The following is a 57,671-nucleotide window of genomic DNA, read 5'->3' on the forward strand; positions in this document are numbered from 1 at the left end:
CGCTCCCACGCCCGGATCAATCCCTCCACTCAGCCTTCCGATGTCGCCGGTGGATCAAGATCAAGAGCACTCGAGCTTGCGCTCATTGTTGAGTGGTGCGGCTTCGCCGCGGGCAGCTGCGCTGCTTGCTTTTCTGTGGGAGCGAGCCTGCTCGCGAAGGCGGTCTGACAGCCAATTCATTTCGAATCGCCAATTCACGCTGCCTTCCTACAGCTTTTTCAGAGTCCTCCGATCTTGAGGCGCTGGCCGTCCAATGCTGTACTCCGGGTTCTGCCTTTCCGAGTCCTTGAGTCTGTCTGATGAAGAAACCACCGACATTAGCCGGCAGAACGGATCCTGTTTTCGAACTGTTGGCCCGCTCGCCCCACAAGCAACGACTTGCGGATTATCTGGCGCTGCTCAAGCCGCTCGATGATCAGGGGCGCTATCTGCCGTTCGAGGCGTTGCGCTATCGCTGGGCGGCAGGGTTGGACGCTAATCTTTGTTGGGCGTTGGTGAAGAAGGCGCGGGCGGCCCAGTACATTCATTTGTTGCCGTTGGGCGAGCCGGTGCAGTGGGGCAAATACGTGCCAACGCCGTTGGCGCAGAAAACCTTGGCTGTGGTGGATCGTTACGCCAGTACGGCCGCGCTGGATTACATGACCAGTCAGATCGGCGAGCGGGCGCATTTCTCCCGTCTGCTCAATGACCTGATCGAAGACGAAGCCATCGCCAGTAGCCAGTTGGAGGGCGCGGCGACCACTACTCGTGTTGCCAAGGACATGCTCAAGCATCAGCGCCAGCCGCGGACGCCGGATGAGCGCATGGTAATGGGTAATTATCGAATGATGAATTTCGCTTGGGAAAAGCGTTATGAACCTCTGAGCATTGAGCTGATTGCAGAGATCCATCGAGTGGGTGTGGAGGGGATCGACGACGAGCAGTATTCCCCCGGATTGTTCCGGACCAATGATGAGGTGGTTGTTCAGGATGGTTCAGGCAACACCGTGCACCGACCACCTCCTGCTGCAGGATTGGTTGCGCGGTTGGCGAGGTTGTCCGCCTGGATCAACCGGCCCGCTGCCTCGATTCTGGACAAAAATTATCTACATCCACTGATCAAGGCCGTGACGCTGCATTTCGCCATGGGTTATGAACATCCATTTCGCGACGGTAACGGGCGGGTCGCGAGAGCCTTGTTTTACTGGTTCATGTTCAAACATGAGTTCGCGGCGTTTCGCTACATTGCGATCAGTCTGCTGCTGCGCAATGCACCGGTGAAATACGGACGCTCCTACCTGCACACCGAGGCGGATGAGCTGGATCTGACTTATTTCATCGAGTTTCAATGCGCGGTTATTTTGCGAGCCGTGGTCGGTTTTACAACTGTGTACCGCAAGAGTCTGGCTGACACTCAGGACTTTGAGCGCTGGCTGACGAGCTCTGGCGTAATTGCTCAACTGACGGAACGGCAGCGCGCGTTGTATCAAGTGGCTAAAAGCGGGGAGGCGAAGGAGTTTACGGCGAGCAATGTCGCGGAAAATTTCTCCTGTTCGGGTAGCGAGGCGGCGTCGATTCTGGAAGGGCTGGACCAATTGCAGCTTTTTGAGAGAAGGAAGATGGGGCGGGAGTGGGTGTTTTTTTTACGTAGTTCTTTACGTGGAGGCAAGCATGGGAGCGAATTGAATCGCCCCCATGTTGTAACGACTTAAAGCGTACCAAACACCTTCTTCGCCAGACTCGTCGCCGCAGCGGCCGGGTTCTGACGAATTGTTTTTTCCTGCTTGCCGATCATCTCGAACAAACCATTGAGTGCCTGTTCAGTAACGTAGCTCTCAACGTTCGCGCTCTTCGCATCGACTACGCCGAAGGCGGCAGCTTGACCTGCAAATGAATTGTACTTCTGCGCGACGCCGACCTTGTCAGTGGCTTGTTTGACGATGGGCAGGAATTTCGCGCGGATCTGTTCGCGGCTGGATTTGTTCAGGTATTGGGTCGCCGAATCGTTGCCGCCGCTGAGGATGCCTTTGGCGTCGGCCACGCTCATTTTCTTCACTGCATCGACGAGGATGGGCTGGGCTTGGGTCACGGCGGATTCGGCGGCTTTGTTCATCGCGGTTTCCAGTTCTTCGACCTGGGCGCCCATGCCGAAGGCTTTCATCTTGCTCGCGGCTTTGCCGAGTTTGCCCGGCAGTTCGATTTTCACTTCGGGGTTATTGCTGAAGCCGCCCGGGGTGCCGAGTTGCTTCACGGCGATCTGTGCGCCTTGGGTCAGGGCGTCCTTGAGGCCGCCGGTGGCGTCTTGTTGCGACAGGTCGTTGAGCGACAAGGCCAAGGCGTTGGCGGAGATCAGCAGGCCGGCGCAGGCGGCGGCGAAGCGAAGGGTAGGGCGGCGCATGGCGGCTTCCTTGTGGCGAAAAATGGATTAACGAACGGCGTCGACGCGGATTTTCAGCGGCTGCGGGTCGTTGCCGTCGAGTTGCACGGCGTGGTTTTCGGTGGTGATGAACATCAGCTCGCCGTTGACTTCAATGCGCGCGCTGACCGAGTAACGGTGGCCGGATTTGACCTGCGCCGGATCGTAGCTCAAATGGAATGGCAGCGGCACCTGGCCTTTGATCGGGCCTTTCTGTTCGGCGAGGACGACGGCCGGCGCATCGGCCAGCGACACGTCCTGCAGGCTGACGCTCAGGGTCGCGCTCGGGGGCAGGGCGATGCGTTGCAGGTAGAAGACTTCGCCGTCGAGGCTGGCCTTGCCGGCGGGTGTGGTTGATTGGCAGGCGCTGAGCAGGGTGGCGGCAGCGAGGGTTAGCAGTTTTTTCATGGGTGAATCTCCTTTCGATGTGGGAGCGAGCCTGCTCGCGAAAGCGCTGGATCAGTCAAAATAAATGGCGACTGACACGCCGTCTTCGCGAGCAGGCTCGCTTCCACAGGGGTAAGGCTTCAAGCCTCAGGCTGTGGCGTGATCTGATCCGCCGCATCTTCACTGCGGTGCAGCGCGACCTGGCGGATCGACAGGCGAATCTCCGCCGGCAGCACGCGTTTGGCCGCGCCTTCGGCCAGCTCGCCGAGCAGTTCGTGATAGCTGAGCTTGCCGGCTTCGTCGCGGCGCAGGACGTCGAGGTCGAGCAGGGTCTGGATGAAGTGGCGGAACAGACTCTTATCGAAAAACTCTGGGGCGTTCAGACCGTGGAGGATCGACAGGCGCTGGGCCATCACTGTGCAGAGGTCTTCCAGCTCTTCGGCGCTGATGCTGTTCTGGCCGCTGTTGAGCAGCAAAGATACGGTCATGTAAAAGCGCTGCAAGGTCTGCGCGATGCTTTTCGACAGCAGCGTCAGCAGCACGAAATGCCGCGAACTCGGCGCCGGGCGCAGGTAAACGTCCTTCTCGAAACGCAGCAGGCCCTGCTCGACGAACGCTTCCAGCCACTGATCGATCACCGCGTCGAGTTCGTCCAGGCTCCAGCGGATGAACAGCTCCGATTGCAGGTACGGATACAGCGCGCGGGTGTAGCGCAGGATCTGCTCGCGGCTCATGCGCGAGGTGCTCTGGAAGAAACTCGCCAGCAACGACGGCAGAGCGAAAATGTGCAGGACGTTGTTGCGGTAGTAGGTCATCAGGACCGCGTTCTGCTCGTCCAGATAGAGAATCTTGCCCAGCGCATCGTTCTGCTCGGCGAGCAGATCCATGTCTTTCACATGCTCGATCAGCGCCCGGCCATCGCCTTCCGGCAAGGTGGTGTGTGGCGAATACGGGACCTTGCGCAGCAGCGCCAGATACAGGTCCAGCACCCGCGCCATGGCCCGATCATCCAGGGCCAGACGCGTGGTCGACAGCAGAGCCAACGCCACCAGATTCACTGGATTGATCGCCGCCGCTTCGTTGAGATGCCGGGCGACTTTCTCGCCGAGGCGGTTGGTGGTTTCGTTGAGCCACGCCGGTTTGAACTGCGGGCCGAGCTCCTGCTGGCGCCAGTCCGGTTGCTCGGCGTCGAGGAATTCGGCCAGTTTGATCGGCTCACCGAAGTTGACCGCGACCTGACCGAAACGCTGCTTGAGCGCGCCGATCACTTTGAAAATATCGAAGATCGATTCTTTTTTCTTGCTCGCCCCACGCAGTTCGCCGAGGTAGGTGCGGCCTTCGAGCACGCGCTCGTATCCGATGTACACCGGCACGAAGACGATCGGCATCCGCGACGAACGCAGGAAACTGCGCAGGGTGATCGCGAGCATGCCGGTTTTCGGTTGCAGCATGCGCCCGGTGCGCGAGCGACCGCCCTCGACGAAATACTCGACCGGGAAACCTTTGGTGAACAGGGTGTGCAGGTATTCGTTGAACACCGAGGTGTACAACGGATTGCCCTTGAAGGTGCGGCGCATGAAAAACGCACCGCCGCGACGCAGCAGGCTGCCGATCACCGGCATGTTCAGGTTGATCCCGGCGGCAATGTGCGGCGGGGTCAGGCCGTTGCGGAACAGCAGATACGAGAGCAGCAAGTAATCGATGTGGCTGCGGTGGCACGGCACGTAGATCACTTCGTGACCTTGCGCGACGTTCTGCACGCCCTCGATGTGGTTGACCTTGATGCCGTCGTAGATCTTGTTCCAGAACCAGCTCAGCACCACTTCGAGAAAACGGATCGCGGTGTAGGTGTAGTCCGAGGCGATCTCGTTGCCGTAGCGCAGGGCCTGGGCCTTGGCTTTTTCCGGCGAGATTTTTTCGCGCTCGGCCTCCTCGAGGATCGCCTGTTTGACCAGCGGCTGGTTGAGCAGGCCTTTGACCAGATTGCGCCGGTGAGAGATGTCCGGGCCGATCACCGCAGCTTTGAGGTTGCGGAAGTGCACGCGCAGGATGCGCTGGGCCATGCGCACGGTGCGCTCATGTCCCTTGTTGTGATCGATCAGTTCGCGCAGGTGGATCGGCGCGGAAAACTGCACGCGGGTTTTACGCCCGAGGACGATGATGCTCAGCAGCCGGCGCAGACGGCCGGTGACTGCCCAGCTGTCGGCGAACAACAGTTTCCACGGACTGTTTTCGCTGTCTGGGGACTGGCCCCAGAACACGCTGACCGGAATGATCTGCGCGTCTTCGGCAGCATTCTGAGTCAGCGCGCTGACCAGACGGGTGAGAGTCGGCGGCGCGCCGCGTTTGTCCTGGCGGCCAAGCCAGTCCGGGTCCGGCGTCAAATAGAAAAACGCCGCCGGCTCGATCAGCGCACCCACCGATACCGCCAGCACCGGGCGTGGCAGACCGGCCTTGGTGCACTCGGTGTCAACCACCGCCAGATCGGTCAGTGACGGGTTTTGCAGGACGTAGAACACCGGACGACTGCGGTCGAGGTTGAGGGTGAACGACGACTGATTGATGGTCTCGGAGCGAACCCAGAGATACAACAGGCGGCGCAGGGTGCCAAACACAAGACGGCGGAACGGGGAACGGGTCATACGGCTTCTGCGTGAGTGAATAAAACCGAGCAGGCGCTCGGGGCGGACAGTTTGCCGTATTAGGCGAAAATCGGCAAAAAAGCGCCGAAGTAATCTCCTGTTGAGAGTTTCTTCACCTGTCATATACTCGGCGCTCTGTTGCCGGTGCCCTGTCATGGACGTCGGACGCAGGCTGACGTTCCTCGAAGGCTTTCCTGCGAAAAGCCCGTTCAATAATAAAAAAGGAGTATGAACAGATGGCAACACGCGAAACCGGCAACGTGAAGTGGTTCAACGACGCCAAAGGCTATGGCTTTATCCAGCGCGACGACGGCGTGGACGTGTTCGTGCACTACCGCGCGATACGCGGCGAAGGGCACCGCTCGCTGACTGAAGGTCAGCAGGTTGAGTACGCGGTGGTCACCGGCGAGAAGGGGTTGCAGGCGGAAGACGTTGTAGGCCTGTAACACAAACCTCCAGAACGCCAAAAACCACTGTGGGAGCGAGCCTGCTCGCGAATGCGGTGTATCAGTCACCATTCATATCGACTGACACTGCGCATTCGCGAGCAGGCTCGCTCCCACGTGGACTCTACGTTGCCCGTGGTTACGCGGTCTTCCAGGTGATTTCTTCTTCACCATCGGCACTGATGCGAATCCAGCGGTCGGCGGTTTCTTCACCTTCTTCTTCGACCCACGTCCCCGGTGCACAGCGCACTTCGACATTCAGCGCGGCAAAGGCTGCGCGGGCGCAGGCGATGTCGTCGTCCCAGGGGGTCTGGTCGCTTTCCAGGAACAGGCTGTTCCATTTGCCCACGGCTTTCGGCAGCCAGGTCACCGGCACGTTGCCGGCCTTGCACTTGTACGTCTGGCCTTTCTGCACCCAGTCGCTGCACGGGCCCAGCGCTTGGCCGAGCCAGGCGGCGATGGCCTTGTGGTCGACGTCGGCGTCTTTCAGGTAAATCTCGATGTCCGGTTGGCGCATGGATGTCCTCACTGCGGGTCTGAAAAATCCATTCGCGGATTTAGCCGGCCCCGGGCCTTTGCCCGAGACCAAAAGTTATTGAAGAACGAAATAATCGTAGCGCATCGACACGGTGGTCTCGAACGGCTCGGCCTGCTCGATCACCGCCGCACGACGCTCGGCACTGGCACGCCAGCCGTGAGGCGTCATCGCCAACAGGTTGGCGCGGTCCTCGGGCTTGTCCAGGGTCAGCTTGAATTCCAGGGTTTCGCTGTGCGCCAAGGCCATGCCTGCCGGCACCAGGGCCAGGTGCTTGTCGTCGGTGTACTCGCGCACTTCGTCGTACAGGCGTTCGCGCAATTCCATCAGATGGCCACGGGTCGGGCCGACTTTCATCAGCCCACCGCCGACGCTGAGCAGACGCTTGGCTTCCTCCCAATCCAGCGGACTGAAGACGCTGGCGAGAAACTGGCAACTGCCTGAAGCCAATGGCACGCGGGCCATGCTGGCGATCAACCAGGTAATCGCCGGGTTGCGCTTGCAGGCGCGTTTGACGGCTTCGCGGGAAATGTCCAGCGCGTAGCCGTCAGCATTGGGCAAAGCCTCGGCGATTTGCGCGGTGTAGTAACCCTCGCCACAACCGATGTCGACCCAGCGCTCCGGCGCATAACTCGCCGCCAATTCAGCCAGACGCCTGGCAACTGGCGCGTAGTGCCCGGCGTTGAGGAAATCACGCCGCGCCTCGACCATCGCTTGATTGTCGCCCGGGTCGCGGCTGTTCTTGTGCTGCACCGGCAACAGGTTCAGATAACCCTGACGCGCACGGTCAAACCGATGCCCGGCGGGGCAGACCACGCCGTTCTCTACCGCATTGAGCGGCTCACTGCAGATCGGGCACGCGAGCATCAGGCGAGCAACTTGATCAGGGTCTGGTAATAGATTTCCGTCAGCACGTCGAGATCGGCTGCCAGCACGCGCTCGTTGACTTGGTGGATGGTCGCGTTGACCGGGCCCAGTTCAACCACTTGCGTGCCCATAGTCGCGATGAAACGGCCATCGGAGGTGCCGCCGCTGGTCGACGCCTTGGTCTCGCGACCGGTGATGTCCTTGATGCTCGACGACACCGCATCGAGCAGCGCCCCCGGTTCGGTGAGGAATGGCAGGCCGGACAGCGCCCAGTCGATGTGCCAGTCCAGACCATGCTTGTCGAGGATGTCGGCAACGCGTTTCTGCAGGCCTTCGACGGTCGATTCGGTGGAGAAACGGAAGTTGAACACCGCCACCAGATCACCGGGAATCACGTTGGTCGCGCCGGTGCCGGAATTGAGGTTGGAAATCTGGAAACTGGTTGGCGGGAAGAAGTCGTTACCGTGGTCCCAGTGCTCGGCGGCCAGCTCTGCCAGCGCCGGAGCGGCGAGGTGGATCGGGTTCTTCGCCAGATGCGGGTAGGCCACGTGACCCTGCACGCCTTTGACCGTGAGCTTGGCGCCGAGGGAGCCGCGACGGCCGTTTTTCACCACATCGCCGACCAGCGTGGTGCTCGACGGTTCGCCAACGATGCACCAGTCCAGGCGCTCGTTGCGCGCGACCAGACGTTCGACCACGGCCTTGGTGCCGTGATGCGCCGGGCCTTCTTCGTCGCTGGTGATCAGGAAAGCGACCTTGCCTTTGTGATTCGGATAGTCGGCGACGAAGCGTTCAGCGGCGACGGTCATCGATGCCAGGCTGCCTTTCATGTCTGCCGCGCCACGGCCGCAGAGCATGCCGTGTTCGTCGATCACGGCATTGAACGGATCGATCTGCCATGCGGTAACCGGACCGGTCGGCACCACGTCGGTGTGACCGGCGAAGCACAGCACCGGGCCGTCGTTGTTGCCGTGAGTGGCCCAGAAGTTATCCACATCTTCGATGCGCATCGGCTCCAGGGTGAAACCGGCATCGCCCAGGCGCTGCATCATCTGCTTCTGGCAGTCGGCATCGACCGGGGTTACGGAGGGACGGCGGATCAGGTCGATGGCCAGTTGAAGGGTCGGCGATAGGTCGGCGTGGGCCGTCATGGAAAACTCCGGGATCATGGGGTGTGAGCTTGGGCTTCTAATGTGGGAGCGAGCCTGCTCGCGAAAGCGGTCTACCAGGCACCTTAAAGGTTGAATGTTACAACGCCTTCGCGAGCAGGCTCGCTCCCACAAGGGATAGGGGTGGTCAGTCAGACCGGTTATCACGCCAAGCCCCGCAAAATGGCGGTTATCTTAAAGCAAAACGGCGACCATTGGCCGCCGTTTAGTGCTGCGTTGCGGATTTAGACGACCGGTGCCGGCTCAGCCTTGGCCACAGGTTTGGGCAGCGACGACAGGAACGCCATGATCAGCGCCGCCAGATACGGCAGCGACTGCACCAGCAGCATGGTTACCCAGAAGCGCATGTCATTGCTCGGAATGCCCTGCACCAGGAAGATCCCCAGCGCCGCGCCCCACAGCAACAGCATGATGAACAGCTCCTCGCGAGCCTCGCTGATCGCCACCCAGAAACCGTGGTTGTCAGCGTTTTTCGGCGTGCGGAAGAACGGAATGCTGCTGGTGAAGAAACCGTACAGCACCGCTTTGGCGATGGTGTGCGACAACGCCAACCCGGCCAGCGCCGCGCAGAACGCATCCTTCAGATTCACACCGACGGCGCGGCGGTAGAGGAAGATGATCTTGCCGACCTTGAACACGAACAGCGCCAGTGGCGGGATTGGGAAAAACAACAGCGGCGGATCGACCCGTTGCGGCACGATGATCATCGCCGCCGACCACAACAGCGCGCCAACGGTGAAGAAGATGTTCATGCCATCGGCGACCCACGGCAGCCAGCCAGCGAGGAAGTGATAACGCTGACCGCGAGTCAGTTCGGTGTCCTTGCCGCGCAGCAGGCTGCGGGTGTGGCGCTTGATGATCTGGATCGCGCCATAGGCCCAACGGAAACGTTGCTTCTTGAAGTCGATGAAGGTATCCGGCATCAGGCCCTTGCCGTAGCTGTCGTGGTAATACGCCGCCGACAGGCCTTTCTCGAACACGCGCAGGCCGAGTTCGGCGTCTTCACAGATGCACCAGTCAGCCCAGCCCAACTCTTCCAGCACGGAACGACGGGTCATGGTCATGGTGCCGTGCTGAATGATCGCGTCACGGTCGTTGCGAGTGACCATGCCGATATGGAAGAAGCCTTTGTATTCGGCGTAGCAGAGCTTCTTGAAGGTGCTTTCGTTCTGGTCGCGATAATCCTGCGGCGACTGCACCACGGCGATTTTCGGGTCGGCGAAGTGCGGCACCATGTGCTTGAGCCAGTTCGGGTGCACGCAGTAATCGGAGTCGATCACCGCAATGACCTCGGCATCCTTGGCGGTGTGCGGAATCAGATAATTCAGCGCGCCGCCCTTGAAACCGGCCAACGGCGAAACGTGGAAGAACTTGAAGCGCGGGCCGAGGGTTGCGCAGTAATCGCGCACCGGTTCCCAGACGGCCGGGTCCTTGGTGTTGTTGTCGATGATCAGGACTTCGAAGTCTGGATAATCGAGCGCGGCCAGTGCGTCGAGGGTCTGTTTGACCATCTCTGGCGGCTCGTTGTAGCAGGGCACGTGGATCGACACTTTCGGTCGGTAATCGGAATCGCCCAGCACCGGCAGGAATTCCCGCCGGCGCTTGTGAATCCACACCGCTTCGGCCAGTTCATGGGCCTCTGTAAGCAGGACGATGAATACCCCGAGCGCACCGAGCGCCAAGAGGAATCCGACCGTGAGGCTGAACCACGTGCTGTATTGCTGGCTGTAGTCGTAACCGATGTACACCAGCACCGAACCGCAGAGGAACGCGATAAACGTCAGGAACGTGCGACCGCGCTGGCGCAGCGCCGAGCCGTCGATCATCAGCAGGGTCAGCGACAGCAGCGCCAGCACCACCGAGCCGATCGCCAGTACGCGCCATTGCGGAATCGCCACCACCGGGCCTTCGAAATTGAATTTCTGCTGGCGCGCGGCGTTGAACACGCCCCAGTAGGCGCCGACCGAACCTTCATCGCTGGCCTTCCACGGCTGATCGAACGCTTCGATCACGAAGTAGTTGAAGCCTTGGCGATTGAGCTTGTTGACCAGCGTGCGCAGGTAAATCGCCTGATCTGCCGGCGAGGCATCGGCGCCACCGCGCATGCGACCATTGCTCGGCCAGCCGACCTCGGAGAGCAGCAGCGGTTTTTTCGGAAAGAGTTTCTTCAGATCGCGGGCGCGGTCGAAGACGAACTGGCCGGCCTTGTCCACCGGAATGAATTCCCAATAGGGCAAGACGTGGGCGGCGATCAGGTCAACGTGCTTGGCCAGTTGCGGGTATTTCTCCCAGATATGCCATTGCTCGGAGGTGGTCACCGGTACTTTGACCGCAGCGCGCACCCGATCCAGCAGAACGATCAGGGCTTCCGGGGTGATCTCTTCGCGAAACAGCGCCTCGTTGCCGACCACCACGCGCACGACGCTTCTGGAGGTGTTGGCCAGCTCGATGGCTTTGGTGATTTCCCGTTCGTTGCGTTCCTGGTCCGGGCTGATCCAGATGCCGAGGGTGACACGCAGGCCGAATTCTTCAGCCAGTTTCGGGATGTCTCCAAGCGAGCCGTCGACCGAATAGATACGAATGTTGTCGGTCAGCTTGCTCATGATTTCCAGGTCACGGCGCATTTCGTCGTCAGACGGATACTGATCCTTCTGTGGGAATTGCCCCTGCTGGAATGGCGAATACGAGAAGCCGGAGATTTGCTGCGGCCAGTTCGGCGCCGTGACCGGGCGATTGACCAGCGCCCAGAAACCGGTGAACAAGGCAGCGATGGCCAGCACCACCACCAGGTTGAGTCCAAATTTACGCGATGACATATCTGTTTCGGGTTCCAAAGGCTGTGGAACGAAGGATCGGTCGGATAGACGCCCGAGGGGCGCGCATCCTACACCGGCGGTTAACCAGCCGTACAACTGACGGGAAAATGCCTGACATTGGGCAGCCGTCTCTTACTTAAGTTCTTACACTTGTCGCTTGCAGCTTAAAACTTGTCGCTGCGTAGCCCTATAATGCGCGCCGGTTTTTGGGGTAATGGTCATGAGTACAGAAGATCCGCGGTTTGCAGGCATCGCCCGTTTGTATGGCATCGAGGGCCTGGAACGCTTGCGCGCCGCCCATGTGGCGATCGTCGGCGTTGGTGGCGTCGGTTCCTGGGCGGCGGAAGCCATGGCCCGTTGCGGGGTTGGCGAGATTTCGCTGTTCGACCTCGACGACGTCTGCGTCAGCAATGCCAACCGCCAGCTGCATGCGCTGGACAGCACCGTCGGCAAACCCAAGGTCGAGGTGATGGCCGAGCGTCTGCGCGGGATCAACCCCGATTGCACGGTGCACGCCGTGGCCGATTTCGTTACCCGCGACACCATGGCCGAATACATCACGCCGAACATCGACTGCGTGATCGACTGCATCGATGCGGTCAATGCCAAAGCGGCGCTGATCGCCTGGTGCAAACGCCGCAAGATCCAGATCATCACCACCGGCGGCGCGGGCGGGCAGATCGATCCGACGCTGATTCAGGTCTGCGATCTGAACCGCACCTTCAACGATCCGCTGGCTTCGAAAGTGCGCTCGACCTTGCGTCGTGACTACGGCTTCTCCCGCACCGTGACCCGCCACTACAGCGTGCCGTGCGTATTTTCCACCGAACAGCTGCGCTACCCGAAACCGGATGGCAGCATTTGTCTGCAGAAGAGTTTTGTCGGCGATGGCGTGAAGCTCGACTGCGCCGGCGGGTTTGGCGCGGTGATGATGGTTACCGCGACATTTGGCATGGTCGCGGCGACCAAGGCTGTGGACAAGATTGTCGCTGGTGTACGGCGCCCGGCGGACCGGGTCAAACCTCAGATTTGATGCTGGGTCTTTGATCGTTCCCACGCTCCGCGTGGTAATGCAGCCCGGGACGCTCCGCGTCCCATCCAGAGCCGAACGCGGAGCGTCCGTTGAGGCATTCCCACGCAGAGCGTGGGAACGATCAGTCAGCGAGCCAGCTCATTCATCCGCTGGAGCACGGCATTCAGGCCATTACTGCGCGATGGCGATAGCTGGCGGGACAGGCCGAGCTGATTAAACCAATCCGGCAAATCGATTTGCTTTATATCAGCCGCCGACAAGCCGTTAACCCGCAACAGCAGCAACGCCACCAACCCGCGAATCATCCGCGCATCGCTGCTTGCCTTGAACTGCCAGTGTCCGTCGCGCAAATCCCCGACCAGCCACACCTGACTCTCACAGCCATGCACCCGGTTGGCCTCGCACTTATCCGCGTCATCCAGCGCCGGCAAACGATCACCAAACTGCATCAGCAACCGCGCCCGCTGTTCCCAGCCCGCCGCAGTCTGAAACGTCTGCAGCGCTTCGGCCGCTTCCACCGGCAGGCTCATCGCAACATCTCCAGCGCCTGATCCAGCGCCTCGAAAAAGCGCTCCAGATCTTCCGAATCGTTATACAGCGCCAGCGACACACGAATCGCGCCAGCCAGTTCGAAGCTTTTCATCAATGGCATGGCGCAGTGATGTCCGGCGCGCACGGCGATGCCTTGTTCGGTGAGCAGATGCGCCAGATCGGCGTTGTGCACGCCTTCGACGACAAAACTGGCCAGCGCCAGTTGCGGCTTGCCCAGCAGGCGAATGCCATTGCGTGCGGCGAGGCCGCGCAGCAGATAGTCGTGCAGTGCCGCTTCGTGGGCAGATACGGCGTCTTGATCCAAACCGGCCAAGTAGTCGAGGGTCGCTCCGAGGCCGATGACGCTGGCGATCGGCGGTGTGCCCGCCTCGAACCCCAAAGGCGCCGGCCGGAAGCGCGAATCCTGATAGTTGGCGTCTAGCACCATCTCGCCGCCGAACTGCCAATGCTGCAATTGCTCCAGCGCAGCGTTGCGCCCGAACAGCACGCCGAGGCCATCCGGGCCGTAGAGTTTGTGGCTGGAAAACACATAGAAATCGCAACCCAGCGCCTGTACATCATGCCGGCCGTGCACCACACCTTGCGCGCCATCGACTACCGTGAGCGCGTTCTGCGCCTTGGCCATGCCCAGCAAAGCGGTCAGTGGCTGCCAGGCGCCGAGGACATTGGACAACTGGCTGACCGCCAACAAACGCGTGCGCGGGCCGATCAGATGCACGGCAGCGCCGAGGTCGATCAGGCCGTCGGCATCCAGCGGCAGGATCACCAGTTTCAGCTGACGGCGTTGCGCCAGTTGCTGCCACGGCAGCAGGTTGGCGTGATGCTCCAGAGCGCTGATGACAATCTCATCGCCCGGCTGAAACAGAGGCTCCAGACCATAAGCCAGCAGATTCAGCGCACTGGTGGCGCCGTGGGTGAAGATGATTTGCCCGCTGTCACCGGCATTCAGCCATTGGCCAACCTTGCGCCGACTGTCTTCGAACGCTTGCGTCGCGTGGGCACCGGGCAGGTGTTGCGCACGATGCACATTGGCCGCGCCGTTGGCGTAGTAATGCGTCAGTGCGTCGAGCAGGGCCTGGGGTTTTTGCGTGGTGGCGGCGCTGTCCAGATAGGTCTGGTCTTGCCGTTGCAGGGCGGCGATAGCCGGGAAATCGGCGCGCCAGGGGGAGGGGATCATCATGAGTTCAGCCCTGTGAAATTGGGCGGCGTGTACGCCAAACCTTGTGGGAGCGAGCCTGCTCGCGAAAGCGTCCTTGAGGACGCCAGAAGTTTCGCGAGCAGACTCGCTCCCACAGGCCTACAGCGCTTAGTTGTGAGCGTGCAGCGCTTCGTTCAGTTCGATCGCCGATTTGTGGGTCTTGCATTCCACAGCACCGGTTTCCGAGTTGCGACGGAACAGCAGATCAGTCTGACCAGCCAGCTCACGCGCCTTCACAACCTTTACCAGATTGTTGTTTTCGTCCAGCAGCGCAACCTTGGTACCGGCGGTCACGTACAGGCCCGATTCCACAGTGTTGCGGTCGCCCAGCGGAATACCGATACCGGCGTTGGCGCCGATCAGGCAGCCTTCGCCGACCTTGATCACGATGTTGCCACCGCCCGACAGGGTGCCCATGGTCGAGCAACCGCCGCCCAGGTCCGAACCCTTGCCGACGAAGACGCCAGCGGAAACGCGGCCTTCGATCATGCCCGGGCCTTCGGTGCCAGCGTTGAAGTTGATGAAACCTTCGTGCATGACGGTGGTGCCTTCGCCGACATAGGCGCCCAGACGCAGACGTGCGGCATCAGCGATACGCACGCCGGCCGGTACCACGTAGTCGGTCATTTTCGGGAACTTGTCCACCGAGAACACTTCCAGAAGCTCGCCGCGCAGGCGCGCTTCGAGTTGCATTTCCGCCAGTTCGCTCAGGTCGATCGCGCCCTGGCTGGTCCACGCCACGTTCGGCAGCAGCGGGAAGATACCGGCCAGGCTGACGCCGTGCGGCTTGACCAGACGGTGCGACAGCAGGTGCAGCTTGAGGTAGGCCTCAGGCGTGGAGGTCAGTTGCGCGTCTTCAGCCAGCAGGGTGGCGACCAGCGGCTTGTGGCTTTCGGCCAGGCGGGTCAGCAGCTTGCCTTGCACGGCGTCGATGCCTTTTACCGCTTCAGCCAGCTGCGCCGCCTGGGCGGTGGTGAAGGTAATGGCCTGGTTGCCTTCGGTGTAGCCGAGGATTGGCGCAACGGCCGCGACCAGTTCGGCCGAAGGGTTGAGCAGTGGCTGGGCGTAGAACACTTCCAGCCATGCGCCTTGACGGTTCTGGGTGCCAACACCAAAAGCGATGCTGAACAGGGAATTGGACATGTGAATACCTCTACAAAGAGTGACGGGCTGCTTACTTCAGAGCGGCCGCGTAGATATCTGGCTTGAAGCCAATCAGGGTTCGGTCACCGAGATCGAGCACCGGGCGCTTGATCATCGAGGGTTGTGCGAGCATCAGTTCGATGGCTTTCGCCTGGTCGAGATCGGCTTTGCGTTCGTCGTCGAGTTTGCGAAAGGTCGTGCCGGCGCGGTTCAACACGGTTTGCCAGCCGTGCTCGTCGCACCATTGGGTCAGGTGCTCACGGTCAATGCCGGCGGTCTTGTAATCGTGAAAGTCATAGCTGATAGCGTGTTCATCGAGCCAGGTGCGCGCCTTTTTCATGGTGTCGCAGGCTTTGATGCCGAAAAGGTGCAACGTTTTACTTGAAACGGCCAAGGAATCGCCCCCTTTACAGGTGCTGGAAAAAAATGGTGACGGATTATGCCATGACCGGACGGTTTCGCGGCGCCTCAGGTCGATTTGGCAATGCAAAACCCCTGTAGGAGCTGACGAGTGAAACGAGGCTGCGATCTTTTGATCTTGAAGATCAACAGATCGCAGCGTGCCGCAGCTCCTACAAAAGCGAGGGCTGCGACATAGGTGCAACGGTCAGCCACAGCCTAAGGCGCTAATATGGCAGTTCAACGCTGTCGATCGCCTGAGATTTTGGTTTTATGCAAACTGCTTACACCGTCCTCATCCTGCTGATGCTGGTCAGCGTCTCGCGACTGGTCGGGCGGGTCATCCCGCTGCCGTTGCCGCTGGTGCAAATTGCTGCCGGTGCCTTGCTCGCCTGGCCGACGCTTGGCCTGCACGTCGCCCTCGATCCCGAATTGTTCCTGTTTCTGTTCCTGCCGCCGCTGCTGTTTTCCGATGGCTGGCGCATGCCCAAACGCGCGCTCTGGCAATTGCGCGGGCCGATACTGACCCTGGCCGTGGGCCTTGTGCTGTTCACCGTGGTCGGTGCCGGCTATTTCATTCATTGGCTGTTGCCGACGATTCCGCTGCCGGTAGCCTTCGCCCTTGCGGCCGTGTTGTCGCCAACCGACGCCGTAGCGGTTTCAGCGATTGCGCAGAACCGCTTGCCGACGCCGCTGATGCACATGCTGCAAGGCGAGGCGCTGATGAACGATGCCTCAGGCCTGGTGACCTTCAAGTTCGCCCTCGCTGCTGCGGTCACGGGTGTGTTCTCGCTAACCAACGCCAGTCTGACGTTTTTTGCGGTAGCGCTCGGTGGTCTGGCTGTCGGGGTGGCGCTGAGCTGGCTGGTCGGACGCTTGCGCGCGTGGATGATCGCCCGTGGCTGGGATGATCCGGCTACTCACGTAGTGTTCATGTTGCTGCTGCCCTTCGCCGCTTATGTATTGGCCGAGCGCTTGGGCGCATCAGGCATTCTTTCCGCTGTGGCGGCGGGGATGATGCAGAGCTGGCTCGACCTGCTGCCACGCCAGACCAGCACGCGATTGCTTAATCGCAGCGTTTGGGCGCTGCTCGAATTTGCGTTCAATGGCTTGATCTTCCTGCTGCTTGGCCTGCAATTGCCAGACATCATCAAAGCTGTGGTCAGCCATGAGCCGACGCTGTGGCCGACGCTGTTCTATCGCTGCCTCGATGTGCTGGCGATCTTCGTCGCGCTGGTGCTGCTGCGGTTCATCTGGGTGCAGAGCATCTGGCGCTTGTCGGTGTTGCTGCGCCGACTGCGCGGCAAGGGCGAGCTGACGCAAGTGCCGACGGCGCGTTCATGCTGGTTGCTGACGGTGGGCGGTGTGCGCGGGGCGGTGACGCTGGCGGGCGTGATGTCGGTGCCGATGCTGATCGGCGTCGAGGCTTTTCCTGAGCGCGACTTGCTGATCTTCATTGCTGCCGGGGTGATTCTGCTGTCGCTGGTCTCGGCCTGTATCGCGCTGCCCTTGCTGCTGCGCGGCATCGACAAAAGTCCCGACGACAAGCGTCGTCAGGAAGTGCGCGACGCCTGGCGCAAGACCGCCGACGCGGCGATTCGCTCGCTGGAAAGCGAAGAAGTGGTCCCACAGGATGCCGCTCAGGCGGCGCTGGCGGCGGAGCTGAAGGCGCGGATCATGTCCGAATATCGCCATCAACTTGACGTTTTCAACGATTCCGCTGAAGCCCAGGCGCTGGCATTTCAGATGGATCTGCTTGAACGGCGTTTGCGCTTGAAAGCGCTGCGCGCGCAACGCCTGGAACTTTACAGCCTCAGTCGTCAGCATCAGATCGGTGATGACGTGCTCAGAGAAGTGCTGGGTGAGCTGGATTTGAGCGAGGCCAATCTGGGGCAGGTCAAATAACCGCTTGAGCGCTTGCAGCAGGGGGCTGCCGCAAGCGCTCCGCCATCACTTCTGGCGGGTGATGAAGTCACGAATCCGTTCGGCGGCTTCAACGCACTCCGCCAGCGGCGCGACCAGCGCCATGCGCACACGCCCGGCGCCAGGATTGACGCCATCGACATCGCGAGACAGATACGAGCCCGGCACCACGGTCACGTGTTCCTGCTCGAACAGATCGCGGCAGAACGCCGCATCATCGCCCTGCACGTTCGGCCACAGATAGAAGCTGCCGTCCGGGCGCTGTACGTCCATGACCGGGCTGAGAATGTTCAGCACCGCATCGAACTTCTCGCGGTACAGCGCACGGTTGGCGCGCACATGCACTTCGTCATTCCACGCGGCAACGCTGGCCAGTTGAGTCTGTACCGGCATCGCGCAGCCGTGGTAAGTGCGATAGAGCAGGAAGCCTTTGAGGATGTCGGCATCGCCGGCAACGAAGCCTGAACGCAGACCCGGGAGGTTGGAGCGCTTGGACAGGCTGTGAAACACCACGCAGCGCTTGAAGTCATTGCGCCCCAGTTCAACGCAAGCACTCAGCAGGCCGGGCGGCGGGGTTTGTTCGTCGAAGTACAGTTCGCTGTAGCACTCGTCGGCGGCGATCACGAAGTCATACTCATCAGCCAGGGCGATCAACTTCTTCAGAGTCTCGACCGGAATCAGCGCGCCGGTCGGATTGCCCGGCGAGCACAGGAACAGAATCTGGCAACGCTGCCAGATCTCCGGCGCTACTGCGTCGAAGTCCGGGTTGAAGCCGTTTTCATCCAGGCACGGCAGGTAATGCGGCTTGGCCCCGGCGAGGAACGCCGCGCCTTCGTAGATCTGATAGAACGGGTTGGGGCTGACGACCAGCGCATCGTCGCCACGGTTGACCACTGTCTGCGTGAAGGCGAACAGCGCTTCGCGGGTGCCGTTGACCGGTAGCACATTGCGCGCCGGATCGATCCAGCCGTTCGGCACACCGAAGCGCCGCTCGCACCAGCCGGCGATGGCTTCGCGCAGGGCCGGGATGCCGAGAGTGGTCGGGTACACGGCCATCTGATCCAGATTGTTCGCCAGCGCTTCGGCGACAAAACTCGGCGAACGGTGTTTCGGCTCGCCGATCGACAGGGCGATCGGGCGCTTGTCCGGGTTCGGCGTAACGCTGCCGAGCAGGGCGCGGAGCTTTTCGAACGGGTACGGCTGGAGCTGGTTCAGAGCGTTGTTCATGGGGGCCTCTTTTAAATGCTCAAGAGCTTTCTGTGGCGAGGGGATTTATCCCCGTTGGGCTGCGCAGCGGCCGCAAAACCATTCACTGCGGTTCAACTGAATGTCCGCATACACAGGTTTACGACTGCTTCGCAGCCGAACGGGGATAAATCCCCTCGCCACAGGGGATTGTATGTACCGGAGGAAAGCATGGGCTGCATTCACAGGGATAAACGGGTGATTCAGATACTGATCCGCGAAAGTTTGATATCCGGTTCCTGATTGACGCTCAGCTGTTCGACGATCGCATCCTGCAGACGGCTGCACAGCAGCGGATCGGACAGCGGCTGGTTGTGCGCGTCGGTGATGAAGAACACGTCTTCCACGCGCTCACCCAGGGTCGCAATCTTGGCGTTCTGCAGCGACAGGTCGAACTCGAGGAAAATCCCCCCGACCCGCGCCAGCAGGCCCGGCCGGTCTGGCGCCGTCAGTTCCAGCACGGTCACCGGACGCTGGGCGTCGTTGTGGATCGTTACTTGCGGGGCGAAGGCGAAGTGTTTGAGCTGGCGCGGCACACGGCGCTGGATGATCGTTGGGTAGTCGTCCGGGTTGCGCAGCGCTTCGGTCAGGCCTTCACGGATCTGCTTGATCCGAGCCGGATTGTCGCCGATCGATTCGCCTTCGTTGTCGAGCACGATATAGGTGTCGAGGGTGAACTGGCTGCTCGAGGTGATGACCCGGGCGTCGTGAATGTTCAGGTTGAGCTGGTCCATCGCCGCCACGGTTACGGCGAAGAAGTCATGCTGGTCCGGTGCATAAATGAAGATCTGCGTGCCGCCCTCGAACTCGCGCTGGGTGGTTTCCTTGATCAGCACCAGCGGCCCGCCATCCACCGGTTGCTGCAGGATCGCATCGCTGTGCCAGGCTACATCGCCGGCGGTGTGACGCAGGAAATAGTCATCGCCCAATTGCGCCCACAGCTGCTCGACGTCGTCCGGATCTGTGCCGCCGCGCACCAGAATGTCCAGCGCGGCGCTTTGCGTCTGACGGATCTGTTCTTCGCGATCCACCGGATTTTCCAGACCCCGGCGCAGGGCGCGCTTGGTCTCGGTATAAAGCTGGCGCAGCAGGCTGGCGCGCCATGAATTCCAGAGCGTCGGGTTGGTCGCATTGATGTCGGCTACGGTCAGCACGTAGAGGTAGTCGAGGCGGGTTTCGTCGCCGACCGCCTGGGCGAAATCGTGGATCACCTGCGGGTCCGACAGATCCTTGCGCTGTGCGGTGGTGGACATCACCAGGTGGTTCTGCACCAGCCAGACGATCAGGCGGCTGTCCCACACCGGCAACTGGTGACGCTGGCAGAACGCCTCGGCATCGACCGCGCCAATCTCCGAGTGATCGCCATGCCGGCCCTTACCGATGTCGTGGTACAGGCCGGCCATGTAGATCAGCTCAGGCTTGGGTAACTTGGCCATGAGTTTGGCGGCCAGCGGAAATTTCTCCGACACTTGGGTGTACTGAAGTTTGCGCAGGTGTTTGATCAGATTCAGCGTGTGCGCATCGACCGTATAAATGTGGAACAGGTCGTGCTGCATCTGCCCGACGATAAAACCGAACTCCGGCAGATAGCGCCCGAGAATGCCGTAACGGTTCATCCGCCGCAGATTGCGATGGATACCGATCTTGCACTTGAACAGCTCGATGAACAGGCTGGTGTTGCGGATATCGTTACGGAAGTTGTCATCGATCAGATGACGATGTTCGCGCAGCAGGCGAATGGTGTCGGCGCGCACGCCTTTGATTTCCGGCTGTTGGGCCATCAGCACGAAAATTTCCAGCATGGCGAACGGCGTGCGGCGGAACACGTTGTCATTGCGCGCTTCGATGTAGCCGTCATGCAGCTGGAAGCGGGCGTTGATCGGCTGCGGGGGCGATTCGTCTTCCGGGGCGAGGATGACTTCTTCGAAGTGCTGAATGATCAAATCGCTGAGCTGGGCAATGCTCATCACCGTGCGGAAGTATTGCTGCATGAAAGCTTCGACCGCCTGTTTGGCATCATCACCTTCAAAACCGAGCAGGCCGGCGATGGTGCGCTGGTGATCGAACAGCAAGCGGTCTTCGGAGCGGCCGGCTAGCATGTGCAGGGCGTAGCGAACTTTCCAGAGAAATTCCTGGGAGGAGGCGAGCAGGGCGTTTTCGCTTTCTACCAGAAACCCTTCGCCGGCGAGGGCGCGCAGGTTCAGGGTGCCGTACTGACGCCGCGCCATCCAAAGGATGGTTTGAATATCGCGCAGGCCGCCGGGCGAGCCTTTGACGTTCGGCTCAAGGTTGTACTCGGTGTCGTTGTATTTGTGGTGACGTGCTTTCTGTTCCGCACGCTTGGCCAGGAAGAACTCCTTGGCCGGCCACATGTGCGCGGTGCTGGTCACTTCGAGCATGCGCTGGCGCAGACGCTCGGGGCCGCAGATGGTGCGGCTTTCCATCAGGTTGGTGACCACGGTCAGGTCGGCGCGGGCCTCTTCTGCGCATTCGTCGACCGAGCGCACGCTCTGGCCGACTTCCAGGCCTATGTCCCACAACAACGTCAGAAAGCGCTCGATGGAATCGCGGAAAACTTCGTGGTCGGCACTGTCGAGCAGGATCAGCAGATCGATATCGGAGTATGGATGCAGTTCGCCGCGACCGTAGCCGCCCACCGCCACCAGGGCGATGTCGGCGTCTTCGCTCCAGTTGAACTGCTCCCAGGCCTTTTGCAGGATGTTGTCGACAAACCAGGCGCGGTCCTCGATCAGCCGGCGGATGTCGCGGCCATTGCGAAAACGCGTGTCGAGGACCTCGCGGGCCTGGCGGATCGCCTTCTTGAACGCCGCGATGGGACTCGCTTTGAGGGCCAGTTCAGCCTGGAACTGGCCGCGGTCGAAGAGTTCGGGATCCACCTGCGGCATCGATTGGCTTTCCTTCTATAGGCTGGGAGCGTTCTGGGTGTCAGGCCGAGATGCGCGGGATGGTGTCATCGCTGCGCAAAGTGAAAATCTCGTAGCCGGTCTCGGTGACCAGCAGGGTGTGTTCCCACTGTGCCGAGAGCTTGCGATCCTTGGTGATCGCGGTCCAGCCGTCGCCGAGAACCTTGGTGTCGGCCTTGCCCTGGTTGATCATCGGCTCGATGGTGAAGGTCATGCCAGCCTTCAGTTCCATACCGGTGCCGGCACGACCGTAGTGCAGGATCTGCGGTTCTTCGTGGAAGACCTTGCCGATGCCGTGGCCGCAGAACTCGCGTACCACCGAGAAACCGTTCTTTTCTGCGTGCTTCTGGATTACTTCGCCGATGTCGCCGAGGCGGCAGCCGGGTTTGACGATCTCGATCGCCTTGTACATGCATTCCTGGGTGACCTGCGACAGGCGCTCGGCCCAGACCGGCACTTCGCCGACGTGGAACATGCGGCTGGTGTCGCCGTGGTAACCGTCCTTGATCACCGTGACGTCGATGTTCAGGGTATCGCCGTTTTTCAGCGGTTTGTCGTTCGGGATGCCGTGGCAGACCACATGGTTGATCGAGGTGCAGATCGACTTCGGGTAGCCCTTGTAGTTGAGCGGTGCAGGGATCGCTTGCTGCACATCGACGATGTAGTCGTGGCAGATCTGGTTGAGCTGATCGGTGGTCACGCCCGGTTTGACATGTTCGGCAATCATTTCCAGCACATCGGCGGCCAGTTTGCCGGCGACACGCATGCCAGCGATGTCCTCGGGGGTTTTGAGGTTGACGGTCATACAGGCTCTCTCTGCGCTCGGCGGCGCTTACGGATACGAATTGGGTGGCAAGCGTACATTTTGCGACCCTGAAAAACGCGATTCTACCAGACGGGAGGCGCAAATCCGCGCCTGCATGTCCAGCTTCTATCTATACAATGGTGCCCATCGAGCCGATTCCAAGGGGGCTGCGCCCGTGTCCCTGGTGCGAATACAGATTCCGGGTTCCGTTTCTGCGCACCCTGTGGTATAAAATGCGCCGCTTTCCGGGGATGCCCCGAAAAGCTTAAATCCACACACGTGTCGACACGATGACCTGGGTGCCTTGGGCTTTACGCCTCTGGTTGGTCATTGGGATACGTGGAGGCCAAACCCGACTTATCAAGGAACTATCATGTCCCAAGTCAACATGCGCGATATGCTGAAGGCCGGTGTGCACTTCGGTCACCAAACCCGTTACTGGAATCCGAAAATGGGCAAGTACATTTTCGGCGCGCGTAACAAGATTCACATCATCAACCTTGAAAAAACCCTGCCAATGTTCAACGAAGCTCTGACTTTCGTAGAGCGTCTGGCCCAGGGCAAAAACAAGATTCTGTTCGTCGGCACCAAGCGTTCCGCTGGCAAGATCGTTGCTGAAGAAGCAGCACGTTGCGGTTCGCCGTACGTCGATCACCGCTGGTTGGGCGGCATGCTGACCAACTTCAAGACCATTCGTGCTTCCATCAAGCGTCTGCGTGACCTTGAAGTTCAAGCCGAAGACGGTACTTTCGCCAAGCTGACCAAGAAAGAAGCGCTGATGCGCTCCCGTGATCTTGAGAAGCTGGATCGTTCGCTGGGCGGCATCAAGGACATGGGCGGTCTGCCAGACGCACTGTTCGTGATCGACGTTGACCACGAGCGCATCGCGATCACCGAAGCCAACAAGCTGGGCATCCCGGTCATCGGCGTTGTCGATACCAACAGCAGCCCGGAAGGCGTTGACTACATCATCCCGGGCAACGATGACGCCATCCGCGCTATCCAGCTGTACATGGGTTCGATGGCTGACGCAGTTATCCGCGGTCGCAACAACGTTGCTGGCGGTACTGTTGAATTCGCAGCTGAAGAAACTCAGGCTGCAGCTGAGTAATCGACGCCCCTGGCGTTGACTCAGTAAGCAAAAAGGGGGCTTGGCCCCCTTTTTGCCACCTCGAAAACCATTTGTCGGCGCCCACGTCTGTATTTGTCATGTGCGGCAGCCAACATGGGTGGTTCGGGAAGAATTGAACGCCCGTTCGATCGGGTGGAATGGTTGAAAACCTATCCAAGAGGAATTTGAAAATGGCAGCAATTACTGCAGCGTTGGTCAAAGAACTGCGCGAGCGTACCGGCGAAGGCATGATGGATTGCAAGAAAGCCCTGGAAAAGGCTGACGGCGACATCGAAAAAGCCATTGATGACATGCGTGCTTCGGGCGCCATCAAGGCTGCGAAAAAAGCTGGCAACGTTGCCGCTGAAGGCGCAATCGCCATCAAATCGAATGACAAGGCAGCCGTGCTGCTGGAAGTCAACTCGCAGACCGACTTCCTGGCCCTGCAAGACGATTTCAAGAACTTCGTTGCTGCCAGCGTAGAAAAAGCTTTCGACGAAAAACTGACCGACGCTGCTCCGCTGATCGCCGCTCAGGAATCGGCTCGTGAAGCGCTGGTTGCCAAAGTCGGCGAGAACGTCAACATCCGTCGTCTGGTACGCGTAGAAGGTGACGTTGTCGGCACCTACCTGCACGGTAACAAGATCGGTGTTGCTGTTGTCCTGAAAGGCGGTGACGTCGAGCTGGCCAAAGACATCGCTATGCACGTTGCTGCAAGCAATCCTGAGTTCCTGCTGCCTTCGCAAGTCTCCGACGAAGCGATCGAGCGTGAGAAGGCTGTGTTCCTGCAGCTGAACGAAGAAAAGATCAAAGGCAAGCCAGAAAACATTGTTGAGAACATGGTCAAAGGCCGTATCAGCAAGTTCCTGGCAGAAGCGAGCCTGGTCGAGCAGGCGTTCGTCAAGAACCCTGAAGTCAAGGTTGGCGAACTGGCCAAGAAAGCCGGCGCAGAAATCGTTTCCTTCACCTACTTCAAAGTAGGCGAAGGCATCGAGAAGCCGGTCGACAACTTCGCTGAAGAAGTTGCTGCCCAGCTGGCTGCCGCCAAGCAATAAGACGGTTTTTCAACTGTCGCCCGAAAGAGGCTGCCCGCTAACGCGCGCAGCCTCTTTTCAGATGGGGTTGCCAATTTTTTATTTGGTTTCCACCCGGAACTGACTTACAAAGCCATGTTCCGATGGCGCTGCAGCAGCGCCAAGCTAGAGTGAACGCCAGCTGTAAACAGCTCGCAAAGAATTTTAAATACGCCGCAGGAGAGATTCGCAATGGCTCAGCAGGGCAGTGGTTATCAGGCTCGCTATAAACGCATTCTACTCAAGCTTAGCGGCGAGGCCCTGATGGGCTCGGAAGAGTTCGGGATCGATCCGAAGGTTCTGGATCGCATGGCGCTGGAAGTCGGCCAACTGGTCGGCATCGGCGTCCAGGTCGGTCTGGTGATCGGCGGTGGCAACCTGTTCCGGGGCGAAGCCCTGAGCAAGGCCGGTATGGATCGGGTCACGGGCGACCACATGGGCATGCTGGCCACTGTGATGAACGCCTTGGCCATGCGCGATGCGCTGGAACGTGCCAATATCTCGGCCATCGTCATGTCGGCCATTTCCATGGTTGGTGTGACCGATCACTACGATCGCCGCAAAGCCATGCGCCACCTGAACTCCAAGGACGTCGTGATCTTCGCGGCTGGTACCGGCAATCCGTTTTTCACCACGGATTCGGCAGCCTGCCTGCGTGCAATCGAAATCGACGCCGACGTTGTGCTCAAGGCCACCAAGGTTGACGGCGTGTACACCGCAGACCCGTTCAAAGACCCGCATGCCGAGAAGTTCGATCATCTGACTTATGATGAAGTACTGGATCGCAAGCTGGGCGTAATGGATCTGACTGCCATCTGCCTGTGCCGCGATCACAAGATGCCGCTGCGCGTATTCAACATGAACAAGCCCGGCGCCCTGCTGAACATTGTGCACGGCGGCGCTGAAGGGACATTGATCGAGGAAGGCCAACAATGATCAACGAAATCAAGAAAGACGCCCAAGCGCGTATGCAGAAATCCCTGGAATCTCTGAACCACGCGTTCGGCCAGATTCGTACCGGCAAGGCTCACCCGAGCATCCTCGGCAGTGTAATGGTGCCTTACTACGGCACTGACACTCCGCTGAGCGGCGTTGCCAACGTCACCGTGAAAGATTCGCGCACCCTGCAGGTCGTGGCGTTCGAGCGCAACATGCTCGCTGCCGTCGACAAGGCGATCCAGAGCGCCGGGCTGAACCTCAATCCGACCAACCTGGGCGAGTTGCTGCTGATCCCGATGCCGGCCCTCACCGAGGAAACGCGCAAAGGTTTCACCAAGCAGGCGCGCAGCGCAGCGGAAGACGCGCGCGTAGCCGTGCGCAACATCCGTCGCGATGCTTTGGGTGAGCTGAAAAAACTGGTCAAGGACAAGGAAATCAGCGAAGACGAAGAGCGTCGTGCCATCGCCGATATCGACAAGCTGACCAAAGAATCCGAGGCCCAGATCACCAAGGCCACGGACGAGAAAGAAAAAGACCTGATGGCCGTATAAGGGTCGAGCTTTAAATGGACAAGACCAAGCAGACTGCGCCGTCCGCGGTGCCGCGCCATGTCGCGATCATCATGGATGGCAATAATCGCTGGGCGAAAAAACGCTTTATGCCGGGTGTCGCCGGGCATAAAGCGGGCGTGGATGCTGTGCGGGCGGTGATCGAGGTGTGCGCTGAGGCCAAGGTCGAAGTCCTGACCCTGTTCGCTTTCTCCAGTGAGAACTGGCAGCGCCCGGCCGATGAGGTCAGTGCCTTGATGGACCTGTTCTTCAAGGCCTTGCGTCGTGAGGCCAAGCGCCTCAACGACAACAACATCAGCCTGCGCATCATTGGCGATCGCTCGCGCTTCCACCCTGAGCTTCAGGCGGCGATGCGCGAGGCTGAGGCCATGACGGTCGGTGCCAACCGCTTTGTCCTGCAGATCGCAGCCAATTATGGCGGCCAGTGGGATATCGCTCAGGCCGCGCAACGTCTGGCGCGTGAAGTCCAGGCCGGGCACTTGCGCCCGGAGGACATTACCCCGGATCTGCTGCAAACCTGTCTGGCCACCGGCGATCTGCCGTTGCCTGACCTGTGCATCCGCACCGGTGGCGAGCATCGCATCAGTAACTTCCTGCTCTGGCAGCTGGCCTACGCCGAGCTGTACTTCTCCGACCTGTTCTGGCCGGACTTCAAACACGAAGCCATGCGCACTGCGCTGGCCGATTTCGCTTCGCGCCAGCGTCGCTTCGGTAAAACGAGCGAACAGGTCGAAGCTGGAGCCCGGGTTTAATGCTTAAACAACGAATCATCACTGCACTGATCCTGCTGCCGATTGCCTTGTGCGGGTTTTTCCTGCTCAAAGGTGCCGGCTTTGCGCTGTTCATTGGCCTGGTGGTGAGCCTCGGTGCCTGGGAATGGGCGCGTCTGGCCGGCTTCACCGCACAATCGTTCCGCGTCGGCTTTGCCGCCGTGGTCGCCTTGATGCTGTTCGTCATGTATGTGCTGCCGGGCCTTGCGCCTTGGGTGCTCGGTGCATCGGTGATCTGGTGGGCGATTGCGACTTATCTGGTGCTGACGTATCCACGCTCCAGCGCGCATTGGTCTACTGCGGCGACCAAACTGCTGATTGGTCTGCTGATCCTGCTGCCTGCGTGGCAGGGGCTTGTGCAGATCAAGCAATATCCGCTGGGTAACTGGTTGATCATGGCGGTGATGGTGTTGGTCTGGGGCGCGGACATCGGCGCTTATTTTTCCGGGCGCAAGTTCGGCAAGCGCAAGCTGGCGCCGCAGGTCAGCCCGGGCAAGAGCTGGGAAGGCGTTTACGGTGGTCTGGCGCTGAGTCTGGTGATTACCGCGATCGTCGGGCTGGTGCGCGACTGGACCGTGGCCGAGCTGCTCAAAGGCCTGATCGGCGCGGCAGTGATCGTCTTCATTTCCGTGGTCGGTGACCTTACCGAAAGCATGTTCAAGCGCCAGTCCGGCATCAAGGACAGCAGTAATCTGCTGCCCGGCCATGGTGGCGTGCTGGACCGCATTGACAGCCTGACCGCAGCCATTCCGGTGTTCGCCGTATTGCTCTGGATGGCCGCACCGTGAGTCGTCCCCAGCAGATTACGGTGTTGGGTGCGACCGGTTCGATCGGTCTGAGCACTCTGGATGTGATTGCCCGTCATCCTGAGCGTTATCAGGTTTTTGCATTGAGTGGTTTCACGCGCCTTAGTCAGTTGTTCGCCTTGTGCGTACGCCATGTGCCGCAATTTGCCGTAGTGCCTGAAGTGGCCGCAGCGCGCGGTTTGCAGGATGACTTGCGTGCAGCCGGCTTGCCGACTCGTGTGCTGGTAGGCGAGGAGGGCCTGTGTCAGGTCGCCTCCGCGCCTGAAGTCGATGCGGTCATGGCGGCCATTGTCGGTGCGGCGGGTTTGCGTCCGACACTGGCGGCGGTCGAGGCGGGCAAGAAGATTCTGCTGGCCAACAAGGAAGCGCTGGTGATGTCCGGCGCTCTGTTCATGCAGGCCGTGCGCAAAAGCGGTTCGGTACTGCTGCCGATCGACAGTGAGCACAACGCGATTTTTCAGTGCATGCCCGCGGATTTCGCCCGCGGCTTGAGCTCGGTGGGTGTGCGGCGGATCTTGCTGACGGCCTCTGGCGGTCCTTTCCGGCAGACGCCGATGTCCGAGCTGGCGCATGTTTCGCCGGAACAGGCTTGCGCGCATCCGAACTGGTCCATGGGGCGCAAGATCTCCGTGGATTCGGCAAGCATGATGAACAAGGGTCTGGAACTGATCGAAGCCTGCTGGTTGTTCGATGCCAAACCGTCTCAGGTCGAAGTGGTAATTCATCCGCAAAGCGTGATCCATTCTCTGGTCGACTATGTGGATGGCTCGGTTCTGGCGCAATTGGGTAACCCGGACATGCGCACACCGATCGCCAACGCATTGGCCTGGCCGGAGCGCATCGACTCCGGCGTACCGCCACTGGATCTGTTTGCCATCGCGCGACTGGATTTCGAAGCGCCCGATGAAAGCCGCTTCCCCTGCCTGCGTCTGGCTCGTCAGGCGGCCGAAGCCGGCGACAGCGCGCCGGCGATGCTCAACGCGGCCAATGAAGTGGCCGTGGCAGCGTTTCTCGACGGACGGGTTCGCTACCTGGAAATCGCGAGTATCATCGAGGAAGTCCTGAATCTGCAGCCGGTGGTTGCGCTGAATGATCTCGACGCCGTGTTTACGGCGGACGCGAAAGCGCGAGTGCTGGCCGAGCAATGGTTGAATCGGCACGGCCGATAGTTTTGCAACACAATGGCGACACGCGACACTGAACAGGATTGCGGAGAAAGTAGATGAGCGCGCTCTATATGATTGCCGGCACCCTGATCGCCCTGGGTGTGCTGGTCACCTTCCACGAATTCGGCCATTTCTGGGTCGCGCGTCGCTGTGGCGTCAAGGTTCTGCGGTTTTCCGTGGGCTTTGGCATGCCGTTGCTGCGCTGGCACGACAAGCAAGGCACTGAATTTGTGGTCGCCGCGATCCCGCTGGGCGGCTACGTCAAGATGCTCGATGAGCGCGAAGGCGAAGTGCCGGTCGATCAGCTCGATCAATCGTTCAATCGCAAATCGGTACGTCAGCGTATCGCCATCGTTGCAGCCGGTCCTATTGCCAACTTCCTGTTGGCGCTGGTGTTCTTCTGGGTGCTGGCGATGCTTGGCAGCGAGCAGGTGCGTCCGGTCATCGGCGCAGTCGAGTCTGGCAGCATTGCCGCCAAGGCTGGTCTGAACGTTGGTCAGGAGATCGTCTCGATCGATGGCGAGCCAACGTCCGGTTGGGCTGCGGTCAATCTGCAACTGGTGCGTCGTCTCGGTGAGAGCGGTGCGATTCAATTGCTGGTGCGCGAGCAGGGTTCGACTGCCGAGTCGCCGCGCACGCTGGCACTGGATAACTGGCTGAAAGGGGCCGACGAGCCGGATCCGATCCGCTCGCTGGGCATTCGTCCCTGGCGTCCGGCCTTGCCGCCGGTGCTTGCCGAGCTGGACCCGAAAGGTCCGGCCCAGGCCGCCGGGCTGAAAACCGGCGATCGCTTGCTGGCGCTTGATGGTCAGCCGCTGAGTGACTGGCAGCAGGTGGTTGATACCGTTCGTACGCGTCCTGATACCAAAATCATGCTGCGCATCGAGCGCGACAATGCTCAAATCGACGTCCCTGTGACCCTGGCGGCGCGCGGTGAAAGCAAAGCGCCAAGCGGTTATCTGGGCGCTGGCGTCAAAGCCATCGACTGGCCGCCGGAAATGATCCGCGAGGTCAGTTATGGTCCGCTGGCCGCGATTGGCGAGGGTGCCCGTCGCACTTGGACCATGAGCATTCTGACGCTGGATTCACTGAAGAAAATGCTGTTCGGCGAGCTCTCGGTAAAAAACTTGAGTGGACCGATAACCATTGCTAAAGTGGCGGGCGCTTCTGCCCAGTCGGGCGTCGCTGATTTCCTGAATTTCCTTGCTTATCTGAGTATTAGCCTGGGGGTTCTGAATTTGCTGCCCATTCCTGTACTGGATGGGGGGCATTTGTTGTTTTATCTGATCGAGTGGGTGCGTGGTCGCCCCTTGTCGGATCGGGTGCAAGGTTGGGGGATACAGATCGGTATCAGTTTGGTGGTCGGGGTGATGTTGCTTGCTCTGGTCAACGATCTGGGTCGACTGTAACGCTTCGCTGAATTGCGAATCTGCCGCATTTTGCGGCAGTTTGTTTATTGCCAGTTGGAATAAGAAAGGACTTCATGAAACGTCTGCTGCTAACTGCGGTTCTCACCGTATTGATGATCGCCGAAGTTCACGCCGAGTCCTTCACTATCTCTGATATTCGCGTCAATGGCCTCCAGCGGGTCTCCGCGGGTAGCGTCTTTGGTGCCTTGCCGTTGAACGTCGGCGAGCAGGCGGATGATCGTCGCCTGGTGGAATCCACTCGTGCGTTGTTCAAAACCGGTTTCTTTCAAGATATCCAGCTGGGCCGCGAAGGCAACGTTCTGGTCATCACCGTGGTCGAGCGTCCATCGGTCGCCAGTATCGAAATCGAAGGCAACAAGGCGATTTCCACTGAAGACCTGATGAAAGGCCTCAAGCAATCCGGTCTGGCCGAAGGCGAAATCTTCCAGCGCGCTACCCTTGAGGGTGTGCGTAACGAACTGCAGCGTCAGTACGTTGCCCAGGGTCGTTACTCCGCTACCGTCGATACCGAAGTGGTTTCGCAGCCGCGTAACCGCGTGGGTCTGAAGGTGAAGATCAACGAAGGCACCGTTGCCGCCATCCAGCACATCAACGTGGTAGGCAATACGGTTTTCCCTGAGGAAGACCTGACTGACCTGTTCGAACTGAAAACCACCAACTGGCTGTCGTTCTTCAAGAACGATGACAAATATGCCCGCGAAAAACTCTCCGGTGACCTGGAGCGTCTGCGTTCCTACTATCTGGACCGCGGCTATATCAACATGGACATCGCTTCGACCCAGGTATCGATTACCCCGGACAAGAAGCACGTCTACATTACTGTCAACGTCACCGAAGGCGAGAAGTACACCGTTCGTGACGTCAAGCTCAGCGGTGACCTGAAAGTCCCTGAAGAACAGATCAAGTCGCTGTTGCTGGTGCAGAAGGGCCAGGTGTTCTCGCGCAAGCTGATGACCACCACCTCCGAGCTGATCACTCGTCGTCTGGGTAACGAGGGCTACACCTTCGCCAACGTCAACGGCGTGCCTCAGCCGCACGATGATGACCACACTGTGGACATCCTGTTCGCTGTCGATCCGGGCAAGCGTGCCTACGTCAACCGCATCAACTTCCGTGGCAACACCAAGTCCGAAGACGAAGTGCTGCGTCGTGAAATGCGTCAGATGGAAGGTGGCTGGGCTTCGACCTACCTGATCGACCAGTCCAAGACCCGTCTGGAGCGCCTGGGCTTCTTCAAGGAAGTCAACGTTGAAACCCCGGCCGTGCCAGGTGTCGACGACCAGGTTGATGTGAACTACGCCGTTGAAGAACAGGCTTCCGGTTCGATCACTGCCAGCGTTGGTTTCGCCCAGAGCGCCGGTCTGATCCTCGGTGGCTCGATCACCCAGAACAACTTCCTCGGTACCGGTAACCGCGTCAGCATCGGTCTGACCCGCAGCGAATACCAGAGCCGCTACAACTTCGGCTACGTGGACCCCTACTGGACCGCCGATGGCGTGAGCCTGGGTTACAACGCGTTCTATCGCACCACCGATTACGATGAACTCGATGCCGATATTTCCAGCTATGCGGTAGACAGCCTCGGTGCGGGCGTGAACGTCGGCTACCCGATCAGTGAGACTTCGCGTCTGACGTTCGGTCTGTCTGCCCAGCAGGACAAGATCAACACCGGTCGCTACACCGTTGACGAGATTTTCGATTTCGTCGAGAAGGAAGGCGACAACTACCTGAACTTCAAGGCCTCGGCCGGTTGGTCCGAGTCGACCCTGAACAAAGGCGTGTTGCCGACCCGTGGTCGTTCCCAGAGCCTGACCCTGGAAACCACCATTCCGGGCAGCGACCTGTCGTTCTTCAAACTTGACTACCGTGGTCAGCTGTTCCAGCCGATCACCGAAAACTACACACTGCGCCTGCACTCCGAACTCGGTTATGGCGATGGTTACGGTTCGACCGATGGTCTGCCGTTCTATGAAAACTACTATGCCGGTGGTTTCAACTCGGTTCGTGGCTTCAAGGACAGCACCCTTGGCCCGCGCAGTACGCCGAGCCGTGGTAACAACCCTGGCACTATCGCTGACCCGGACCAGGATCCGCTGCCGTTCGGTGGTAACGTCCTGATCCAGGGCGGTGTAGAAGTTCTGTTCCCGCTGCCATTCGTCAAGGATCAGCGTTCCCTGCGTACTTCGGTCTTCTGGGATGTCGGTAACGTCTTTGACTCGCAGTGCAAGGACACTACGAACGCCAATGGTTCGTCGTCCAACACCAAGTGCAACGACATCAGCCTGAGCAACATGGCCAGTTCCGTCGGTGTCGGCGTGACCTGGGTCACCGCACTGGGGCCGTTGAGCTTCGCCCTGGCGATGCCGATCAAGAAACCGGATGACGCTGAAACTCAAGTGTTCCAATTCTCCCTCGGCCAGACGTTCTAAGCGTCTGACCCAAGATAACGACAATGGATTTTGTAGGAGTGCATCGTGCGTAAGTTGACTCAATTGGTTCTCCTGGCCTCCGTACTGGTGGCAGGCCCGGCGTTCGCCGACATGAAAATTGCCGTGCTGAACTATCAGATGGCTCTGCTGGAATCCGACGCGGCGAAGAAGTACGCGGTGGATGCAGAGAAGAAGTTCGGTCCGCAACTGACCAAGCTGAAAACCCTGGAAAGCAGCGCCAAAGGCATTCAGGACCGTCTGATGGCCGGTGGTGACAAGATGCAGCAGGGCGAGCGTGAGCGTCTGGAGCTGGAATTCAAGCAAAAGGCTCGTGACTTCCAGTTCCAGTCCAAGGAACTGAATGAAGCCAAAGCCGTTGCCGACCGTGAAATGCTCAAGCAACTGAAGCCGAAACTGGACAGCGCCGTGGAAGAAGTCATCAAGAAAGGTGGTTTTGACCTGGTGTTCGAGCGTGGCGCAGTCATCGATGTCAAACCTCAGTACGACATCACGCGCCAGGTTATCGAGCGCATGAATCAGCTGAAGTAACCCATGACCGTGACTATCAGGCTCGGCCAGTTGGCCGAGCACCTCGGCGCCACCCTGCGTGGCGACCCCGAGAGGCAAATTACTGGGCTAGCCACTTTGCAAGAGGCTGGCCCAGCTCAGTTGAGCTTTCTGGCAAATCCCCAATACCGCAAATACCTGGCCGGTTCTCAAGCAGCTGCACTGCTGCTCAAGGAAGCCGACGCTGAGGGTTTTGCCGGTAATGCCCTGGTGGTGCCTGATCCTTACCTGGCCTATGCACGTATTTCGCATCTGTTCGATCCAAAGCCAAAAGCGGCTGGCGGGATTCATCCGACAGCGGTGATCGCGGCGGACGCTGTGGTTGACCCGAGTGCCAGCATCGGTCCGTTCGTGGTGATCGAAGCCGGTGCACGCATCGCTGCACAGGTCACGCTGGGCGCGCATTGCGTAGTCGGCGCGCGCAGCGAAATCGGTGAAGGCGGCTGGCTCGCTCCGCGCGTTACGCTGTATCACGATGTGCGCATCGGCAAGCGTGTGGTTATTCAGTCCGGCGCAGTGATCGGCGGTGAGGGCTTCGGCTTCGCCAACGAAAAAGGCGTCTGGCAGAAAATCGCCCAGATCGGTGGCGTGACCATCGGCGACGATGTCGAGATCGGCGTGAACACCGCCATCGACCGCGGCGCTCTGGCCGATACTGTGATCGGCAACGGTGTGAAGCTCGACAACCAGATTCAGATTGCGCACAACGTCCAGGTCGGTGATCACACCGCCATGGCTGCATGCGTTGGCATTTCCGGCAGCACCAAGATCGGCAAGCACTGCATGCTCGCCGGCGGTGTTGGTCTGGTCGGCCACATTGATATTTGCGACAACGTTTTCCTTACCGGGATGACCATGGTGACTCACTCGATTACCGAGCCGGGCGCCTATTCTTCCGGCACAGCCATGCAACCGGCGGCCGAATGGCGCAAAAGCGCGGCCCGCATCCGTCAGCTCGATGACATCGCGCGACGGTTGAAACAGCTGGAAAAGCGCGTTGGGGAAGTGACCCCTGACGGTAATGCTTCATCTGATGGCTGATACCATTTCCATATCAAGTGTGCACAGCCTCTGGACTGCCTCCTTGATTTGCTAGAGGAGTGCGCGTCAGTCGCGCTCCCAATCTTTACATAGGCTTTCCCCTGAAATGATGGACATCAACGAGATTCGCGAATACCTGCCTCACCGTTATCCGTTCCTGCTGGTGGACCGGGTGGTGGAACTGGACACTGAAGGCAAGCGAATTCGCGCCTACAAGAATGTCAGCATCAATGAACCGTTCTTCAATGGTCACTTCCCTGCGCATCCAATCATGCCGGGCGTGCTGATCATTGAGGCGATGGCTCAGGCTGCCGGGATCCTCGGTTTCAAGATGCTCGACGTCAAACCGGCCGACGGCACCCTGTATTACTTCGTCGGTTCCGACAAGCTGCGCTTCCGCCAGCCAGTCAAGCCGGGCGATCAGTTGATCCTTGAAGCGACCTTCATCAGCTGCAAGCGCAAGATCTGGAAGTTCGAATGCCAGGCTTCGGTGGACGGCAAGCCGGTCTGCTCGGCAGAAATCATCTGCGCGGAACAGAAAGTATGAGTTTGATTGACCCTCGCGCAATCATCGATCCGTCCGCCGTTCTGGCTGACGGCGTCGAGGTCGGCCCGTGGTCGATCATCGGCGCAGGTGTGGAAATCGGCGAGGGTACCGTGGTCGGGCCGCACGTGATTCTCAAGGGGCCGACCCGCATTGGTAAGCACAATCGCATCTACCAGTTTTCTTCGGTAGGCGAAGACACCCCGGATCTGAAGTACAAAGGCGAGGAAACCCGCCTGGTGATCGGTGACCACAATGTCATCCGCGAAGGCGTGACGATTCACCGTGGCACCGTTCAGGACCGGTCGGAAACCACCCTGGGCGATCACAACCTGGTCATGGCCTATGCCCATATCGGTCACGATAGCGTCATCGGCAATCACTGCATTCTGGTCAACAACACTGCGTTGGCCGGGCATGTACACGTTGACGATTGGGCGATCCTCTCCGGTTTCACCTTGGTACATCAGTACTGCCACATCGGCGCTCACAGCTTTTCCGGCATGGGCACGGCGATCGGCAAGGACGTTCCGGCATTCGTCACCGTGTTCGGTAACCCGGCCGAAGCGCGCAGCATGAACTTCGAAGGTATGCGCCGTCGCGGTTTCAGTGAAGACGCGATCCACGCATTGCGTCGAGCCTACAAAACGGTCTACCGCCAGGGCCTGACGGTCGAGCAGGCGCTGGCCGAACTGGCCGAGCCGTCTGCGCAGTTCCCTGAAGTTGCCGTGTTCCGCGATTCGATCCAGGCATCGACTCGCGGCATCACCCGCTGATCATGGCCAGTCTGCGTATTGCGCTGGTGGCGGGTGAGGCTTCCGGTGACATTCTCGGTGCCGGTCTCATGCGCGCACTCAAGGCACAGCACCCGGCGGTCGAGTTCATCGGCGTCGGCGGTCCGCTGATGCAGGCCGAAGGCCTGACGTCATACTTTCCCATGGAGCGCCTGTCGGTCATGGGCCTGGTGGAAGTCCTTGGTCGGCTGCGTGAGTTGCTCAAGCGCCGCCAAGAGCTGATTGCCACACTGATTGCCGCAAAGCCCGATGTGTTCATCGGTATCGATGCGCCGGATTTCAACCTCAATATCGAACTCAAGCTGCGTCAGGCCGGGATCAAGACCGTGCATTACGTCAGCCCGTCGGTATGGGCGTGGCGGCAGAAACGGGTGCTGAAGATCCGCGAAGGCTGCGATCTGATGCTCACCCTGTTGCCGTTCGAAGCGAAATTCTACGAAGAGAAAGGCGTGCCGGTGCGTTTCGTCGGTCACACCTTGGCCGATACGATTCCGCTCGAGGCTGACCGAGCTGCCGCGCGCGCCGAGCTGGGTTTGCCTGACGGCCCATTGGTGGCGCTGATGCCGGGCAGCCGTGGCGGTGAGGTCAGTCGTCTCGGTGCGCTGTTCCTTGATACTGCCGAACGCCTGCGCGGCATGCGTCCGAGCGTGCGCTTTGTCATGCCTTGTGCAAACCCGGAACGCCGGGTGCAACTCGAGGCCTTGCTTGCTGGCCGGGATTTGCCGGTAACCTTGCTCGACGGTAAATCCCACTTGGCCCTCGCCGCGTGCAACGCCGTGTTGATCGCCTCCGGCACTGCTACCCTTGAAGCGCTGCTGTACAAGCGGCCGATGGTGGTGGCGTATCGGTTAGCGCCGCTGACATTCTGGATTCTCAAACGCATGGTCAAGAGCCCTTACGTGTCGTTGCCCAACTTGCTCGCCCAGCGCTTGCTGGTGCCAGAGTTGTTGCAGGATGATGCGACTGTCGAGGCGTTGGCGCAGACGCTGTCGCCCTTGATCGATGGCGGAGATGAACAGACCCGCGGCTTCGACGAGATCCACCGCACGCTGCGGCGCGATGCTTCCAATCAGGCGGCGCAAGCCGTCCTTGACCTGATCGGCAAACCACAATGAGCAAGACAAGCATGCAAATGGGCCTGGATTTCACTCTGGTAGCCGAAGTCGAAGAACTGGTTGCCGGTGTTGATGAAGTCGGTCGTGGCCCGTTGTGCGGCGCGGTGGTAACGGCAGCGGTGATTCTCGATCCGAACCGGCCGATCCTCGGCCTCGACGATTCGAAAAAGCTCACCGAAGCCAAGCGCGAAAAGCTTTACGACGAGATCTGCGAGAAAGCCCTGAGCTGGTGTATTGCCCGTGCCGAAGTTGAAGAAATCGACGATCTGAATATCCTCCACGCGACCATGCTGGCCATGCAGCGCGCGGTTGCCGGTCTGCACATTCAGCCGAAACTGGCGATGATCGACGGTAACCGCTGCCCGCATTTGCCGATGCGTGCCGAGGCGGTGATTCAGGGCGACGGCAAGGTGCCGGCGATCGCAGCGGCGTCGATTCTGGCCAAGGTCAGTCGAGATCGGGAAATGGCGGCGTTCGAATTGATCTACCCGGGCTACGGCATCGGCGGCCACAAAGGCTATCCGACGCCCGTTCATCTGGAAGCGCTGGCGCGGCTCGGCCCAACGCCGATTCACCGCCGCTCGTTCGCCCCGGTACGCCTGGCTTACGAGGCGCGGGAAAGCCTGACGCAGGTTTAGGCGCAAGGCTGATGTTTTATTCGAGGCCCGGTACAATCCGGGCCTCGTTGTCTCTATGTAACTGGACAGGATCACTATGCCGGCTTCATTCGTTCATCTACGCCTGCACACTGAATACTCCCTGGTCGACGGGCTGGTGCGGATCAAGCCGCTGGTCAAGGCGCTGACCGCCATGAACATGCCGGCGGTAGCGGTTACCGATCAGAACAACATGTGTTCCCTGGTCAAGTTCTATAAAAACGCCATGGGCGCCGGCATCAAGCCGATCTGCGGCGCCGACCTGTGGCTGGCGAACAAGGATCCGGATGCACCGCTGAGCCGCCTCAGCCTGCTGGTGATGAACGCTCAGGGTTATCGCAATCTCACCGAATTGATCTCGCGCGGCTTTATCGAAGGCCAGCGCAACGGCATGGTCATCGTCGAGCGCGAGTGGGTGGCCGAGGCCAACGAAGGTTTGATCATGCTGTCCGCCGCCAAAGAAGGCGAGATCGGCATGGCCATGATCGGCGGCAACCCGGCGGAAGCAGAAGCGCTGGCACGCGAGTGGATGGCGGTGTTCCCGGATCGTTTTTATCTGGAAATCCAGCGCACCAACCGCCCCAACGATGAAGAGCAACTGCACGGCGCCGTGGCCTTGGCCGACAAGCTTGGCGCGCCGCTGGTGGCGACCAACGATGTGCGCTTCATCAAGCAGGAAGACTTCGCCGCCCACGAAACCCGTGTGTGCATCGGTGAAGGCCGCGCCCTCGATGACCCGCGTCGTTCGAAGAATTACAGCGATCAGCAATACCTGAAAAGCGCCGAGGAAATGCTCGAGCTGTTCAGCGATATCCCCGACGCCATCGAAAACACCGTCGAGATCGCCAAGCGCTGCAACATCGATGTGAAGCTGGGCACACACTTCCTGCCCAACTTCCCGATCCCCGATGGCATGACCATCGACGAATATTTCCGCAAGGTCTCCTTCGAAGGGCTCGAAGAACGCCTGGCGGTGCTGCTGCCCAAGGACACTACCGAAGACTACGAAGCCAAGCGTCAGGTCTACGTCGACCGCTTGAATTTCGAGCTGGATATCATCATCCAGATGGGCTTCCCCGGTTACTTCCTGATCGTGATGGACTTTATCCAGTGGGCCAAGAACAACGGCGTACCGGTCGGTCCGGGCCGTGGGTCGGGTGCCGGTTCGCTGGTGGCTTACGTACAGAAGATCACCGACCTCGACCCGCTGGAATATGACCTGCTGTTCGAACGTTTCCTCAACCCGGAACGGGTTTCCATGCCCGACTTCGACGTCGACTTCTGCATGGACGGCCGAGACCGCGTGATCGATTACGTGGCCGAGAAATACGGCCGCAACGCGGTGAGCCAGATCATCACCTTCGGTTCCATGGCCGCCAAGGCTGTGGTCCGTGACGTGGCGCGGGTGCAGGGCAAGTCCTATGGCCTGGCGGATCGTCTGTCGAAGATGATTCCGTTCGAAGTCGGCATGACCCTGGAAAAAGCTTACGAGCAGGAAGAGATCCTGCGTGACTTCATCAAGGTCGATGAAGAAGCGGCGGAAATCTGGGAGATGGCGCGCAAGCTCGAGGGCGTGGTGCGTAACGTCGGCAAACACGCCGGTGGTGTGGTGATCGCGCCGACCAAACTGACCGACTTCTCGCCGATCTATTGCGACGAGGCCGGCGACGGTCTGGTGACCCAGTTCGACAAGGACGACGTTGAGGCCGCCGGTCTGGTGAAGTTCGACTTCCTCGGCCTGCGGACCCTGACGATCATCGACTGGGCACTGAAAACCATCAACCGCGACCGCGCCAAGGTCAACGAGCCGCCGCTGGATATCGCTTTTATCCCGCTGGACGACAAACCGACCTACCAGTTGCTGCAAAAAGCCGAAACCACGGCGGTGTTCCAGCTTGAATCCCGAGGCATGAAAGAGCTGATCAAAAAGCTCAAGCCCGACTGCCTGGAAGACTTGATCGCACTGGTGGCATTGTTCCGTCCGGGGCCGTTGCAATCGGGCATGGTGGATGACTTCATCAACCGTAAGCACGGACGCGCCGAACTGGCCTATCCGCACTCCGATTACCAATACGACGGTCTGAAGCCGGTATTGGCGCCGACTTACGGCATCATCCTGTATCAGGAACAGGTGATGCAGATTGCCCAGGTCATGGCCGGTTACACCCTCGGTGGTGCTGACATGCTGCGTCGAGCGATGGGTAAGAAAAAGCCCGAGGAAATGGCCAAGCAGCGCGGCGGTTTCATTGAAGGTTGCGCGACCAACGGCATCGACGCGGATCTTGCCGGTAACATTTTCGACCTGGTGGAAAAATTCGCCGGTTACGGCTTCAACAAATCCCACTCCGCCGCCTACGGCCTGGTGTCGTACCAGACCGCTTGGCTGAAAGCTCACTACCCGGCGCCGTTCATGGCCGCGGTACTCTCGGCGGATATGCACAACACCGACAAGGTCGTGACCTTGATCGAGGAAGTGCGGACGATGAAGCTGCGCCTCGACGCGCCAGACGTGAACACTTCGGAGTTCAAGTTCACGGTGAACGACGACGGCCGCATCGTTTACGGCCTCGGCGCGATCAAAGGCGTTGGTGAAGGTCCGGTTGAAGCGATCACTGAAGCGCGACAGGCCGGTCCGTTCAAGGATCTGTTCGATTTCTGCGCGCGGGTCGACCTCAAGCGCATCAACAAACGAACTCTTGATGGCTTGATTCGCAGCGGCGCGCTGGATCGTCTTGGTCCGTATTTCCACGATGAACAAAAGGCCTATCAAGCCAACATCGACCGCAACCGTGCGGTACTGCTGGCGGCGATGGAAGAGGCGATCAAGGCTGCCGAGCAGACTGCGCGGACCCACGACTCTGGCCACGCCGACCTGTTTGGCGGCTTGTTCGTCGAAGAAGATGCCGACGTCTACGCGTCCCATCGCAAGGCCAAGGAACTGACCCTCAAGGAACGCCTCAAGGGTGAGAAAGACACCTTGGGCCTGTACCTGACCGGTCACCCGATCGACGAATACGAAGGCGAGATCCGCCGTTTCGCCCGCCAGCGCATCATCGACCTGAAACCGGCACGCGACACGCAAACCGTAGCGGGGATGATCATTGCCCTGCGGGTGATGAAGAACAAGAAGGGCGACAAGATGGGTTTCATCACCCTCGACGACCGCTCCGGGCGGATCGAGGCGTCGTTGTTTGCCGATGCGTTCCACTCCGCGCAGTCGTTGTTGCAGACCGACGCGATGGTGGTGGTCGAAGGCGAAGTCAGCAATGACGATTTCTCCGGCGGCCTGCGCCTGCGGGTCAAGCGGGTGATGAGCATGGAGGATGCGCGGACCAATCTGGCCGAAAGCCTGCGCCTGAAGCTGCACACCCAGGATCTGAAAGGCGATCAGCTACGCTGGTTGGGCGAACTGCTCAAGCGTCATCGCGGCGCGTGCCCGGTGACCATGGAGTACACCAGCCCGGATGCGAAGACCTTGCTGCAGTTTGGCGAGACCTGGCGGATCGACCCGGCGGATGCGTTGATTCAAGCCCTGCGTGACCAGTTCGGGCGAGACAACGTCTTCCTCCAATACCGTTGACCGGCAAGTGCCATCATGGCGCTTGCCCGCAACCTGAATTTTTAATCTCGACCTCAGCGCGCCTCTCCCTTAAGGTAGGGCGCGAATAGACAACCGGCCGGCCCAAGCTCACTTGGGACACGACCCAAGACGGACGCCTATGAACCCGAATTTTCTAGATTTCGAACAGCCGATCGCCGACCTGCAAGCCAAGATCGAAGAGTTGCGCTTGGTCGGTAATGACAATTCGCTGAATATCGGCGATGAGATCTCCCGCCTGCAGGACAAGAGCAAGACGCTGACCGAAGACATTTTCGGCAAGCTGACCAGTTGGCAGATCGCACGCCTGGCGCGTCACCCGAAACGCCCTTACACCCTCGATTACATCGAGCACATCTTCACCGAGTTCGACGAACTGCATGGCGACCGTCACTTCTCCGATGACGCTGCCATTGTTGGCGGTATCGCCCGTCTAGAAGACCAGCCGGTGATGATCATCGGTCACCAGAAGGGCCGTGAAGTGCGCGAGAAGGTACGCCGCAACTTCGGCATGCCGCGTCCGGAAGGCTACCGCAAGGCCTGCCGTCTGATGGAGATGGCCGAGCGCTTCAAGATGCCGATCCTGACCTTCATCGACACCCCGGGTGCCTACCCTGGCATCGACGCTGAAGAGCGCAACCAGAGCGAAGCGATTGCCTGGAACCTGCGCGTGATGTCCCGCCTGAAAACCCCGATCATCGCCACCGTCATCGGTGAAGGTGGTTCCGGTGGTGCACTGGCCATCGGCGTCTGCGACCAACTGAACATGCTGCAATATTCGACCTACGCGGTGATCTCGCCGGAAGGTTGCGCGTCGATCCTGTGGAAGACCGCCGAGAAAGCACCGGATGCCGCTGAAGCGATGGGCATCACCGCTGAGCGTCTGAAAGGCCTGGGTATCGTCGACAAGGTGATCAGCGAGCCACTGGGCGGCGCACACCGCGATCCGGCTGCTGCCGCTGCGTCGATCCGCGCCGAGCTGAGCTCGCAACTGGCGATGCTCAAGCAGTTCGATAACGAAGCGCTGCTCAAGCGCCGTTATGATCGCCTGATGAGCTACGGTCTCTAAAGCCGAGCGCGATACCCATGTGGGAGCGAGCCTGCTCGCGAAAGCGGTATAACACTCGACGAATGTGTCGAATGTTAAAGCGTCTTCGCGAGCAGGCTCGTTCCCACATTTGATTGGGGCAAAGAGAAAGTTATGGGCCAGTCCCCGATTGATTTGCCATCCCGTCTTCTGCTGAACCTTGAGCCCTGGCGCAACGTCGCTCACTGGCGCGTCGCCTTCTCCGGCGGCCTCGATTCCACCGTCCTCCTGCACCTTCTCGCCACTCTGGCGAAAAGCCAATCCCTCCCTGCGTTAAGCGCCATCCACATTCACCACGGCCTCCAGGCTGCGGCCGATGCGTGGCCGCAACATTGCCAGGCCGTTTGCGATGCGCTGGATATTCCCTTGCAAGTAGAGCGGGTCACCGTGAAGGGCGGGGCAAGCCTGGAGCGGGCGGCGCGGGATGCGCGTTACGCTGTGTTCAATTCCCTGACGCAAACCAATGATGTACTGCTGACCGGCCAACACCGCGACGACCAAGCGGAAACCCTGCTGTTTCGGCTGTTGCGCGGTGCCGGTGTCCGCGGGCTCGGCGCGATGCCGCAGCAGCGCCCAGTGGGGCAGGGCACGCTGGTTCGACCGTTGCTGGATGTCAGCCGCGCCGAGCTGGAAGGTTATGCACAGGCGCATCGGTTGCGCTGGATCGACGACTCGTCGAACCAGGATCGGCAGTTTTCGCGCAACTACCTGCGCCATCAAGTCATGCCGGTGCTGACCGAGCGCTGGCCGCAAGCGCAGGCCAGCATGGCGCGCACGGCTGCGCATCTGCGTGAGGCGCAGGGCTTGCTCGATGAGCTGGCGCAGATTGATCTAGCACAAGCCGAAACGCCCCATGAATTCGCTTGGCTGGGTGTGCCATCGCTGGAGTTGACACCATTGACGGCGTTGTCTGACGCGCGCCAGCGAAATGCCCTCAGCCACTGGCTCGAACCGTTGACCCGGCTGCCAGACGCTGACCATTGGTCGGGTTGGACAACGCTGTGCAATGCCGGCGCCGACGCTTCACCGATCTGGCGTCTGGCCGACGGAGAGCTGCACCGCAGCGCCGGTCGCGTCTGGTGGCTGAGCGGCAATTGGTTGCGCACGCCAGCGATCGGCGCCGACTGGCAGACCCCGACTTCAGCGCTACGCTTGCCGGATAACGGACGCGTCATGCTCCACGGCCAAGTTCCATGCGGGCCTTTGCGTATTGCCTATCGGCAGGGCGGTGAGGTCATGCAACTGGCCGAGCGCGGCAGCCGGGATCTCAAGCGTCTGCTCAACGAGCGCGCGGTGCCGGCCTTCGTGCGTGGCAGATTGCCGCTGCTGTTTTGTGGCGAACAATTGCTTGCGGTGGCGAACCTGTCGGGTCTTGCTGGTCAGATGGACGAAGGCTGGACATTGCACTGGCAGCCAACAGACGAAGATCAAGGTTTGAGCTGAAAGGAGCATTCCGGTAGACTACGCTCCCTTCTTGATACAACTTCTGTGGATTCGCCTGAATTGCAGGAGTTGCCGATTACCAAGCAGTCTTTGCTGGGCGATTCCAAAAAATGTGTAGCGAGCAACGTACCGGTGTTTCATCTGCCGGTCTGTCACAACGCGGCGGTTTTTTCGAAAGGTGCACTGTGATTAATGCAGGTGATCGGGGGCTTCGGCCTTCCTTCGCTTTCCCCGGCGGCTCGTTCCGCTTTAACGCAGACTTCTAGGGTTTTTCATGACGCGCTACATATTCGTCACGGGCGGTGTTGTTTCTTCATTGGGGAAAGGCATTGCCTCGGCTTCATTGGCGGCTATCCTGGAGGCGCGGGGGCTTAAGGTCACCATGCTGAAGCTGGATCCGTACATCAACGTCGATCCAGGCACCATGAGTCCGTTCCAGCACGGTGAAGTGTTCGTCACCCACGACGGCGCCGAGACCGACCTGGATCTGGGGCACTACGAGCGGTTCATCCGCACGACCATGACCCAGAACAACAACTTCACCACCGGCCGTGTCTACGAGCACGTGCTGCGCAAAGAGCGCCGTGGCGACTATCTGGGTGCAACCATCCAGGTCATCCCGCACATCACCGACGAAATCAAGCGCCGCATCATCAAGGGTGCTGGTGACGCTGACGTGGCGATGGTCGAGATCGGTGGCACCGTCGGTGACATCGAGTCGCAACCGTTCCTTGAAGCCATCCGCCAGTTGCGTTTCGAAGTCGGTGCCAAGCGCGCGATGCTGATGCACCTGACGCTGGTGCCGTACATTGCCACCGCCGGCGAGACCAAGACCAAACCGACCCAGCACTCCGTCAAGGAACTGCGTTCGATCGGTCTGCAGCCAGACGTGCTGGTGTGCCGCTCCGATCACCCGATCGATATTTCCTCGCGTCGCAAGATCGCCCAGTTCACCAACGTTGAAGAACGTGCGGTCATTGCTCTGGAAGACGCCGACACCATCTACAAGATCCCGGGCATCCTGCATTCGCAGGGTCTGGACGATTTCGTCGTTGAGCGTTTCGGCTTGCAGTGCGGCAGCGCTGACCTGTCCGAGTGGGACGCAGTGGTCGATGCCAAGCTGAACCCGGAACACGAAGTGACCATCGCCATGGTCGGCAAGTACATGGAGCTGCTCGATGCCTACAAGTCGCTGATCGAAGCGATGAGCCACGCTGGCATCAGCAACCGCACCAAGGTCAACCTGCGCTACATCGATTCCGAAGACATCGAGAATCAGGGCACTGCGCTGCTCGAAGGTGTCGACGCGATTCTGGTACCGGGCGGCTTCGGTCTGCGTGGCGTGGAAGGCAAGATCACCGCTGTTCAGTACGCTCGCGAAAACAAGGTTCCGTACCTCGGCATCTGCCTGGGCATGCAAGTGGCGGTCATCGAGTTCGCCCGTAACGTGCTGGGCTGGAAAGACGCCAACTCCACCGAGTTCGATCGTGCCAGCGGCCATCCGGTTGTCGGTCTGATCACCGAGTGGGAAGACGCCACCGGCGCTGTCGAGGTGCGTACCGAAGCGTCCGATCTGGGCGGCACCATGCGCCTCGGCGCACAGGATTGCCTGCTCGAGCCGGGCTCCAAAGTCCATGATTGCTACGGCAAGGACGTGATCGTCGAGCGTCACCGTCACCGTTACGAAGTGAACAACAACCTGCTGCCGCAGATCATCGAAGCCGGCCTGAAAATCTCCGGTCGTTCCGCCGATGCTGCGCTGGTCGAAGTGGTTGAAGCGCCGGATCATCCATGGTTCGTCGCCTGCCAGTTCCACCCTGAGTTCACCTCGACGCCACGCGACGGCCATCCGCTGTTCAGCGGTTTCGTCAAAGCCGCGTTGGCTCAACACCAGAAGAAGGCGTAACCCGATGGCACAGAAGATCATCCGCGTCGGCGACATCGAGATTGCCAACGACAAGCCCATGGTCCTGTTCGGCGGCATGAACGTGCTGGAAAGCCGTGACATGGCCATGCAGGTTTGCGAAGAGTACGTGAAGGTCACCGAAAAACTCGGTATCCCTTACGTATTCAAGGCCAGCTTCGACAAGGCCAACCGTTCTTCTGTGACCTCGTATCGCGGTCCTGGCCTGGAAGAGGGCATGCGCATCTTCCAGGACATCAAGCAAGCGTTCGGCGTGCCGATCATCACCGACGTCCACGAGCCGGATCAGGCTGCGGTCGTCGCTGAAGTCTGCGACATCATCCAGTTGCCGGCCTTCCTGTCGCGCCAGACCGATCTGGTCGTGGCGATGGCCAAAACCAATGCAGTGATCAATATCAAGAAAGCCCAGTTCCTCGCGCCTCAGGAAATGAAACACATCTTGAACAAGTGCGTGGAAGCCGGTAACGATCAGTTGATCCTTTGCGAGCGTGGTTCGAGCTTCGGCTACAACAACCTCGTGGTCGACATGCTCGGCTTCGGCATCATGAAGCAGTTCGAATACCCGGTGTTCTTCGACGTGACCCACGCGCTGCAAATGCCTGGCGGTCGTGCCGACTCCGCCGGCGGTCGCCGTGCCCAGGTTCTGGATCTGGCCAAGGCCGGCATGAGCCAGTCGCTGGCGGGTCTGTTCCTCGAAGCGCATCCGGATCCGGACAACGCCAAATGCGACGGCCCTTGCGCCTTGCGTCTGGACAAACTGGAGCCATTCCTGGCCCAGCTCAAAGCTCTGGACGAACTGGTGAAGAGTTTTCCGACGGTAGAAACCGCGTAACGCTCGATTCTCCGGTAAAGTACCGCACGATTTGTCGCTCATGCCCTCGGGCGTGAGCGTTGTCGTCTGCAAGTCTGCCCGCTGTACTTCGCTTGCCGACGATAAAGATTTCCTCTAGCTGCGTCGTTTTCGTCAACTTTGGAGTGTTTACAACAATGGCAAAAATCGTCGACATCAAAGGTCGTGAAGTTCTCGACTCCCGTGGCAATCCCACCGTGGAAGCGGACGTGCTTCTCGACAACGGCATCATCGGCAGCGCCTGCGCGCCGTCCGGTGCATCCACTGGCTCGCGTGAAGCGCTCGAGCTGCGTGATGGCGACAAGAGCCGTTATCTGGGCAAGGGCGTGCTCAAGGCGGTAGCCAACATCAACGGTCCGATCCGCGATCTGCTGCTGGGCACCGACCCGAGCGACCAGAAAGCCCTCGACCACGCGATGATCAAGCTCGACGGTACCGAAAACAAAGCGACCCTGGGCGCCAACGCCATCCTCGCCGTGTCCCTGGCTGCGGCCAAGGCTGCTGCGCAGGATCAGGATCTGCCGCTGTACGCACACATCGCCAACCTCAACGGCACCCCGGGTGTGTACTCGATGCCGGTACCGATGATGAACATCATCAACGGTGGCGAGCACGCCGATAACAACGTCGACATCCAGGAATTCATGGTGCAGCCAGTTGGCGCCAAGTCTTTCTCGGAAGGTCTGCGCATGGGCACCGAGATTTTCCATCACCTGAAAGCCGTGCTGAAGGCCCGTGGCCTGAGCACCGCCGTTGGCGACGAGGGCGGTTTCGCACCGAACCTGGCATCCAACGAAGACGCGTTGAAAGTGATCTCCGAAGCCGTGGCCAATGCCGGTTACAAGCTGGGCACCGACGTGACCCTGGCGCTGGACTGCGCCGCGAGCGAGTTCTACGAAGACGGCAAGTACAACCTGTCCGGTGAAGGCCAGGTGTTCACTGCTGAAGGTTTCGCCGACTACCTCAAAGGCCTGACCGAGCGTTACCCGATCATCTCCATCGAAGACGGTCTGGACGAATCCGACTGGGCAGGCTGGAAAATCCTCACCGACAAGATCGGCGAGAAGACCCAGCTGGTGGGCGACGACCTGTTCGTGACCAACACCAAGATCCTCAAAGAAGGCATCGATAAAAAGATCGCCAACTCGATCCTGATCAAGTTCAACCAGATCGGCACCCTGACCGAAACCCTGGAAGCCATCCAGATGGCCAAGGCTGCCGGTTACACCGCAGTGATCTCGCACCGCTCTGGCGAAACCGAAGATTCGACCATTGCCGACCTGGCTGTGGGCACCTCGGCTGGCCAGATCAAGACCGGTTCGCTGTGCCGCTCCGACCGCGTTTCCAAGTACAACCAACTGCTGCGTATCGAAGAGCAGTTGAACGGCAAGGCCAAGTACAACGGCCGTGCCGAGTTCCGCGGTTAAGCGCAACCTGATCAAAGGACACCGGATTGTGTCGGAAAAGTCGTGACAGCGATGGATTTGCCACTAATCTGATGCCTTAAGCACAAGCCTGGATCTTTCCAGGCTTCGTGCTATCAGATGCTGCAACATTATGCGTGGCTGTCTTTTTTCACTGGATACCTGATATTCGATGCGCAGTCCTTACTGGTTGTTTCTTGTTTTGCTCTTGCTGCTGGCCGGTCTGCAGTACCGCCTGTGGGTGGGCAATGGCAGTCTGGCGCAGGTCGCCGAGCTGAAACAGCAGATCGCCGAGCAACATGCCGAAAACGAAGGCCTGCTGGAGCGCAACCGGGTGATGGACGCGGAAGTCAGCGAATTGAAAAAAGGCATGGAGACCGTTGAAGAGCGGGCTCGTCACGAACTGGGCATGGTCAAGGACGGCGAAACCCTTTACCAGTTGGCCCAATGATCGATTCCCTGCCGGCCTTCTGGGCCGTGATTCCTGCCGCGGGCGTCGGTGCCCGAATGGCCGCGGACCGTCCCAAGCAATATCTGCAACTGGGCGGGCGCACAATTCTCGAACACAGCCTCGGCTGTTTCCTCGATCACCCAAGCCTCAAGGGCCTGGTGGTCAGTCTTGCTGTCGATGATCCCTATTGGCCGAATCTGGCATGCGTCAACGATCCGCGCATTCAGCGGGTTGATGGCGGCGCGGAGCGTTCCGCTTCGGTGCTCAATGCCTTGCTGCACCTGCATGCGCAAGGCGCCGACGATGACGATTGGGTGCTGGTGCACGATGCGGCCCGGCCGAATCTGAGTCGCGATGATCTCGACAAGTTGCTTGCCGAACTCGCGGATGACCCGGTCGGCGGTCTGTTGGCGGTTCCTGCTCGCGACACGCTCAAACGCGTTGATAACAACGGGCGTGTGGTTGAAACCGTGGATCGCAGCGTGATCTGGCAGGCGTATACACCGCAGATGTTCCGCCTCGGTGCGTTGCATCGGGCGTTGGCCGATAGCCTGGTTGCGGATGCCGTGATTACCGATGAAGCTTCGGCGATGGAATGGGCCGGTCTGGCACCGCGTCTGATCGAAGGGCGCGCGGATAACCTCAAGGTGACCCGGCCGGAAGATCTGGAGTGGTTGCGCCAGCGGTGGGCGAATCGCCGCTGAGGTTTGGGGTCGCTGCGGCATTGCCTTCGCGAGCAGGCTCGCTACCACAGAGGGAATGCATTCAGCTGTCGAACCCGGTCAATTGTGGGAGCGAGCCTGCTCGCGAAAGCGGTCGCACGGGCAATCAATAACTCAAAGCTTGTACTCCGGCCTTTCAGCCAGTCCCACCTTCAAAAAATCCACCAACTTGCGCACCTTCGGCGACAGATGCCGCTGCTGCGGATACAGCGCCCACACCGCCGTATTCGGCGGCTGATGCGCCTCGAGCAAGGAAATCAGCGCGCCGCTGTGCAGGTGCTCGAGCACGTAATAGTCCGGCAACTGACACAATCCGACACCCTGAAGCGCCGCATCCAGCACCGCCTGCCCACTGTTGCAACGCCAGTTGCCCTGCACCCGCTGGGAAAATTCCCGCCCGTTCTGTTCCAGTTGCCAGATATCGGAACTGCCGATCAGGCAATTGTGCCGACTCAGTTCCGACAGACTGTGTGGGCGCCCGTACCGTTCCAGGTAGGACGGCGACGCGCACAGGTACATTCTTCTTGGCGCCAGACGTGTCGCGACCAAGCGCGAATCCTGTAGTCGGCCAAGGCGAATTGCCAGATCCAGCCCTTCATGCACCAGATCCAGCTGGCGATTGCTCAGCTCGATATCGATACGCAGCTGGGGATACAGCCCCATGAAGCGAGTCACCAGCGGCACGATAAAGCGTTCGCCATAGGCCACCGCGCAGGTCATGCGCAGCATGCCTTTCGGTTCGCTGGTCAGATCGCCCACCGCGCGCAGGGCTTCTTCGCGACCGTCCTGCAGGCGCTGGCAATGTTGCAGGAAAGTCTGCCCGGCTTCGGTCAACGTAACTCGCCGAGTGCTGCGGTAGAGCAGGCGCGTCTGCAAACGCTCTTCGAGCCGTACGATTTGTCGACTGATGTGCGAGGAAGAAACCCCAAGACGCTCGGCAGCGGCGGTGAATTGGTTGCATTCGGCGACGGCAACGAACTCGTCGATGCCTTCCCAGCGATTTTCCGACACTTGGATTATCCCTGTATGGCAATAATGTTTTGCTTTCGTCCGGATTATTCCTCAGGACGCGCTGAACTACACTGTCTGTCTGCTTTTTTATTTACTGGATTCATTGGAGAGTCAGCATGATCAAGTCGCGCGCCGCCGTTGCCTTCGAGGCCAAGAAGCCGCTGGAAATCGTAGAAGTCGATGTCGCCATGCCGAAGGCTGGTGAAGTGTTGCTGCGCGTTGTCGCTTCCGGGGTGTGCCACACCGACGCCTACACCTTGTCCGGCGCAGACCCGGAAGGCATCTTCCCGTCGATCCTCGGCCACGAAGGTGGCGCCATCGTTGAAGCGATCGGCGAGGGCGTGACCTCGGTTGCCGTCGGCGACCACGTCATCCCGCTGTACACCCCGGAATGCGGCCAGTGCAAATTCTGCAAGTCGGGCAAGACCAACCTCTGCCAGGCGATTCGCGCCACCCAAGGCAAGGGCCTGATGCCGGACGGCACTTCGCGCTTTTCCTACAAGGGCGAAACGATTTTTCACTACATGGGGACGTCGACGTTTTCGGAATACACCGTGCTCCCGGAAATCTCCGTGGCCAAGATCTCCAAAGACGCGCCGCTGGAAAAGGTCTGCCTGCTCGGTTGCGGCGTGACCACCGGTATCGGCGCCGTGCTCAATACCGCCAAGGTCAAACCGGGTGACACCGTGGCCATCTTCGGTCTCGGTGGTATCGGCTTGTCGGCGGTGATCGGTGCAGTGAAAGCCAAGGCTGCGCGGATCATTGCGATTGACATCAACCCGGCCAAGTTCGAAATCGCCAAACAACTCGGGGCCACCGATTGCGTGAACCCGAAAGACTTTGATCGTCCGATTCAGGAAGTAATCGTCGACATGACCGATGGTGGCGTCGACTTCTCCTTCGAGTGCATCGGCAATGTGCAATTGATGCGCGCCGCGCTTGAGTGCTGCCACAAAGGCTGGGGCGAGTCGGTCATCATCGGTGTCGCCGGTGCCGGTCAGGAAATCGCTACCCGTCCGTTCCAGTTGGTTACCGGTCGCGTCTGGCGCGGTTCGGCGTTCGGCGGCGTGCGTGGCCGTACTGAATTGCCGAGTTACGTCGACATGGCCCAGAGCGGCGAGATCCCCCTGGATACCTTCATCACCCACACCATGGGCCTGGAAGATATCAACAAGGCGTTCGACCTGATGCACGAAGGCAAGAGCATCCGCACCGTCATTCATTTCTAAGGAGCAGCGGCAAGCTACAAGCCACAAGCTGCAAGCAGGCGCAACGCCCTCTTGCAGCTTGAAGCTCGCAGCTTGCGGCTGAAGTGCTATGAATCTGGAAAACATTTCTTGTCAGAAGAGTTTCGGTGGCTGGCACAAGCGCTATCGCCATCGCTCCGAAGTGCTTGATTGCGACATGGTCTTCGCCGTGTACCTGCCGCCGCAAGCGGAGCAGGGCGGCAAGCTGCCGGTGCTGTACTGGTTGTCCGGGCTGACCTGCACCGATGAGAATTTCATGCAAAAGGCCGGTGCGATGCGCATGGCCGCCGAGCTTGGTTTGATTATCGTCGCGCCGGATACCAGCCCACGTGGCCCGGATGTCCCGGACGATGCCGAAAAAGCTTGGGATTTCGGTCTCGGCGCCGGGTTTTATCTGAACGCCACGCAGGAACCGTGGGCGCGGCACTATCAGATGCATGACTATGTCGTGCAGGAATTGCCTGCTCTGGTCGAAGCGCATTTCCCCGCTTCAGACAAGCGCAGCATCAGCGGCCACTCGATGGGCGGCCACGGTGCTTTGGTCTGTGCCTTGCGCAATCCTGGGCGGTATAAATCGGTTTCGGCCTTTTCGCCGATCACCCATCCGATCGATTGCCCGTGGGGTCAGAAGGCCTTTTCCAACTATTTGGGCGAAGACCGTTCGAAGTGGAAGGAGTGGGACGCCTGTGTGCTGATCGCCGATGCGACGGAGAAATTGCCGTTGCTGGTCGATCAAGGTGATCGTGACGATTTCCTCGCCACCCAGCTGAAACCCGAAGCTCTGCAATACGCGGCAAAACAAGCGGGGCATCCGCTGGAGCTGCGCCTGCAACCGGGCTACGACCACAGCTATTTCTTCATCTCAAGCTTCATTGACGACCACTTGCAGCATCACGCACGCGCTCTGCGCGGTTAATGCAGGTAGAATCACGCCCTGACAAAAATCGGGGCGTTTTTTTTATGCGTATTGGCCACGGCTACGATGTGCACCGTTTCGCTGAAGGCGATTTCATTACTCTGGGCGGCGTGCGGATTGCACACAGCTTCGGGCTGCTCGCTCATTCCGACGGTGACGTCCTGCTGCACGCCTTGAGCGATGCCTTGCTCGGCGCGGCGGCGCTGGGTGATATCGGTAAACACTTCCCGGACACCGATCCGCAATTCAAGGGCGCCGACAGCCGTGTGCTGTTGCGTCATGTGGTCAGTCTGATCCACGCCAAGGGCTGGAAGGTCGGCAACGTCGACAACACCATCGTTGCCCAGGCGCCAAAAATGGCGCCGCATATCGAATCGATGCGCGCGCTGATCGCGGCGGATCTTCAAGTTGAGTTGGATCAAGTGAACGTCAAAGCTACCACCACCGAAAAGCTTGGCTTTGTCGGTCGCGAAGAAGGTATCGCCGTGCACTCCGTTGCCTTGTTGCTGCGCGCATGAATGAACTGCAATTGCTCGGCCCACGGGCCTATGGCGAACCCCTCGGCACAGCGGTACTGAAAGCCATCGCCGAAGATTTTCAGGTCGATGAAGTGCTGGATATCCCGTTCAGCGGTGACGGCGAACATTTGTGGATCTGGGTGGAAAAGCGCGGCCTCAATACCGAAGAAGCGGCGCGGCGGATCGCCAAAGCGGCGGGCGTGCCGTTGCGTACCGTCAGCTATGCCGGCCTCAAGGACCGTCAGGCCTTGACCCGACAGTGGTTCAGCGTGCAACTGCCGGGCAAGGCCGATCCGGATCTGTCGGCAGCGGAGAACGACACGCTGAAGATCCTCAAGACCACGCGCCACAAGCGCAAGCTGCAACGCGGTGCGCATTCGGCCAACGGTTTCACGTTGCGCCTGACGCAATTCAATGGCGACAAAGACGCGCTTGAACAGCGCCTGCAACTGATCGCCAAACAAGGCATTCCCAATTATTTCGGCGCCCAGCGCTTCGGCCATGACGGCGGCAACGTTATCGATGCGCGGGCGTGGGCGGCGCGCAAGGCTTTGCCGGAACAGCGCAATGTGCGTTCGCGGTTGCTGTCGACGGCGCGCAGCTTTCTGTTCAACCAGGTGCTGGCGGCGCGCGTCGCCGATGGCACCTGGAACACCGCGCTGGTTGGCGATCTGCTGGCCTTCACCGACAGCCGCAGTTTTTTCCCGGCCGGTGAAGCCGAATGCAGCGACCCGCGTCTGGCAATTCTCGACCTGCACCCGACCGGTCCGCAGTGGGGCGAAGGTGACTCGCCCGCGGCTGGCGCAGTCCATGAACTGGAGCAGGCGATCGCCGCCCGCGAAGCGGATCTGCGCGACTGGTTGATCCACGCCGGCATGAGCCATGAACGTCGCATCCTGCGGCTGCCCATTGGCGGGTTGACGTGGCATTATCCCCAACCTGACATTCTGCAACTGGAATTCGTCCTCCCGGCCGGATGCTTTGCCACCGTATTGGTGCGCGAGCTCGTTGATCTGGTGCCGGTGGGGCAGACGGACAGCCCATGCGTATTCTGATTTCTAACGACGATGGGGTAACTGCACCCGGTCTCGCCGCGCTTTATGCTGCGCTGGCGGATTACACCGAATGCGTGGTTATCGCCCCGGAGCAGGACAAAAGCGGCGCCAGCAGTTCGCTGACGCTCGACCGTCCGCTGCACCCGCAATACCTGGCCAACGGCTTTATCAGCCTCAACGGCACACCGACCGATTGCATTCACCTGGGCCTCAACGGCTTGCTTGAGCGCGAGGCGGACATGGTGGTTTCCGGCATCAACCTCGGCGCCAATCTTGGTGACGACGTGCTGTATTCCGGAACCGTAGCGGCAGCCCTTGAAGGACGATTTCTCGAGCGCCCATCGTTTGCCTTCTCACTGGTCTCGCGCCAAGTGGATAACCTGCCGACTGCGGCCTACTTTGCGCGCAAACTGGTCGAGGCCCACGCCGGGCTCGATCTGCCGCCGCGCACGGTACTCAACGTGAACATTCCCAATTTGCCCATCGACCACATTCGCGGCATTCAATTGACCCGCCTCGGCCATCGCGCTCGCGCGGCGGCACCGATGAAAGTGGTCGATCCGCGCGGCAAGGCCGGTTACTGGATCGCCGCTGCCGGCGACGCTGAAGACGGCGGCCCGGGCACCGATTTTCATGCCGTGATGCAGGGTTATGTGTCCATCACACCGTTGCAGCTCGATCGCACCTTCAATGATGCCTTCAGAAGTCTTGATGGCTGGCTGGGGGGGCTGAGCTGATGCGTGAACATGACGACCGCCTGCGCAGCGGCATTGGCATGACGTCCCAGCGTACGCGCGAGCGACTGATCCAGCGTCTGTATGAAGAAGGCGTGTCGAACGCCAAAGTCCTGGAAGTGATCCGCCGCACACCGCGTCACCTGTTTGTCGACGAGGCGCTGGCGCATCGCGCTTATGAAGACACCGCGCTGCCGATCGGCAACAACCAGACCATCTCCCAGCCTTACATGGTGGCGCGCATGAGCGAGCTGCTGCTGGAGGCCGGCCCGCTGGATAAAGTGTTGGAGATCGGCACCGGTTCCGGCTACCAGACGGCGGTGTTGTCGCAACTGGTTGAACGGGTGTTTTCGGTCGAGCGCATCAAGGTGTTGCAGGACCGCGCCAAGGAGCGTCTGGTCGAGCTGAACCTGCGCAACGTGGTGTTTCGCTGGGGCGATGGCTGGGAAGGCTGGCCGGCGCTGGCGCCCTACAACGGCATCATCGTCACCGCCGTTGCCACCGATGTACCGCAGGCTTTGCTCGATCAACTGGCCCCTGGTGGGCGCATGGTGATTCCGGTCGGCTCCGGTGAAGTGCAACAACTGATGCTGATCGTGCGCGAAGAACATGGCTTTTCCCGACACGTTCTGGGCGCTGTGCGTTTTGTGCCTTTGCTCAATGGGCCACTGGCCTGAGCATTTGCAAACAGTCGCTGAATTCCTTTCAACGGCGCCGGTCTTACAGCGGCAGCCACGGTTTAAACGCAGCGTACTTGTCACTTGCAAACGTGTGCGCCCAGCGATTTCGCTTCATTAAAGGTAAAGCCGTTTCGGCCCGTTATACTTGCGATACTTCATGCCGCAACGCGGCATTCAGAATTTTCAGCCACCACAAAGGGAGCGGCGGGTGAGTCTCACAGTCATTGCGCAGCGTATGGGTAACACGAGCTTTCAGCGCCTGGTGACTGGCCTTGTCTTGAGCACCTTGCTGGTCGGTTGCTCCAGCACCAAATCGAGCAACGTACGGGTTGTCGATCGCAATAATTCGGTCGCACAACGTCCGACCGTTACTACCGGGCAATATGTAGTCCGCCCCGGCGATACCCTGTTTTCGATCGCCTTTCGTTACGGCTGGGACTACAAAACCCTCGCCGCCCGGAACAATATTCCTACGCCGTATACGATCCATCCGGGTCAGACAATTCGCTTCGACGGGCGCAGCGGTTCAACGCCGACAGCGGTGGTGAGCAACTCCAGTTCTTCACCTTCTTCGTCGAGTAAAACCACGGTAATCCGGCGCCAGGCGAATGGCACCACAACCACTACAACCACCGGTTCCAAAGGGGTTGTACCGTCCGTCGCGAGCAAACCTGCACCCGCTCCACTGCCTCCGGCAGGCCCGGCCCCGACCGGCTGGGGATGGCCATCTAATGGCGTTCTGATTGGAAAATTCTCTTCAAACGGTAGTTTGAATAAAGGAATTGATATCGCCGGAGATTTGGGACAGCCTGTTTTAGCTGCGTCTGATGGGACGGTCGTATACGCCGGGAGTGGCTTAAGGGGCTACGGCGAATTGGTCATCATCAAACACAGCGAAACCTACGTCAGTGCTTACGGTCACAACCGCAGGCTGTTGGTTCGGGAGGGGCAGCAGGTCAAGGTCGGACAGACAATTGCCGAAATGGGGTCAACGGGTACAGACCGGGTGAAACTGCATTTTGAGATTCGCCGCCAAGGTAAACCTGTAGATCCGCTGCAGTTCCTGCCAAGACGTTGATTTGTAGGCCAGCCTGTTCCGTCGCGTAGAGGGGACAGGCTCCAGCGTTGCCAAGGATAAAGGCGTCGCTTGAGCTTGGGGTCGAACTCACCAAAGGACTATAACAATGGCTCTCAGTAAAGAAGTGCCGGAGTTTGACATCGACGATGAGGTTCTCCTTATGGAGACCGGCATCGATTCGGATTCGATGTTGAATGATGAAGGGGCTGCTCCACCTTCCGTTCGTTCCAAATCCAGACACTCCGCCACACTCAAACAACATAAATACATCGACTACACTCGGGCACTTGATGCCACGCAGCTGTATCTCAACGAAATCGGCTTTTCCCCTCTGCTCTCCCCGGAAGAAGAAGTTCATTTTGCGCGCTTGTCGCAAAGTGGCGATCCGGCCGGGCGCAAGCGCATGATCGAAAGTAACCTGCGGCTGGTCGTCAAGATCGCCCGGCGTTACGTCAATCGGGGGCTGTCGCTGCTGGATCTGATCGAAGAGGGCAACCTCGGCCTGATCCGCGCGGTGGAAAAGTTCGATCCCGAGCGCGGCTTCCGCTTCTCGACCTACGCCACTTGGTGGATCCGTCAGACCATCGAACGCGCGATCATGAATCAGACGCGGACCATCCGGTTGCCGATTCATGTGGTCAAGGAGCTCAACGTATACCTGCGGGCTGCACGTGAGCTGACGCAAAAACTCGATCACGAACCTTCACCCGAAGAAATCGCCAACCTGCTGGAAAAACCGGTGGGCGAGGTCAAGCGCATGCTCGGCCTCAACGAAAGGGTTTCTTCGGTCGACGTCTCGCTGGGTCCGGATTCGGATAAAACCCTGCTGGACACACTCACTGATGATCGTCCGACCGATCCGTGCGAACTGCTGCAGGACGATGACCTGTCGCAGAGCATCGATCAATGGCTGTCGGAGCTGACCGACAAGCAGCGCGAGGTGGTGATTCGCCGCTTCGGACTGCGCGGTCACGAAAGCAGCACGCTGGAAGATGTCGGCCTGGAGATCGGTCTGACCCGCGAGCGGGTACGGCAGATCCAGGTGGAAGGCCTCAAGCGCCTTCGCGAGATTCTTGAGAAGAACGGCCTGTCGAGCGAGTCGCTGTTCCAATAAGCGCCTGATCGTCCGCCCGCAAAAAGCCCCGGCTGATTCAATCAGTCGGGGCTTTTTGTTTATGCCTGTCTCGTGCATCGCGTTGTCGAGCGATGTGCCAGACGAGCGGTCAGCATTTTCTGAGTTTGTAGTCTCGCGCTGTAAGCCTTTGCTTACTGTGTCGTAAGTGTTCGTTATTTTTACACTTCGGCAGAAGGCGATTGCGATCAATGCTAAACAGTAACTTGCTGATTTATCTAAATATTTTTCTATTGTTATGTCTTTATGTCAGCGCAGACCTGCGCCTGAGCCTGATTGCTCCGCTGCGGAAACTCTCTAATATCAGGGCTG

50 protein-coding genes are annotated in these 57,671 nt (G+C 59.7%); 35 read left to right on the forward strand and 15 right to left on the reverse strand.

Annotation, left to right across the window (positions count from 1 at the left end):
- The first annotated feature begins 299 nt into the window (after positions 1-299).
- Positions 300-1,691, forward strand: coding sequence for a Fic family protein (locus OC605_RS25630; RefSeq protein ID WP_262140241.1), 1,392 nt, complete (start codon positions 300-302; stop codon positions 1,689-1,691).
- Here OC605_RS25630 and OC605_RS25635 read toward each other — a convergent pair.
- The 3 genes from OC605_RS25635 to plsB all read right to left on the reverse strand — a co-directional run bounded on the left by OC605_RS25635 (position 1,688) and on the right by plsB (position 5,424).
- A complete protein-coding gene (locus OC605_RS25635; RefSeq protein WP_262140242.1) occupies positions 1,688-2,377 on the reverse strand; it encodes a DUF4197 domain-containing protein in 690 nt (229 codons plus the stop codon). The genes OC605_RS25630 and OC605_RS25635 overlap by 4 nt on opposite strands.
- A 27-nt stretch (positions 2,378-2,404) precedes the next feature.
- Positions 2,405-2,803, reverse strand: a complete 399-nt coding sequence (locus tag OC605_RS25640) for a YbaY family lipoprotein (protein WP_262140243.1) — start codon at positions 2,801-2,803, stop codon at positions 2,405-2,407.
- Positions 2,804-2,922: 119 nt separating this feature from the next.
- Positions 2,923-5,424: a glycerol-3-phosphate 1-O-acyltransferase PlsB gene (gene plsB, locus OC605_RS25645; protein ID WP_262140244.1), complete on the reverse strand. Its 2,502-nt coding sequence runs from the start codon at positions 5,422-5,424 to the stop codon at positions 2,923-2,925.
- 236 nt (positions 5,425-5,660) lie between these two features.
- On the opposite strand from plsB, the gene OC605_RS25650 reads away from it, so the two are divergent.
- Positions 5,661-5,870 carry a cold-shock protein gene (locus OC605_RS25650; RefSeq protein ID WP_003222087.1) on the forward strand — a complete coding sequence of 70 codons (210 nt, stop codon included), beginning with the start codon at positions 5,661-5,663 and terminating at the stop codon, positions 5,868-5,870.
- Between the two features lie 139 nt (positions 5,871-6,009).
- Here the strand turns inward: OC605_RS25650 and OC605_RS25655 are convergent, their stop codons facing one another.
- From OC605_RS25655 to OC605_RS25670, 4 genes are all read right to left on the reverse strand, one after another.
- Complete coding sequence (locus OC605_RS25655) at positions 6,010-6,387, reverse strand: hypothetical protein (RefSeq protein ID WP_186569536.1); 378 nt, start codon at positions 6,385-6,387, stop codon at positions 6,010-6,012.
- A 75-nt stretch (positions 6,388-6,462) separates the two neighbouring features.
- On the reverse strand, positions 6,463-7,272 hold the full coding sequence (locus tag OC605_RS25660) for a putative RNA methyltransferase (RefSeq protein ID WP_016771487.1): 810 nt from the start codon (positions 7,270-7,272) through the stop codon (positions 6,463-6,465).
- Positions 7,272-8,423, reverse strand: coding sequence for a succinyl-diaminopimelate desuccinylase (dapE, locus tag OC605_RS25665; protein ID WP_016771486.1), 1,152 nt, complete (start codon positions 8,421-8,423; stop codon positions 7,272-7,274). The genes OC605_RS25660 and dapE overlap by 1 nt, the downstream gene beginning before the upstream one ends.
- Positions 8,424-8,665: 242 nt before the next feature.
- Positions 8,666-11,257: a glycosyltransferase gene (locus OC605_RS25670; RefSeq protein ID WP_262140245.1), complete on the reverse strand. Its 2,592-nt coding sequence runs from the start codon at positions 11,255-11,257 to the stop codon at positions 8,666-8,668.
- Positions 11,258-11,471: 214 nt separating this feature from the next.
- Between OC605_RS25670 and tcdA the strand changes: the two genes are divergently transcribed.
- A complete protein-coding gene (gene tcdA, locus OC605_RS25675; RefSeq protein WP_102900544.1) occupies positions 11,472-12,290 on the forward strand; it encodes a tRNA cyclic N6-threonylcarbamoyladenosine(37) synthase TcdA in 819 nt (272 codons plus the stop codon).
- Positions 12,291-12,415: 125 nt separating this feature from the next.
- Here the strand turns inward: tcdA and OC605_RS25680 are convergent, their stop codons facing one another.
- From OC605_RS25680 to OC605_RS25695, 4 genes are all read right to left on the reverse strand, one after another.
- Positions 12,416-12,820, reverse strand: a complete 405-nt coding sequence (locus OC605_RS25680; protein ID WP_262140246.1) for a SufE family protein — start codon at positions 12,818-12,820, stop codon at positions 12,416-12,418.
- The gene (locus OC605_RS25685) at positions 12,817-14,022 is read right to left on the reverse strand and encodes an aminotransferase class V-fold PLP-dependent enzyme (RefSeq protein WP_122610705.1); all 1,206 of its coding nucleotides are present in this window, start codon (positions 14,020-14,022) and stop codon (positions 12,817-12,819) included. Before OC605_RS25685 ends, OC605_RS25680 begins: the two co-directional genes overlap by 4 nt.
- A gap of 126 nt (positions 14,023-14,148) precedes the next feature.
- Positions 14,149-15,183, reverse strand: coding sequence for a 2,3,4,5-tetrahydropyridine-2,6-dicarboxylate N-succinyltransferase (gene dapD / locus OC605_RS25690; RefSeq protein ID WP_041478134.1), 1,035 nt, complete (start codon positions 15,181-15,183; stop codon positions 14,149-14,151).
- Between the two features lie 31 nt (positions 15,184-15,214).
- Positions 15,215-15,577 carry an ArsC family reductase gene (locus tag OC605_RS25695; RefSeq protein ID WP_262140247.1) on the reverse strand — a complete coding sequence of 121 codons (363 nt, stop codon included), beginning with the start codon at positions 15,575-15,577 and terminating at the stop codon, positions 15,215-15,217.
- Positions 15,578-15,855: 278 nt separating this feature from the next.
- On the opposite strand from OC605_RS25695, the gene OC605_RS25700 reads away from it, so the two are divergent.
- Positions 15,856-17,487 (forward strand): Na+/H+ antiporter, encoded by a 1,632-nt coding sequence (locus OC605_RS25700; RefSeq protein WP_262140248.1) that lies wholly within the window; start codon positions 15,856-15,858, stop codon positions 17,485-17,487.
- 45 nt (positions 17,488-17,532) lie between these two features.
- Here the strand turns inward: OC605_RS25700 and dapC are convergent, their stop codons facing one another.
- The 3 genes from dapC to map all read right to left on the reverse strand — a co-directional run bounded on the left by dapC (position 17,533) and on the right by map (position 22,479).
- Positions 17,533-18,732: a succinyldiaminopimelate transaminase gene (dapC, locus tag OC605_RS25705; protein WP_262140249.1), complete on the reverse strand. Its 1,200-nt coding sequence runs from the start codon at positions 18,730-18,732 to the stop codon at positions 17,533-17,535.
- Between the two features lie 221 nt (positions 18,733-18,953).
- The gene (locus OC605_RS25710) at positions 18,954-21,656 is read right to left on the reverse strand and encodes a [protein-PII] uridylyltransferase (protein ID WP_262140250.1); all 2,703 of its coding nucleotides are present in this window, start codon (positions 21,654-21,656) and stop codon (positions 18,954-18,956) included.
- Between the two features lie 40 nt (positions 21,657-21,696).
- On the reverse strand, positions 21,697-22,479 hold the full coding sequence (gene map / locus OC605_RS25715; protein WP_133334983.1) for a type I methionyl aminopeptidase: 783 nt from the start codon (positions 22,477-22,479) through the stop codon (positions 21,697-21,699).
- A gap of 373 nt (positions 22,480-22,852) precedes the next feature.
- On the opposite strand from map, the gene rpsB reads away from it, so the two are divergent.
- From rpsB to ispD, 23 genes are all read left to right on the forward strand, one after another.
- The gene (gene rpsB / locus OC605_RS25720; RefSeq protein ID WP_003222119.1) at positions 22,853-23,590 is read left to right on the forward strand and encodes a 30S ribosomal protein S2; all 738 of its coding nucleotides are present in this window, start codon (positions 22,853-22,855) and stop codon (positions 23,588-23,590) included.
- A gap of 191 nt (positions 23,591-23,781) precedes the next feature.
- A complete protein-coding gene (gene tsf, locus OC605_RS25725; RefSeq protein ID WP_016771476.1) occupies positions 23,782-24,645 on the forward strand; it encodes a translation elongation factor Ts in 864 nt (287 codons plus the stop codon).
- 210 nt (positions 24,646-24,855) lie between these two features.
- Complete coding sequence (pyrH, locus tag OC605_RS25730; RefSeq protein ID WP_003222124.1) at positions 24,856-25,599, forward strand: UMP kinase; 744 nt, start codon at positions 24,856-24,858, stop codon at positions 25,597-25,599.
- Positions 25,596-26,153 (forward strand): ribosome recycling factor, encoded by a 558-nt coding sequence (gene frr, locus OC605_RS25735; RefSeq protein ID WP_007954771.1) that lies wholly within the window; start codon positions 25,596-25,598, stop codon positions 26,151-26,153. The genes pyrH and frr overlap by 4 nt, the downstream gene beginning before the upstream one ends.
- Before the next feature lie 14 nt (positions 26,154-26,167).
- Positions 26,168-26,923, forward strand: a complete 756-nt coding sequence (gene uppS / locus OC605_RS25740; RefSeq protein ID WP_039762463.1) for a polyprenyl diphosphate synthase — start codon at positions 26,168-26,170, stop codon at positions 26,921-26,923.
- Positions 26,923-27,729 (forward strand): phosphatidate cytidylyltransferase, encoded by an 807-nt coding sequence (locus OC605_RS25745; RefSeq protein WP_016771474.1) that lies wholly within the window; start codon positions 26,923-26,925, stop codon positions 27,727-27,729. The genes uppS and OC605_RS25745 overlap by 1 nt, the downstream gene beginning before the upstream one ends.
- Positions 27,726-28,916 carry a 1-deoxy-D-xylulose-5-phosphate reductoisomerase gene (gene ispC, locus OC605_RS25750; RefSeq protein WP_262140251.1) on the forward strand — a complete coding sequence of 397 codons (1,191 nt, stop codon included), beginning with the start codon at positions 27,726-27,728 and terminating at the stop codon, positions 28,914-28,916. Before OC605_RS25745 ends, ispC begins: the two co-directional genes overlap by 4 nt.
- A 53-nt stretch (positions 28,917-28,969) precedes the next feature.
- Positions 28,970-30,322 (forward strand): sigma E protease regulator RseP, encoded by a 1,353-nt coding sequence (gene rseP / locus OC605_RS25755; protein ID WP_262140252.1) that lies wholly within the window; start codon positions 28,970-28,972, stop codon positions 30,320-30,322.
- Positions 30,323-30,396: 74 nt separating this feature from the next.
- On the forward strand, positions 30,397-32,772 hold the full coding sequence (gene bamA / locus OC605_RS25760; protein WP_125925190.1) for an outer membrane protein assembly factor BamA: 2,376 nt from the start codon (positions 30,397-30,399) through the stop codon (positions 32,770-32,772).
- A 45-nt stretch (positions 32,773-32,817) separates the two neighbouring features.
- Entirely contained in the window at positions 32,818-33,321 is a 504-nt protein-coding gene (locus OC605_RS25765; RefSeq protein ID WP_003222140.1) for an OmpH family outer membrane protein, read from the forward strand.
- A gap of 3 nt (positions 33,322-33,324) precedes the next feature.
- Complete coding sequence (gene lpxD / locus OC605_RS25770) at positions 33,325-34,380, forward strand: UDP-3-O-(3-hydroxymyristoyl)glucosamine N-acyltransferase (protein ID WP_016771470.1); 1,056 nt, start codon at positions 33,325-33,327, stop codon at positions 34,378-34,380.
- 106 nt (positions 34,381-34,486) lie between these two features.
- The gene (gene fabZ, locus OC605_RS25775) at positions 34,487-34,927 is read left to right on the forward strand and encodes a 3-hydroxyacyl-ACP dehydratase FabZ (RefSeq protein ID WP_016771469.1); all 441 of its coding nucleotides are present in this window, start codon (positions 34,487-34,489) and stop codon (positions 34,925-34,927) included.
- Positions 34,924-35,700 (forward strand): acyl-ACP--UDP-N-acetylglucosamine O-acyltransferase, encoded by a 777-nt coding sequence (gene lpxA / locus OC605_RS25780; RefSeq protein WP_262140253.1) that lies wholly within the window; start codon positions 34,924-34,926, stop codon positions 35,698-35,700. The genes fabZ and lpxA overlap by 4 nt, the downstream gene beginning before the upstream one ends.
- Positions 35,701-35,702: 2 nt before the next feature.
- Complete coding sequence (gene lpxB, locus OC605_RS25785; RefSeq protein WP_410056025.1) at positions 35,703-36,833, forward strand: lipid-A-disaccharide synthase; 1,131 nt, start codon at positions 35,703-35,705, stop codon at positions 36,831-36,833.
- Between the two features lie 11 nt (positions 36,834-36,844).
- A complete protein-coding gene (gene rnhB, locus OC605_RS25790; protein ID WP_016771466.1) occupies positions 36,845-37,471 on the forward strand; it encodes a ribonuclease HII in 627 nt (208 codons plus the stop codon).
- Positions 37,472-37,547: 76 nt separating this feature from the next.
- Complete coding sequence (gene dnaE / locus OC605_RS25795) at positions 37,548-41,069, forward strand: DNA polymerase III subunit alpha (RefSeq protein WP_217864236.1); 3,522 nt, start codon at positions 37,548-37,550, stop codon at positions 41,067-41,069.
- Between the two features lie 139 nt (positions 41,070-41,208).
- A complete protein-coding gene (locus OC605_RS25800; protein ID WP_262140254.1) occupies positions 41,209-42,156 on the forward strand; it encodes an acetyl-CoA carboxylase carboxyltransferase subunit alpha in 948 nt (315 codons plus the stop codon).
- 132 nt (positions 42,157-42,288) lie between these two features.
- Complete coding sequence (gene tilS / locus OC605_RS25805) at positions 42,289-43,617, forward strand: tRNA lysidine(34) synthetase TilS (RefSeq protein ID WP_262140255.1); 1,329 nt, start codon at positions 42,289-42,291, stop codon at positions 43,615-43,617.
- Between the two features lie 274 nt (positions 43,618-43,891).
- Positions 43,892-45,523, forward strand: a complete 1,632-nt coding sequence (locus OC605_RS25810; protein ID WP_133334997.1) for a CTP synthase — start codon at positions 43,892-43,894, stop codon at positions 45,521-45,523.
- Positions 45,524-45,527: 4 nt separating this feature from the next.
- Positions 45,528-46,373 (forward strand): 3-deoxy-8-phosphooctulonate synthase, encoded by an 846-nt coding sequence (gene kdsA, locus OC605_RS25815; RefSeq protein ID WP_016985082.1) that lies wholly within the window; start codon positions 45,528-45,530, stop codon positions 46,371-46,373.
- A 155-nt stretch (positions 46,374-46,528) separates the two neighbouring features.
- Complete coding sequence (gene eno, locus OC605_RS25820) at positions 46,529-47,818, forward strand: phosphopyruvate hydratase (RefSeq protein WP_016771461.1); 1,290 nt, start codon at positions 46,529-46,531, stop codon at positions 47,816-47,818.
- Positions 47,819-47,987: 169 nt separating this feature from the next.
- Positions 47,988-48,266, forward strand: coding sequence for a cell division protein FtsB (gene ftsB, locus OC605_RS25825; protein WP_016771460.1), 279 nt, complete (start codon positions 47,988-47,990; stop codon positions 48,264-48,266).
- Positions 48,263-48,970: a 2-C-methyl-D-erythritol 4-phosphate cytidylyltransferase gene (gene ispD, locus OC605_RS25830; protein ID WP_125918006.1), complete on the forward strand. Its 708-nt coding sequence runs from the start codon at positions 48,263-48,265 to the stop codon at positions 48,968-48,970. The genes ftsB and ispD overlap by 4 nt, the downstream gene beginning before the upstream one ends.
- Positions 48,971-49,102: 132 nt before the next feature.
- On the opposite strand, the gene OC605_RS25835 is transcribed toward ispD, so the two are convergent.
- Complete coding sequence (locus tag OC605_RS25835) at positions 49,103-49,999, reverse strand: LysR substrate-binding domain-containing protein (RefSeq protein ID WP_130930197.1); 897 nt, start codon at positions 49,997-49,999, stop codon at positions 49,103-49,105.
- Between the two features lie 116 nt (positions 50,000-50,115).
- On the opposite strand from OC605_RS25835, the gene OC605_RS25840 reads away from it, so the two are divergent.
- From OC605_RS25840 to rpoS, 8 genes are all read left to right on the forward strand, one after another.
- Positions 50,116-51,228, forward strand: a complete 1,113-nt coding sequence (locus tag OC605_RS25840; RefSeq protein ID WP_007908835.1) for an S-(hydroxymethyl)glutathione dehydrogenase/class III alcohol dehydrogenase — start codon at positions 50,116-50,118, stop codon at positions 51,226-51,228.
- 88 nt (positions 51,229-51,316) lie between these two features.
- Positions 51,317-52,162 carry an S-formylglutathione hydrolase gene (gene fghA, locus OC605_RS25845; protein ID WP_122751951.1) on the forward strand — a complete coding sequence of 282 codons (846 nt, stop codon included), beginning with the start codon at positions 51,317-51,319 and terminating at the stop codon, positions 52,160-52,162.
- Between the two features lie 44 nt (positions 52,163-52,206).
- On the forward strand, positions 52,207-52,680 hold the full coding sequence (gene ispF, locus OC605_RS25850; protein ID WP_125925197.1) for a 2-C-methyl-D-erythritol 2,4-cyclodiphosphate synthase: 474 nt from the start codon (positions 52,207-52,209) through the stop codon (positions 52,678-52,680).
- Positions 52,677-53,735, forward strand: coding sequence for a tRNA pseudouridine(13) synthase TruD (truD, locus tag OC605_RS25855; protein ID WP_186569550.1), 1,059 nt, complete (start codon positions 52,677-52,679; stop codon positions 53,733-53,735). Before ispF ends, truD begins: the two co-directional genes overlap by 4 nt.
- Complete coding sequence (gene surE / locus OC605_RS25860; RefSeq protein WP_024011837.1) at positions 53,723-54,472, forward strand: 5'/3'-nucleotidase SurE; 750 nt, start codon at positions 53,723-53,725, stop codon at positions 54,470-54,472. Before truD ends, surE begins: the two co-directional genes overlap by 13 nt.
- Positions 54,473-54,510: 38 nt before the next feature.
- Positions 54,511-55,146 (forward strand): protein-L-isoaspartate(D-aspartate) O-methyltransferase, encoded by a 636-nt coding sequence (locus tag OC605_RS25865; RefSeq protein ID WP_160768345.1) that lies wholly within the window; start codon positions 54,511-54,513, stop codon positions 55,144-55,146.
- 211 nt (positions 55,147-55,357) lie between these two features.
- Entirely contained in the window at positions 55,358-56,227 is an 870-nt protein-coding gene (locus tag OC605_RS25870; protein WP_016771452.1) for a peptidoglycan DD-metalloendopeptidase family protein, read from the forward strand.
- Between the two features lie 106 nt (positions 56,228-56,333).
- A complete protein-coding gene (rpoS, locus tag OC605_RS25875; RefSeq protein ID WP_016771451.1) occupies positions 56,334-57,341 on the forward strand; it encodes an RNA polymerase sigma factor RpoS in 1,008 nt (335 codons plus the stop codon).
- The last annotated feature ends 330 nt before the right edge of the window (positions 57,342-57,671 follow it).

Source organism: Pseudomonas sp. Marseille-Q5117, from assembly GCF_946901175.1.
Taxonomy (GTDB): Bacteria; Pseudomonadota; Gammaproteobacteria; order Pseudomonadales; family Pseudomonadaceae; genus Aquipseudomonas; species Aquipseudomonas iranensis.

Excerpts from the sequence above, each read along its gene's own strand:
- OC605_RS25630 (WP_262140241.1), top strand. The coding sequence starts at position 300 with ATGAAGAAACCACCGACATTAGCCGGCAGAACGGATCCTGTTTTCGAA.
- OC605_RS25635 (WP_262140242.1), bottom strand. The coding sequence starts at position 2,377 with ATGCGCCGCCCTACCCTTCGCTTCGCCGCCGCCTGCGCCGGCCTGCTG.
- OC605_RS25640 (WP_262140243.1), bottom strand. The coding sequence starts at position 2,803 with ATGAAAAAACTGCTAACCCTCGCTGCCGCCACCCTGCTCAGCGCCTGC.
- plsB (WP_262140244.1), bottom strand. The coding sequence starts at position 5,424 with ATGACCCGTTCCCCGTTCCGCCGTCTTGTGTTTGGCACCCTGCGCCGC.
- OC605_RS25650 (WP_003222087.1), top strand. The coding sequence starts at position 5,661 with ATGGCAACACGCGAAACCGGCAACGTGAAGTGGTTCAACGACGCCAAA.
- OC605_RS25655 (WP_186569536.1), bottom strand. The coding sequence starts at position 6,387 with ATGCGCCAACCGGACATCGAGATTTACCTGAAAGACGCCGACGTCGAC.
- OC605_RS25660 (WP_016771487.1), bottom strand. The coding sequence starts at position 7,272 with ATGCTCGCGTGCCCGATCTGCAGTGAGCCGCTCAATGCGGTAGAGAAC.
- dapE (WP_016771486.1), bottom strand. The coding sequence starts at position 8,423 with ATGACGGCCCACGCCGACCTATCGCCGACCCTTCAACTGGCCATCGAC.
- OC605_RS25670 (WP_262140245.1), bottom strand. The coding sequence starts at position 11,257 with ATGTCATCGCGTAAATTTGGACTCAACCTGGTGGTGGTGCTGGCCATC.
- tcdA (WP_102900544.1), top strand. The coding sequence starts at position 11,472 with ATGGTCATGAGTACAGAAGATCCGCGGTTTGCAGGCATCGCCCGTTTG.
- OC605_RS25680 (WP_262140246.1), bottom strand. The coding sequence starts at position 12,820 with ATGAGCCTGCCGGTGGAAGCGGCCGAAGCGCTGCAGACGTTTCAGACT.
- OC605_RS25685 (WP_122610705.1), bottom strand. The coding sequence starts at position 14,022 with ATGATGATCCCCTCCCCCTGGCGCGCCGATTTCCCGGCTATCGCCGCC.
- dapD (WP_041478134.1), bottom strand. The coding sequence starts at position 15,183 with ATGTCCAATTCCCTGTTCAGCATCGCTTTTGGTGTTGGCACCCAGAAC.
- OC605_RS25700 (WP_262140248.1), top strand. The coding sequence starts at position 15,856 with ATGCAAACTGCTTACACCGTCCTCATCCTGCTGATGCTGGTCAGCGTC.
- dapC (WP_262140249.1), bottom strand. The coding sequence starts at position 18,732 with ATGAACAACGCTCTGAACCAGCTCCAGCCGTACCCGTTCGAAAAGCTC.
- OC605_RS25710 (WP_262140250.1), bottom strand. The coding sequence starts at position 21,656 with ATGCCGCAGGTGGATCCCGAACTCTTCGACCGCGGCCAGTTCCAGGCT.
- map (WP_133334983.1), bottom strand. The coding sequence starts at position 22,479 with ATGACCGTCAACCTCAAAACCCCCGAGGACATCGCTGGCATGCGTGTC.
- rpsB (WP_003222119.1), top strand. The coding sequence starts at position 22,853 with ATGTCCCAAGTCAACATGCGCGATATGCTGAAGGCCGGTGTGCACTTC.
- tsf (WP_016771476.1), top strand. The coding sequence starts at position 23,782 with ATGGCAGCAATTACTGCAGCGTTGGTCAAAGAACTGCGCGAGCGTACC.
- pyrH (WP_003222124.1), top strand. The coding sequence starts at position 24,856 with ATGGCTCAGCAGGGCAGTGGTTATCAGGCTCGCTATAAACGCATTCTA.
- frr (WP_007954771.1), top strand. The coding sequence starts at position 25,596 with ATGATCAACGAAATCAAGAAAGACGCCCAAGCGCGTATGCAGAAATCC.
- uppS (WP_039762463.1), top strand. The coding sequence starts at position 26,168 with ATGGACAAGACCAAGCAGACTGCGCCGTCCGCGGTGCCGCGCCATGTC.
- OC605_RS25745 (WP_016771474.1), top strand. The coding sequence starts at position 26,923 with ATGCTTAAACAACGAATCATCACTGCACTGATCCTGCTGCCGATTGCC.
- rseP (WP_262140252.1), top strand. The coding sequence starts at position 28,970 with ATGAGCGCGCTCTATATGATTGCCGGCACCCTGATCGCCCTGGGTGTG.
- bamA (WP_125925190.1), top strand. The coding sequence starts at position 30,397 with ATGAAACGTCTGCTGCTAACTGCGGTTCTCACCGTATTGATGATCGCC.
- lpxD (WP_016771470.1), top strand. The coding sequence starts at position 33,325 with ATGACCGTGACTATCAGGCTCGGCCAGTTGGCCGAGCACCTCGGCGCC.
- fabZ (WP_016771469.1), top strand. The coding sequence starts at position 34,487 with ATGATGGACATCAACGAGATTCGCGAATACCTGCCTCACCGTTATCCG.
- lpxA (WP_262140253.1), top strand. The coding sequence starts at position 34,924 with ATGAGTTTGATTGACCCTCGCGCAATCATCGATCCGTCCGCCGTTCTG.
- lpxB (WP_410056025.1), top strand. The coding sequence starts at position 35,703 with ATGGCCAGTCTGCGTATTGCGCTGGTGGCGGGTGAGGCTTCCGGTGAC.
- rnhB (WP_016771466.1), top strand. The coding sequence starts at position 36,845 with ATGCAAATGGGCCTGGATTTCACTCTGGTAGCCGAAGTCGAAGAACTG.
- dnaE (WP_217864236.1), top strand. The coding sequence starts at position 37,548 with ATGCCGGCTTCATTCGTTCATCTACGCCTGCACACTGAATACTCCCTG.
- OC605_RS25800 (WP_262140254.1), top strand. The coding sequence starts at position 41,209 with ATGAACCCGAATTTTCTAGATTTCGAACAGCCGATCGCCGACCTGCAA.
- tilS (WP_262140255.1), top strand. The coding sequence starts at position 42,289 with ATGGGCCAGTCCCCGATTGATTTGCCATCCCGTCTTCTGCTGAACCTT.
- OC605_RS25810 (WP_133334997.1), top strand. The coding sequence starts at position 43,892 with ATGACGCGCTACATATTCGTCACGGGCGGTGTTGTTTCTTCATTGGGG.
- kdsA (WP_016985082.1), top strand. The coding sequence starts at position 45,528 with ATGGCACAGAAGATCATCCGCGTCGGCGACATCGAGATTGCCAACGAC.
- eno (WP_016771461.1), top strand. The coding sequence starts at position 46,529 with ATGGCAAAAATCGTCGACATCAAAGGTCGTGAAGTTCTCGACTCCCGT.
- ftsB (WP_016771460.1), top strand. The coding sequence starts at position 47,988 with ATGCGCAGTCCTTACTGGTTGTTTCTTGTTTTGCTCTTGCTGCTGGCC.
- ispD (WP_125918006.1), top strand. The coding sequence starts at position 48,263 with ATGATCGATTCCCTGCCGGCCTTCTGGGCCGTGATTCCTGCCGCGGGC.
- OC605_RS25840 (WP_007908835.1), top strand. The coding sequence starts at position 50,116 with ATGATCAAGTCGCGCGCCGCCGTTGCCTTCGAGGCCAAGAAGCCGCTG.
- fghA (WP_122751951.1), top strand. The coding sequence starts at position 51,317 with ATGAATCTGGAAAACATTTCTTGTCAGAAGAGTTTCGGTGGCTGGCAC.
- ispF (WP_125925197.1), top strand. The coding sequence starts at position 52,207 with ATGCGTATTGGCCACGGCTACGATGTGCACCGTTTCGCTGAAGGCGAT.
- truD (WP_186569550.1), top strand. The coding sequence starts at position 52,677 with ATGAATGAACTGCAATTGCTCGGCCCACGGGCCTATGGCGAACCCCTC.
- surE (WP_024011837.1), top strand. The coding sequence starts at position 53,723 with ATGCGTATTCTGATTTCTAACGACGATGGGGTAACTGCACCCGGTCTC.
- OC605_RS25865 (WP_160768345.1), top strand. The coding sequence starts at position 54,511 with ATGACGTCCCAGCGTACGCGCGAGCGACTGATCCAGCGTCTGTATGAA.
- rpoS (WP_016771451.1), top strand. The coding sequence starts at position 56,334 with ATGGCTCTCAGTAAAGAAGTGCCGGAGTTTGACATCGACGATGAGGTT.